The 41459-nt window shown below is 48.6% G+C and carries 43 protein-coding genes; 16 read left to right on the top strand and 27 right to left on the bottom strand.

The features are described from left to right. Positions 1–474 precede the first annotated feature (474 nt). Positions 475–1008: a gamma carbonic anhydrase family protein gene (locus tag BLW68_RS19525; RefSeq protein WP_092796846.1), complete on the top strand. Its 534-nt coding sequence runs from the start codon at positions 475–477 to the stop codon at positions 1006–1008. Here BLW68_RS19525 and BLW68_RS19520 read toward each other — a convergent pair. Then, the gene (locus BLW68_RS19520) at positions 1005–1241 is read right to left on the bottom strand and encodes a DUF1488 family protein (protein ID WP_092796844.1); all 237 of its coding nucleotides are present in this window, start codon (positions 1239–1241) and stop codon (positions 1005–1007) included. The genes BLW68_RS19525 and BLW68_RS19520 overlap by 4 nt on opposite strands. Before the next feature lie 4 nt (positions 1242–1245). Continuing rightward, positions 1246–2064, bottom strand: coding sequence for a shikimate dehydrogenase (gene aroE / locus BLW68_RS19515; protein WP_092796842.1), 819 nt, complete (start codon positions 2062–2064; stop codon positions 1246–1248). Positions 2065–2093: 29 nt separating this feature from the next. On the opposite strand from aroE, the gene BLW68_RS19510 reads away from it, so the two are divergent. Then, complete coding sequence (locus tag BLW68_RS19510) at positions 2094–2516, top strand: group II truncated hemoglobin (protein ID WP_245728403.1); 423 nt, start codon at positions 2094–2096, stop codon at positions 2514–2516. Here BLW68_RS19510 and hemF read toward each other — a convergent pair. Both hemF and tsaC read right to left on the bottom strand, forming a co-directional pair. Beyond that, positions 2513–3445 carry an oxygen-dependent coproporphyrinogen oxidase gene (gene hemF, locus BLW68_RS19505; RefSeq protein WP_092796840.1) on the bottom strand — a complete coding sequence of 311 codons (933 nt, stop codon included), beginning with the start codon at positions 3443–3445 and terminating at the stop codon, positions 2513–2515. The two genes, BLW68_RS19510 and hemF, sit on opposite strands and share 4 nt — an antisense overlap. A gap of 1 nt (position 3446) precedes the next feature. After that, positions 3447–4001 (bottom strand): L-threonylcarbamoyladenylate synthase type 1 TsaC, encoded by a 555-nt coding sequence (tsaC, locus tag BLW68_RS19500; RefSeq protein WP_092796838.1) that lies wholly within the window; start codon positions 3999–4001, stop codon positions 3447–3449. 119 nt (positions 4002–4120) lie between these two features. Between tsaC and purE the strand changes: the two genes are divergently transcribed. Both purE and BLW68_RS19490 read left to right on the top strand, forming a co-directional pair. Continuing rightward, complete coding sequence (gene purE, locus BLW68_RS19495; protein ID WP_092796837.1) at positions 4121–4612, top strand: 5-(carboxyamino)imidazole ribonucleotide mutase; 492 nt, start codon at positions 4121–4123, stop codon at positions 4610–4612. After that, the gene (locus tag BLW68_RS19490; protein WP_092796835.1) at positions 4609–5742 is read left to right on the top strand and encodes a 5-(carboxyamino)imidazole ribonucleotide synthase; all 1134 of its coding nucleotides are present in this window, start codon (positions 4609–4611) and stop codon (positions 5740–5742) included. Before purE ends, BLW68_RS19490 begins: the two co-directional genes overlap by 4 nt. A gap of 16 nt (positions 5743–5758) precedes the next feature. Here BLW68_RS19490 and BLW68_RS19485 read toward each other — a convergent pair whose 3' ends face one another. From BLW68_RS19485 to BLW68_RS19470, 4 genes are read right to left on the bottom strand one after another with little or no spacing between them, the layout of a single operon-like run. After that, the gene (locus BLW68_RS19485) at positions 5759–6298 is read right to left on the bottom strand and encodes a DNA topoisomerase family protein (protein ID WP_092796833.1); all 540 of its coding nucleotides are present in this window, start codon (positions 6296–6298) and stop codon (positions 5759–5761) included. 15 nt (positions 6299–6313) lie between these two features. Beyond that, a complete protein-coding gene (locus tag BLW68_RS19480) occupies positions 6314–6787 on the bottom strand; it encodes a DUF494 family protein (protein WP_068237197.1) in 474 nt (157 codons plus the stop codon). A gap of 2 nt (positions 6788–6789) precedes the next feature. Beyond that, complete coding sequence (gene dprA / locus BLW68_RS19475; protein WP_092796831.1) at positions 6790–7881, bottom strand: DNA-processing protein DprA; 1092 nt, start codon at positions 7879–7881, stop codon at positions 6790–6792. 26 nt (positions 7882–7907) lie between these two features. Further along, complete coding sequence (locus BLW68_RS19470; protein WP_092796829.1) at positions 7908–9017, bottom strand: LysM peptidoglycan-binding domain-containing protein; 1110 nt, start codon at positions 9015–9017, stop codon at positions 7908–7910. Positions 9018–9140: 123 nt separating this feature from the next. Here BLW68_RS19470 and def point away from each other — a divergent pair, with 123 nt between their 5' ends. The 4 genes from def to trkA are packed head-to-tail and all read left to right on the top strand — an operon-like array spanning position 9141 to position 13311. After that, a complete protein-coding gene (def, locus tag BLW68_RS19465; protein WP_092796827.1) occupies positions 9141–9656 on the top strand; it encodes a peptide deformylase in 516 nt (171 codons plus the stop codon). 12 nt (positions 9657–9668) lie between these two features. After that, positions 9669–10625, top strand: a complete 957-nt coding sequence (gene fmt / locus BLW68_RS19460) for a methionyl-tRNA formyltransferase (protein ID WP_092796825.1) — start codon at positions 9669–9671, stop codon at positions 10623–10625. Continuing rightward, positions 10622–11938, top strand: coding sequence for a 16S rRNA (cytosine(967)-C(5))-methyltransferase RsmB (gene rsmB, locus BLW68_RS19455; RefSeq protein WP_092796823.1), 1317 nt, complete (start codon positions 10622–10624; stop codon positions 11936–11938). The genes fmt and rsmB overlap by 4 nt, the downstream gene beginning before the upstream one ends. Then, positions 11935–13311, top strand: a complete 1377-nt coding sequence (gene trkA / locus BLW68_RS19450; RefSeq protein WP_092796821.1) for a Trk system potassium transporter TrkA — start codon at positions 11935–11937, stop codon at positions 13309–13311. The genes rsmB and trkA overlap by 4 nt, the downstream gene beginning before the upstream one ends. On the opposite strand, the gene BLW68_RS19445 is transcribed toward trkA, so the two are convergent. From BLW68_RS19445 to BLW68_RS19435, 3 genes are read right to left on the bottom strand one after another with little or no spacing between them, the layout of a single operon-like run. After that, the gene (locus BLW68_RS19445) at positions 13308–14759 is read right to left on the bottom strand and encodes a TrkH family potassium uptake protein (protein WP_092796819.1); all 1452 of its coding nucleotides are present in this window, start codon (positions 14757–14759) and stop codon (positions 13308–13310) included. The genes trkA and BLW68_RS19445 overlap by 4 nt on opposite strands. A gap of 22 nt (positions 14760–14781) precedes the next feature. Then, positions 14782–16107, bottom strand: a complete 1326-nt coding sequence (gene pepQ, locus BLW68_RS19440) for a Xaa-Pro dipeptidase (protein WP_092796818.1) — start codon at positions 16105–16107, stop codon at positions 14782–14784. A gap of 45 nt (positions 16108–16152) precedes the next feature. After that, complete coding sequence (locus BLW68_RS19435) at positions 16153–18057, bottom strand: transglycosylase SLT domain-containing protein (protein WP_245728404.1); 1905 nt, start codon at positions 18055–18057, stop codon at positions 16153–16155. A 199-nt stretch (positions 18058–18256) separates the two neighbouring features. Between BLW68_RS19435 and fadB the strand changes: the two genes are divergently transcribed. The 3 genes from fadB to tusA all read left to right on the top strand — a co-directional run bounded on the left by fadB (position 18257) and on the right by tusA (position 21984). Next, positions 18257–20410 carry a fatty acid oxidation complex subunit alpha FadB gene (gene fadB / locus BLW68_RS19430; protein WP_092796816.1) on the top strand — a complete coding sequence of 718 codons (2154 nt, stop codon included), beginning with the start codon at positions 18257–18259 and terminating at the stop codon, positions 20408–20410. A 16-nt stretch (positions 20411–20426) separates the two neighbouring features. Beyond that, positions 20427–21590, top strand: coding sequence for an acetyl-CoA C-acyltransferase FadA (gene fadA, locus BLW68_RS19425; RefSeq protein ID WP_092796814.1), 1164 nt, complete (start codon positions 20427–20429; stop codon positions 21588–21590). Between the two features lie 145 nt (positions 21591–21735). Then, the gene (gene tusA, locus BLW68_RS19420) at positions 21736–21984 is read left to right on the top strand and encodes a sulfurtransferase TusA (RefSeq protein WP_092796812.1); all 249 of its coding nucleotides are present in this window, start codon (positions 21736–21738) and stop codon (positions 21982–21984) included. On the opposite strand, the gene BLW68_RS19415 is transcribed toward tusA, so the two are convergent. From BLW68_RS19415 to BLW68_RS19395, 6 genes are read right to left on the bottom strand one after another with little or no spacing between them, the layout of a single operon-like run. Further along, entirely contained in the window at positions 21981–22613 is a 633-nt protein-coding gene (locus tag BLW68_RS19415; RefSeq protein ID WP_143039994.1) for a biosynthetic peptidoglycan transglycosylase, read from the bottom strand. The genes tusA and BLW68_RS19415 overlap by 4 nt on opposite strands. Further along, positions 22610–23104: a hypothetical protein gene (locus tag BLW68_RS19410; protein ID WP_092796808.1), complete on the bottom strand. Its 495-nt coding sequence runs from the start codon at positions 23102–23104 to the stop codon at positions 22610–22612. The genes BLW68_RS19415 and BLW68_RS19410 overlap by 4 nt, the downstream gene beginning before the upstream one ends. Before the next feature lie 54 nt (positions 23105–23158). After that, complete coding sequence (locus tag BLW68_RS21505) at positions 23159–23455, bottom strand: excalibur calcium-binding domain-containing protein (RefSeq protein ID WP_092796806.1); 297 nt, start codon at positions 23453–23455, stop codon at positions 23159–23161. 54 nt (positions 23456–23509) lie between these two features. Beyond that, the gene (locus tag BLW68_RS21015; RefSeq protein WP_143039993.1) at positions 23510–23713 is read right to left on the bottom strand and encodes a hypothetical protein; all 204 of its coding nucleotides are present in this window, start codon (positions 23711–23713) and stop codon (positions 23510–23512) included. A 13-nt stretch (positions 23714–23726) separates the two neighbouring features. Continuing rightward, a complete protein-coding gene (locus BLW68_RS19400) occupies positions 23727–23972 on the bottom strand; it encodes a hypothetical protein (RefSeq protein ID WP_092796804.1) in 246 nt (81 codons plus the stop codon). Between the two features lie 27 nt (positions 23973–23999). Next, positions 24000–24872: a S1 family peptidase gene (locus tag BLW68_RS19395; RefSeq protein ID WP_092796802.1), complete on the bottom strand. Its 873-nt coding sequence runs from the start codon at positions 24870–24872 to the stop codon at positions 24000–24002. A 245-nt stretch (positions 24873–25117) separates the two neighbouring features. On the opposite strand from BLW68_RS19395, the gene BLW68_RS19390 reads away from it, so the two are divergent. Further along, complete coding sequence (locus BLW68_RS19390; RefSeq protein WP_092796800.1) at positions 25118–25912, top strand: response regulator; 795 nt, start codon at positions 25118–25120, stop codon at positions 25910–25912. 86 nt (positions 25913–25998) lie between these two features. On the opposite strand, the gene BLW68_RS19385 is transcribed toward BLW68_RS19390, so the two are convergent. After that, entirely contained in the window at positions 25999–26445 is a 447-nt protein-coding gene (locus BLW68_RS19385) for a hypothetical protein (RefSeq protein ID WP_092796798.1), read from the bottom strand. 298 nt (positions 26446–26743) lie between these two features. Further along, positions 26744–28030: a nitrate regulatory protein gene (locus BLW68_RS19380; RefSeq protein WP_092796849.1), complete on the bottom strand. Its 1287-nt coding sequence runs from the start codon at positions 28028–28030 to the stop codon at positions 26744–26746. 438 nt (positions 28031–28468) lie between these two features. Here BLW68_RS19380 and BLW68_RS19375 point away from each other — a divergent pair, with 438 nt between their 5' ends. Together BLW68_RS19375 and BLW68_RS19370 are read left to right on the top strand one after the other, a co-directional pair. Beyond that, positions 28469–29323, top strand: a complete 855-nt coding sequence (locus BLW68_RS19375) for a formate/nitrite transporter family protein (RefSeq protein WP_092796797.1) — start codon at positions 28469–28471, stop codon at positions 29321–29323. Positions 29324–29325: 2 nt separating this feature from the next. After that, complete coding sequence (locus BLW68_RS19370; RefSeq protein WP_092796795.1) at positions 29326–31038, top strand: bifunctional protein-serine/threonine kinase/phosphatase; 1713 nt, start codon at positions 29326–29328, stop codon at positions 31036–31038. Here the strand turns inward: BLW68_RS19370 and cobA are convergent. The 3 genes from cobA to nirB form a co-directional block, all read right to left on the bottom strand. Further along, the gene (gene cobA / locus BLW68_RS19365; protein WP_092796793.1) at positions 31035–31904 is read right to left on the bottom strand and encodes a uroporphyrinogen-III C-methyltransferase; all 870 of its coding nucleotides are present in this window, start codon (positions 31902–31904) and stop codon (positions 31035–31037) included. The genes BLW68_RS19370 and cobA overlap by 4 nt on opposite strands. A 70-nt stretch (positions 31905–31974) precedes the next feature. Continuing rightward, positions 31975–32334 (bottom strand): nitrite reductase small subunit NirD, encoded by a 360-nt coding sequence (gene nirD, locus BLW68_RS19360; protein WP_092796791.1) that lies wholly within the window; start codon positions 32332–32334, stop codon positions 31975–31977. Between the two features lies 1 nt (position 32335). Next, complete coding sequence (gene nirB / locus BLW68_RS19355; RefSeq protein WP_092796847.1) at positions 32336–34912, bottom strand: nitrite reductase large subunit NirB; 2577 nt, start codon at positions 34910–34912, stop codon at positions 32336–32338. Positions 34913–35366: 454 nt separating this feature from the next. Between nirB and BLW68_RS19350 the strand changes: the two genes are divergently transcribed. Further along, a complete protein-coding gene (locus BLW68_RS19350; protein ID WP_092796789.1) occupies positions 35367–36416 on the top strand; it encodes a GGDEF domain-containing protein in 1050 nt (349 codons plus the stop codon). A gap of 2 nt (positions 36417–36418) precedes the next feature. Here BLW68_RS19350 and BLW68_RS19345 read toward each other — a convergent pair whose 3' ends face one another. From BLW68_RS19345 to BLW68_RS19325, 5 genes are all read right to left on the bottom strand, one after another. After that, positions 36419–36787 carry a DUF6768 family protein gene (locus tag BLW68_RS19345; protein WP_092796787.1) on the bottom strand — a complete coding sequence of 123 codons (369 nt, stop codon included), beginning with the start codon at positions 36785–36787 and terminating at the stop codon, positions 36419–36421. Between the two features lie 10 nt (positions 36788–36797). Continuing rightward, positions 36798–37322, bottom strand: coding sequence for an RNA polymerase sigma factor (locus BLW68_RS19340; protein ID WP_092796785.1), 525 nt, complete (start codon positions 37320–37322; stop codon positions 36798–36800). A 274-nt stretch (positions 37323–37596) separates the two neighbouring features. After that, complete coding sequence (locus BLW68_RS19335) at positions 37597–39594, bottom strand: P-loop NTPase family protein (RefSeq protein WP_092796784.1); 1998 nt, start codon at positions 39592–39594, stop codon at positions 37597–37599. A 3-nt stretch (positions 39595–39597) separates the two neighbouring features. After that, positions 39598–40065, bottom strand: a complete 468-nt coding sequence (locus BLW68_RS19330; RefSeq protein WP_092796782.1) for a hypothetical protein — start codon at positions 40063–40065, stop codon at positions 39598–39600. Beyond that, positions 40046–40972, bottom strand: coding sequence for a hypothetical protein (locus BLW68_RS19325; RefSeq protein ID WP_092796781.1), 927 nt, complete (start codon positions 40970–40972; stop codon positions 40046–40048). Before BLW68_RS19325 ends, BLW68_RS19330 begins: the two co-directional genes overlap by 20 nt. A 227-nt stretch (positions 40973–41199) precedes the next feature. Between BLW68_RS19325 and BLW68_RS19320 the strand changes: the two genes are divergently transcribed. Continuing rightward, positions 41200–41459 (top strand): transposase (locus tag BLW68_RS19320; protein ID WP_177172299.1); only part of this gene is annotated, 260 nt, incomplete at its 3' end.

Below are 41459 nucleotides of genomic sequence, written 5' to 3'. Positions count from 1 at the left end.
CACTCAACCGATAAATTTCATTTTGTGAAATCCATCATAAGTGCCCACACAGATGATTGATTGCGAATTGTTAAAGAGCGTGCTTTGAACTCTCAAAGCGGGAGGCGTATGTTACACTTCCCAGTTTTTAAGTCAAGCGTGACGATGATTCTTCATTTAAAAACGCATCGTCACACCAGACTTCTTTTCTCTTTTCACCGCGTTAAACACCACCGTGAAGCGAGGGCGCCATTTTAGTGATTTAAGCGGGTCTGTCAAGCGTCTTTTTGAAAGATTTTTGCGAACCGTTTTAACTCACCCGAGACACCCAAACTGCAGCACCCCGTGGCATGGCGCGCATTATAGGGCCTTTTGGAATACCTGCAAGCGGTTATTTGAGAAAACTTGTACTTTTAAGATCGTTCGCAGAAAAATTGGTCGAAAAGCGCTTTTTTAGTACATTTACTGCATAATAACGCAGCATTGGAGGACATTATGACGATACGAGCTTATAAAGGTATAACGCCGAAACTGGCGTCAGGGGTATATATAGATGAATCCAGCGTGCTGGTTGGCGATATTGAACTGGCTGAAGATGTCAGTATCTGGCCCTTAGTAGCTGCGCGCGGTGATGTGAACTATATCCGTATTGGTGCCCGCACTAATATACAGGATGGTTCGGTGCTGCATTTATCGCGGCCAAGCCGCGGCAAACCAGCCGGCTCACCACTGATTATCGGCGAAGACGTTACCGTTGGCCACAAAGTAATGCTGCATGGCTGCACGCTAGGTAACCGTATTCTGGTGGGTATGGGCGCTATAGTGATGGACGACGTAATAGTAGAAGACGAAGTGATTATCGGCGCCGGCAGTTTAGTGCCACCGGGTAAGCGGCTGCAGAGTGGCTACTTATATGTCGGTAGCCCGGTAAAACAGGCACGGCCGTTAAATGAAGCTGAAAAAGCTTTTTTAGCGGAGTCAGCAGCGAACTATGTAGTATTGAAAAACGAGTATCTGGCAGAAGCTTAAAGCCAGATTTCGCCTGCGGCATTGTATGCGTCGTCGGCTATCGCCTGTTCAGCGCAGTCTTCCCAATTAAAGGCGTCTGCTTTAACTTGCGGTAGAAATACCGCTGGCGTTTGCTCTGCCGGCAATGCAATAAAACACCGCACCTTTAAACCACTGACCAGACAGCTAAAGCTGACAGCCTGCCGGGTTGCATCAAAGGCAAAATCATTATTAAAGATAAGTTGCTGGTTCATTGGCTCAGTTGCCGCTTAGCTGCTGTTTAAGTAAAGCTAACACTGGCGTGATATCTGGCCTTTTACCGCGCCAGATATAAAAGGCTTCGGCCGCCTGTGACAATAACATACCCAAGCCATCTGCTTGCTGCGGTACACCTTCAGCTTTTGCCCATTGCAAAAATGGTGTTGGCGCAGCGCCGTACAACATGTCATAAGCAAGCAGGCAGTGCTGTAAATGCTGCGCGGCGATTAACGGCCGCTCACCGCTTAAGCCGGATGAAGTGGCATTAATCACCAGCTGATAAGGTTGCGATGGTATATCGGCATAACCACAAGCCCTAACATGCGCACCGAAATTAGCCGCGATAGCTTGCGCTTTACTGACCGTACGGTTAGCCAGCACCAGCTGCTTAACACCGGCATCCAACAATGGGCCAATGGCACCGCGACTGGCACCGCCGGCACCGAGCAGCAATACAGTTATGCCATTAAGCGTAACGCCAAGTCGTGTCAAATCAGCCACCAGGCCAATACCGTCGGTATTATCGCCGCAGAGTTTACCTGCGCTATTCAAATACAGCGTGTTGACCGCGCCGGCTTGTTTTGCCCGCTGTGATAATACGTCAGCCAGTTGATACGCCTGCTCTTTAAACGGCACAGTGACATTGCCGCCTTTACCGCCGGCGGCGACAAAGCTGTGCCAGCTGTCGGCAAAGCCATCAAGCGGTGCTAAAATGGCGTCGTATTGCAGTTGTTCGCCCAATGCGGCAGCAAACTGAGCATGAATAAAGGGCGACTTTGAGTGGCCTATCGGATTACCGAATACTGCATAACGGTCCACAAATTATGTCCATCAAGAAGTTAATACAGATGATTTTTAATAAAACCACAGCAAATAGCAAGCCACATCCTACACCGGAGCAAACGCCCTACGCCATGCTGGGCGGTGAAGATACAGTCCGCAAGCTGGCCAATCGCTTTTACGATGTAATGGAAACCGCACCGCAGGCGGCTGAGCTGTACGCTATCCACCCACTACCGCTGGATACTATCCGGCAGAAGTTTTTCCAGTTTTTATCCGGCTGGCTTGGCGGCCCGCCATTGTTCGAGCAGCAATACGGCCACCCTCGCCTTCGCGCCCGGCATCTGCCTTTTCCGGTAGATGAAAAACTGCGTGATCAGTGGATGTTTTGTATGGATACAGCGCTGGATGAAGTGGTGGAGAATAAGCTGTTGCGTGATGGTATTCGCCAGTCGATAGGCCAACTGGCGAGCCATATGATTAATTGTTAAGCCTGAAGCTTTAACCAGTCCTGCGGTTTAAGATAGCGTTGATACAATAGCGATTCTGCACTGCCGGGCTCTGGCTGATAGCCATATTGCCAGCGCACCAACGGCGGCATTGACATTAAAATCGACTCGGTGCGGCCGCCGCTTTGCAAGCCAAATAAAGTACCCCTGTCGTACACCAGATTAAATTCAACATAACGGCCACGGCGGTACAGCTGGAACTGGCGCTCAGGCTCACCGTACGGCGTGTTTTTGCGCCTTTCAACTATCGGCAAATACGCCGGAATAAAGGCCTCACCCACAGCACGCATCAGGGCAAAGCTTTGCTCGAAGCCCGGCGCATTTAAGTCGTCAAAGAACAGCCCACCAACACCACGGGTTTCGCCGCGGTGCTTTAAGTAGAAATACTCGTCGCACCACTTTTTATAGGCCGGGTAATATTCGGCGCCAAAGGGGTCGACTGCTTTTTTAGCCGTTTGGTGCCAATGCACAACATCGTCTTCGAACGGGTAATAAGGTGTTAAATCAAAACCGCCGCCAAACCACCACACCGGCGCTTCACCGGCTTTTTCGGCAATAAAAAACCGCACATTGGCATGAGTAGTAGGCAAATAAGGGTTATTCGGATGGATCACCAACGACACACCACAGGCATTAAAGCTGCGCCCTGCCAGCTCCGGCCGGTGTGCGGTAGCCGACGCAGGCATATTGGCACCAAACACATGCGAGTAATTTACCCCGGCCTGCTCAAATACCTTCCCGCCGGTTAGCACGCGACTTTTACCGCCACCGCCTTCAGGCCGCTGCCAGGCATCTTCAACAAATTGTGCGCTACCATCTGCCTGCTGCAGTGCAGTGCAGATATTGTCCTGCAACTGCTGTAAAAACTGTTGCACGGCTGCCAGATGATGCTGAGGTTGGCTGTTGGTCACCTTAACTCCTTACTATATTGCCACTTAAGGCATCACGAATTTGACTGGGTTGTGTGGCACCACCCAAAGGTCCCGGCATAATAGCAGACAACTTATCGCCGAGGCTTTGCTCCAGCTCAGCTTTGTCGGTGATAGCCGGCTGGCCGGATAAATTAGCACTGGTTGATACCAGCGGTTTGCCATAAGCACTGCATAACTGCTGCACCACCGGATGCGCACTGACCCGCACGGCAATGCTGTCAAACTGACCGGTAAGCCACTTAGGCGCCGTTTTGCTGGCTGGCAACACCCAACTGATATGGCCCGGCCAGCTGGAAAATATCTGGTAGCGCTTTTCCGGTGGTATGGCTTTGTCATCCACATAGGGCAGTAACTGCGAATAGTTAGCGGCAATTAAGATCAGTCCCTTCTCCACCGGCCGCTGTTTAATCGCCAGCAGCGCCATTACCGCCGCCTCGTTATCCGGGTCGCAACCTAAACCGTAAACGGCTTCAGTGGGGTAAGCGATAACGCCACCTTGTTGCAAGGCCTGTAAAACCAGCTGCTGTTCTGCCATTTGTTGCTACTACTCCGGATAATTAGACGAAAAACACAGTTAAAATTTTCTTCAGTTGCGCAACTGGCTATAATAGCGCCTTCACGCTTTTAGTTCATCACGTACAGAAGGAAACAACAATGCAAGTTGGCATCATCATGGGTTCAACCTCAGACTGGCCTACTATGAAGCACGCCGCTGATATGCTGGATAAATTCGGTATTGCCTATGAAACCAAAGTTGTTTCCGCACATCGTACACCTCAGTTATTAGCTGATTATGCCAGTGCAGCCGCCAGCCGCGGTTTAAAGGTTATTATTGCCGGGGCCGGTGGTGCTGCGCATTTACCCGGCATGGCCGCTGCTTTTACCAGCCTGCCGGTACTGGGTGTGCCGGTGCAATCTAAAGCCCTGAAAGGTTTAGACTCTTTGCTGTCTATTGTACAAATGCCCAAGGGCGTAGCAGTAGGCACCCTAGCCATTGGCGATGCCGGTGCCGCTAATGCCGGCCTGTTGGCAGCGCAAATTCTGGCGACAAACAGCGTGGAGCTGATGACAAAAATTGATGCCTTTCGTCAGGCGCAAACCGATATGGTATTAAGCCAGCCCGACCCGTCACAGGTGCCGTTATGAAGGTATTAGTATTGGGCGCCGGCCAACTGGCGCGGATGATGGCGCTGGCCGGTGCACCGCTGAATATCAGCATCAGCGCTTATGATGTGAACAATGACGCCATAGTGCACCCGCTGACGCAGCAAAATTTGGGTAAAGGCCTGGCCAATGCCATAGCTGATGCCGATGTGGTGACTGCCGAGTTTGAACACATTCCGCTGCCAGTACTGGCGCAGTGCCAGCAAAGCGGTAAGTTTTTTCCGGGCGAAACTGCCATTAAAGCCGGCGGCGATCGCCGGTTAGAAAAACAATTGCTGGACAGCGCCGGTGTACGCTCTGCCAGTTATCACATTATTAATAACGAAGCCGATTTTACAGCGGCGATCAGCAAGCTGGGCTTACCGCTGGTATTTAAAAGCGCACTGGCCGGTTATGACGGTAAAGGCCAGTGGCGGTTAAAGCAAGCTGAACAGGCCGCAGCATTGTGGCAGGATATTAGTGCTTTTCTGGCTGCCGACAGCAAACAGGCAATTGTTGCTGAACAGTTTATTCCGTTTCAGCGTGAAGTTTCATTGATAGGTGCCCGCAATAGCAAAGGTGAAGTGCAGGTGTATCCGCTGACCGAAAACCACCATGTCAACGGTGTGCTTAGCGTGTCTTTAGCGGTAGCCGGTAATGAACAGTTGCAACAACAAGCACAACAAATGTTTACTGCGGTGGCAAACCAGCTGAATTACGTTGGCGTACTGGCGATAGAGTTTTTTGATGTTAACGGTGAGCTGCTGGTAAATGAAATTGCACCAAGGGTGCATAACTCCGGCCATTGGACCCAGCAAGGCGCTGATGTCTGTCAGTTTGAGCAGCACTTACGCGCCGTCTGCGGCTTACCGCTTGGCAGTACCGCCTTACTGCGCCCGAGTTTGATGGTAAATATTCTTGGCGAAGACACAGTGCCGGAGCAAATACTGGCGCTGCCAGGGTTGCATTTACACTGGTACGGTAAAAGCAAACGCGCCGGTCGCAAAATGGGCCATATTAATTTATCCGCGACAGACAATGCCCAACTAAAGCAACGTTTTGAGCAATTAATCGCGCTATTGCCTGAGGCGGCTTTTCCCGAGCTGGCTCAAATGGCAGCACGGTTAAACTGATGTGCTGGCCGGTAGCTTAAACTGCCGGCTGTTTTTCTCCGCACTTTTTATCTGCGCAGTACAACACGCCTTTTCTTTCTACCAGTAAAGCAAAATAACAAGCTACGCAGGCGCCAGCAACCGGTTTGTCATTTAGCAGAAACTTGCATTTGGGATAGTTGTCACAGCCCCAGAACGCTTTACCAAACTTATTTACCCGCTCGGTCAGCTGGCCCTGTTTACACTTGGGGCACGCCAGCCGTTCTGCGTCCGTTTGTTCGCCATGCTCATGCACCACAAAATTACAGCGCGGATAATCGGTACAGCCAATAAACATGCCGTACCGGCCGTTCTTTACCGCCAGTGCATTGCCGCATTGCGGGCAGGCTTCGCTATCCAGCACTTTTACGATGCTGGTTTCATGCTGGTGTAAGGCTTTTATATAGTTGCAGGCCGGATAAGCACTGCAACCAAGAAAAGGGCCGTTCTTACCTGATTTCATCGCCAGCGGTTGCTGGCATAACGGACATAACTGCTGCTGTTGCGGCAGGTCAAACAAGGCCGAATCGTCTGTCATAAAGGCTAAGGCCGCTTAATGCAGCGGCCCTTCAGGTTCATCAAAAATTAAATCTTCCATTTGGGCATAGGCATTCTCATGGCCAGGTACATTAAACAGCACCATCAGTACCACCCATTTTAAATCTTCCAGGCTAATGCTGTTACTGTCCAGATCCATTACCCTGTCGATAACCATCTCGCGGGTAACGGCGTCCAGCACATTAACTTGTTCCAGAAACAGCAAGAAGCCCTGGCACTCTACATCCATTTTAGCCAATTCCGCCGCGCAATAAATACGGGTAGCGTTAGAGGTGCCTTTGGACAAATAAGGCTTAACATGACTTTCCTGCAGCGCAGACAGGTTGTCGAGCCACTTTAGCGCTTTGAAGATATCGTCGTCATGAAAACCCGCCCGGCTTAACTCTTTGGTCAGATCAGCATGGTTAACGTAAATGTCAGATTCATTGTGGATATAATTTTCAAACAGGTAAACGAGGATATCAAACATACTCAGGCACTCCTCACTCTAATGTAGCCACCGGGAACTGCTGCTACTTCACCAGCTAACTCCAGCTGTAACAGCGCTATAGTTGCATCAGCTATCGCCAACCCGGCGCGCTGTGCAATCAAATCAACTGCGGTAACTTCATCTCCTACGTTAGCCAACAACTGGCGGGCAAACAAGTCTGTTTCAGTACTTTTTTCTGATTCAGGCTCAGTTGTTAGACAACTTTTCTGAAAAAAGCTCCATTCCTCCAGTATATCGGCCACACTTGTCACCAGTTTAGCGCCTTGTTGAATTAGCGCATGGCAACCCGCCGACTGCGGGCTATACACTGAACCGGGCACCGCAAATACATCGCGGCTATATTCGGCCGCCAGATTAGCACTGATTAAAGTACCACTTTTTAAGCCCGCCTCTACCACTATGGTGCCAATACTTAAACCAACCACAATGCGGTTACGTTGCGGAAACCACTCTGCCCGCGCCAATACATCAGGAAAATACTCTGACACCAGAGCGCCCTGCTCAGTTATCGCTTCTGCCAGCGCTTTATTGGAAGCAGGATATACCTGCTTTAAACCATGGCCCAACACGGCTATGGTTAAGCCACCTGCCTGCAACGCGCCTTTGTGGCTTTCGCTATCAATACCGCGCGCCATACCACTGGTAATAACATAACCCTGTTGCGACAATTCAGCCGCGAAACTTTGCGCCACTTTACGCCCGGTTGGCGTGGGCTGACGGCTACCCACCATAGCTAGTTGCTGCTGTGCCAGGATCTGCGGGTTACCTTTAACAAACAATAGCAAAGGCGGCTGTTTGGTTTGCTTTAATAATGCCGGATAGCGTGGGTCAAGATAAGTAACAACATGATGATTATCGGCCTGCGCCAGCCATTGTAACGCACTATCCACTTTGGCTTTTGACTCATAAGCCAGTATATGCGCCTGACGTTCGGTAAAACCAATGTCTCTTAAGGTACTGGCCGGTAATTTTACCAGCTCGGTAACCGATATTTGCTCGCTCAGACGTTGGAACTTCAGGCCATCAAGGCCATGCACAGTGGCTAAAGCGAGCCAGTTGCAAAGATCCTCCATGACAAACTGGCTCCATACTTATTGAGTTACAGGTTAGCGATTAAATCTCCAACCCGGATTGGACGTTGTGTTTTAGTGACAATAGCAAAACTGGTGCGCTCAGATACTTTAAATACCATCAGCTCACCCACTTTTTCTCTTGGCAAGGTAATAGTGGTATCGCCAAAGTTTTTGAACATTTTCTGCAATTTACTGGCGTCTTCAATGTATACCGGGCCATCCGGGCTATCGACCACCATTGGCGAGTTGCGGTAAATACCTACCATATGGCCGGCCTTTAACTGCTGCAATGCCCCACGATTTAACACCACAATATCCCACTTGGAAAACTCACGCAGGTTAGACGTAGTATCGATAATGGTTCCGGTGATATCAAACTCCGGTTTAGTCATCACAAAAAACGCCGGTAACGCCTGCCCCTCCAGCGCTGGCATCAGGCGATCGCCCTGTTTAATTTCGCGCTTAACGCTAAGCACGTTCAGTGATGATGCTTCGGCCGGTTTATCTTCAGTTGCATCATGGCCGGGCCGAAACGCCCGCGCGGTAGCTACCAGCGTAGTTTCATAACCTAATACGGTTTCAGTTTCCGGATCAAAATAAGGTTTGCCTTTACGGTACACGCCATAAGAGGCACCGCTGTCCAGTACACCTTTCGCATAAATAATATGGTCACTTACCGAGTTTTTTACGTTGGCATTAGAACCGAGGATATAAGGCAGAGCCTGAATTTGTTCATCCAACAACGATTGTTCAAACGTCAGATAATGCCGAATCATACTTAGCGGTAAGGTAGACACCGCATCGGCGCTTTTTACCGTTTTACGGGCGGTAGGTGATAAGCGTTTTACCTTGTTATTTACTGCCAGACGAGGCCGGCCCTGTGCATCATAAGTAAGTGTTAACGTATCACCGGGAAATATCAGGTGCGGGTTGTCAACCTGGGGGTTCATCTGCCACAGCTGTGGCCATAACCAGGGCTCACTCAGGTACAAAGCGGAGATATCCCACAGCGTATCGCCTTTCTTAACAACATAACTGGCAGGAGCATCGTCGCGAATTTTTAATACATCGGCAAACACATTAAAAAAGCCACTCATAACCACCAGAGTGACAATAGCAGCGAATTTTTTCAGCATGCCGGCATCCTTGAGCTCGTTCTTGTTGTAATTATTGCACACTAAGCTGTTAATACAGCGGATTAATGGCTAAAATTAAAACATATCACAACCTTTGAAACAAAGCATAATTTTGTAGGTGTTATGGCAGTTTTACATGTTTTACATTACCCGGATGAAAGGCTTCGCACAGTAGCAAAACCTGTTGCAGCGGTTACGTCAGAGATCCAACAACTGGTCGACGATATGCTCGATACCATGTACGACGAAAATGGTATTGGCCTGGCCGCTACGCAGGTTAATGTGCATCTGCGCGTGGTGGTTATTGATCTCTCTGAAGACAGTAACGACCCCATGGTGTTTATTAACCCGGAAATTATCGCCCGCAGTGGCGAAACCAGCTATGAAGAAGGCTGTTTGTCTGTGCCACAAAACTACGCCAAAGTAGAGCGTGCGGCCGAAGTAACAGTGAAGGCGCAAGACAGAAACGGCGATTGGTTTGAATTAAATGCCGATGGCCTGCTGGCAATTTGCCTGCAACACGAGCTGGACCATCTGGTCGGCAAATTGTTTATCGATTATCTGTCGCCGTTAAAGCGTGAGCGGATCCGGAAGAAGCTGGAAAAAGAAGCCAAACTGGCACAGCGCCACGCCCTTTAAACAGGATATACAGTGACCACTCCTTTACGTATTATTTTTGCTGGCACGCCCGATTTTGCGGCGCGCCATCTGCAAGCTCTGTTAGATGCAGGGCATCAGGTTATCGCCGTTTACACCCAGCCAGACCGGCCAGCCGGCCGTGGCCAGCAATTGCAACCCAGCGCAGTGAAACAGTTAGCCTTGCAGCATAACCTGGCCGTATATCAACCTAAATCACTGAAAAAAGCCCCGGCACAACAAGAGCTGGCCGCACTAAACGCTGATTTAATGATTGTTGTTGCCTATGGCTTAATTTTGCCACAAGCCGTACTGGATACTCCCCGCCTTGGTTGTATTAATGTACACGGCTCTTTACTGCCGCGCTGGCGCGGTGCTGCGCCAATTCAGCGCGCCATCTGGGCCGGTGATGCTCAAACCGGCGTAACCATTATGCAAATGGATGCCGGCCTTGATACCGGCGCCATGTTAAGCACGGTGAGTTGTGATATTGACGATACTGATACCAGCGCCTCTTTATACGACAAGCTAGCCATACTGGGCCCCAAAGCTCTGCTGGCTGCATTGGCCAACTTACCGGCACTGCAGCAACAGGCGCAAATACAGGATAACAGCCAAGCCAGTTACGCCGAAAAGCTGCATAAAGACGAAGCCCTGCTCAACTTTAACAAACCAGCCTCTGCACTACAGCGTGAAATAAGAGCCTTTAACCCCTGGCCGGTCAGCTATTTTACACTGGCACAAGGCAGCATTAAGGTGTGGCAAGCAAGCGCACAAAGCAGCAACAGCGATAAAGCCGCAGGTACAATATTAAGTGCCGATAAACACGGTATCCGCATTGCCTGTGCTGAAGGCGCATTGCTTATTACCCAGCTACAGCCGCCAGGTAAAAAAGCCATGGCCGCCGCCGATTTTTTAAATGGCCGCGCTGATTGGCTAAGCCCCGGTACAATTATTGGCCAGGTGCTATGAGCTATAACGTTCGCGTGCTTGCTGCACGCAGTTGCTTTGATGTGGTCGATCAGGGCATGTCATTGTCTGAGGTGCTGCCCAAAGCGCAGGCACTGCTGGATAACCCACTGGATAAAGCCTTGTTGCAGGAAATTTGCTTTGGCGTAATGCGCTACCTGCCACAACTTGAAGCCGTTTGCGGCCAGCTAATGAGTAAACCGCTGATCAAGCAACTGCGCCCTTTGCAGTTCTTGCTGTATGTGGGTATTTACCAACTTAAGTTTATGCGCATACCAGACCATGCCGCTATCAGTGAAACCGTTGACGCCGCACGTGAATTAAAAGGCCAGTCACTGACTAAGCTGATTAACGGTGTGCTGCGTAATGTGCAGCGCCAACCTGAGTTATTTAACTTCGCCACTGCGCCAGCCGCGGTACAGCTTAATCATCCTGGCTGGCTGATTACCGCACTGCAACAGGCTTATCCACAACAGTGGCAACAGATACTTGATGCCAACCAGCAAAAAGCACCATTATGGTTGCGGGTAAATATCAGCAAAATTAACCCGACAGACTATGCCGCCGCGCTAACCCGCCAAGGTATTGAATACACCCGGCCAGTAGCCGGTTTACCGGCTGCAATTAAACTGGCGCAGGCACAGGATGTTACCTCCCTGCCCGGCTATGCCGAAGGCTGGTTCTCAGTGCAGGATGCCGCAGCGCAATATGCCGCCAGCTTGCTTGATGTAAACAGCAGCCAGCATATTCTGGACGCCTGCTGCGCCCCAGGCGGTAAAACCTGCCATATACTGGAACTGGCACCTGAAGCTGAACTTACTGCGCTGGATAAAGAAACCAAACGCCTGCTGCGGGTGCATGAAAATCTGGCCCGTTTGGGCTTAAACGCTAATGTTATTGCCGCTGATGCCGCTGAACCCGACAGCTGGTGGCAAGGCAAATTATTTGACCGCATTTTGCTGGATGTGCCCTGCTCGGCCACCGGTGTGATCCGCCGTCATCCGGATATCCGCTGGCTGCGTAAAAAGGCTGATATCGCAGTACTGGCTGAATTGCAACAGCGTATCTTACGCCAATGCTGGAGCCTGCTGGCGCCGGGTGGCACGCTGCTTTATGCGACCTGCAGTGTTTTGCCTGCAGAAAACAGCGAGCAAATTGAACAGTTTTTACAGCAGCACAGCGATGCTAAGCTGGATAGGTTGCCACAGCAGCATGCAAATCAGCAATACGGCTGGCAGCTGCTACCCGGCGAACAGGACATGGACGGCTTTTTCTATGCCAGGCTGAAAAAAATGACCAACAACGAGAAAGCATGAAAATAATTATTCTGGGTGCAGGTCAGGTTGGTGCCACACTGGCAGAAAACCTGGTAGGTGAGCAAAACGATATCACCATTGTTGATAGCAATGCAGACAAGCTGCGTGCCCTGCAGGATCGTTACGATTTGCAGGTAGTACATGGCCATGGTTCGCACCCCGATATTCTGAAAAAAGCCGGTGCCGAAGATGCCGACATGATAGTGGCAGTAACCAACAGTGACGAAGTGAATATTGTCGCCTGCCAGGTCGCCTACAGTATGTTTAATACACCGGTTAAGATTGCCCGCATCCGCACCAATCAGTACCTGAAATACCGCGATCAGCTGTTTCATAAAGACGATATGCCGGTCGATCATTTTATTGCGCCAGAAGCCCTGGTTACCAATTATATCCGCCGCTTAATTGACTACCCCGGCGCCTTACAGGTGGTGGAGTTTGCCGGTGGCAAGGTGAGCCTGGTGGCGGTTAAAGCTTATTATGGCGGCTTGCTGGTTGGCCATGCGTTGTCGGCGTTAAAAGAACATATGCCGAATATTGAAACCCGGGTAGCTGCTATTTACCGACGCGGCACCGCGATTAAACCGCTGGGTACGACTATTATTGAAGCCGACGACGAAGTCTTTTTCGTCGCCGCTACCAAGCATATCCGCGCGGTAATGAGCGAGCTGCAAAAGCTGGAGCGCAGCTACCGCCGCATTATGATCGCCGGTGGTGGTAATGTGGGTTTTGGCCTGGCACGGGCATTGGAAAAAACCCACAGCGTTAAGTTAATTGAGCGTGGCAAAGAGCGCGCCGAGTTTTTGTCCAGCGCGCTGGATAATACCGTGGTGTATGTCGGTGACGCCTCAGACCCAGAGCTGCTGGAAGAAGAAAACATTGAGCAGGTAGACGTGTTTATCGCCGTTACCAACGACGATGAAGCCAATATCATGTCGGCCATGCTGGCCAAAAGGATGGGCGCACAAAAAACCATGGTGCTAATTAAACGCGGTGCCTATGTCGATTTACTGCAAGGCGGCGAAGTGGATATTGCCGTATCGCCGCAACAAGCCACAATTTCTGCGTTGTTAACCCATATCCGCCGTGGTGATATCGTAAACGTATACTCGCTACGCCGCGGCGCTGCCGAGGCCATTGAAGCTATTGCCCATGGCGACAGCAATACCAGCAAAGTGGTGGGTAAAGCTATCGGCAGCATTAAACTGCCACCGGGTACCACTATTGGCGCTGTTGTGCGCGGCGATGAAGTGGTTATTGCCCACGACAGCACCGTTATTGAAACCAATGATCACATTATTTTGTTTATGGTAGATAAAAAGCACATCGTTGAAGTGGAAAAGCTGTTTCAGGTTAGTGCTATCTTTATTTAATCTTTCCAGAAGGCCGGGGTAAATAGCACCAGCAAGGTGAATATTTCCAGCCGGCCAAATACCATCGCCACGATCAGAATCCACTTGCTGCTTTCAGGAATAGAGCCAAAGTTAGCCGCAACCTCGCCCAGGCCGGGGCCAAGGTTATTTAAACAGGCAGCCGTAGCGGTAAAGGCAGTAATATTGTCCAGCCCGGTCAGCAGCAACAGCAGCATAATCACCACAAACACCAGCGCATAGGCGGCAAAAAAGCCCCATACCGCCTCAACAATACGATCAGGTACTGCACGGCGCCCCAGTTTAATGGCATAAACCGCCCGCGGATGAATAAGCCGGTTGAGCTCGCGCGTACCCTGCAAAAACAGTAACACTACCCGAACTACCTTTAAACCTCCACCGGTAGAACCGGCACAACCACCGATAAAGCTGGAGAATATCAACAGTATCGGTAAAAACAACGGCCACACGGCAAAACTATCGGTAGCAAAACCTGCCGTTGTAGAAATAGATACCGCCTGAAAAATGCCATGATTCAAGGCTTCTGCTGTTGTGTTATAAACATTGGTTTCCAGTAACACCAAAAAACAAATCAGCACCAGAGCCGCCTGAATAACTAAAAAGGCTTTAAATTCCGGGTCGCGAAAGTAGGTGCTGACACTTTTGCCGCGAATAGCAGCAAAGTGCAGCGGAAAATTAACCGCACTAAGCAGCAAAAATATGACACAAATAGCATTAATTACCGGGCTTTGAAAATGGCCGATACTGGCGTCGTAAGTTGAGAACCCTCCAATAGCCACCGTAGAAAACGCATGGCAGATGGCGTCAAACCAGTTCATTCCCGCCAGATAAAATGCCAGCATGCAGCTTAGCGTTAACGCCAGATAGATATACCATAAGTGCTTGGCGGTATCGGCGATACGCGGTGTCATCTTATTGTCTTTCACCGGCCCCGGTGTCTCTGCCCGGTACAGCTGCATGCCCCCGACACCCAACATTGGCAATATGGCTACCGCCAGTACAATGATACCCATGCCTCCCAGCCATTGCAGTTGCTGGCGGTAAAACAAAATGGCTTTGGGCAGAAACTCTATACCGGTAAGTACCGTAGCACCTGTGGTGGTAAGGCCGGAGAACGCTTCAAACATGGCGCCAGCCATACTTAACTGCGGGTTGTCGGCCAGCATCAGCGGTATGCCACCCACAGCACCGAGCACCGTCCAGAACAACACCACAATAAGAAAGCCGTCACGCACTTTTAGCTCGGCTTTGTATTGCCGGTTGGGATACCAGATCACAAAGCCAATCAGCAGGCTTAACAGAAATGACAACATAAAAGGCACGCCGGCACCGTCTTTATACCAGTAGGCAACAAATGCCGGCGGGATCATGGTGATGCTGAAAATAGCAATCAGCAACCCCAGGATCCGGATTATCGAGCGGTATTGCATACCTTAGCGGCGCCCCTGCGGCTTAGGCCAGTTGCAAGTCACGGGTCATATTTTCGTTGCGATCGCGGTGTACAATAATGTTGTCCTCAATACGGATACCGCCAAACCGGCGGAACGCATCTACTTTTTGCCAGTTAATGTATTTATCAAACTCGGTAGCGGCTAAATCGGCCAGCAAGCTGTCGATAAAATACAGGCCCGGCTCAATGGTAAATACCATATCGGCTTCAATAGTGCGGGTGCAGCGCAAATACGGATGGCTTTCGGGCGCGGCAACATGGGTACCGCGTTCATCGGCCATAAAACCGCCAACATCATGTACCTGCAAGCCAAGGTGATGGCCTAAACCATGCGGGAAAAAAGTACGGCTGATCTGGCTTTCAACAATAGCTTCTGGCGCCAACTTAACAAAATCAAACTGATGCAAAATTTCCGCGATATGCTGATGACATTGTATATGCAGCTCGCCGTATTTCAGCCCCGGTTTTAAGCCGTCTACCAGTTGCAACTCGGCTCCATTCACAGCAGTAATTAAACTGCCAAATTCGTCCTGCGGGTTAAAGCTGTAAGTACGGGTAATATCGGCGGCATAGCCATGAAACTCGGCGCCGGCGTCAATTAAAAATGAATGCAGCTGCTTGGGCGCTTTGCGCTCCAGGGCCGTGTAATGCAAAATGGCACAGTTTTGGTTCAGCGCAATAATATTGCCATACGGCACTTCGTTTTCGCTTTGTCTTACGGCGGCTAAATAAGCCAGCTGAATATCAAACTCTGTGCCTCCGGCATAAAAAGCCGCTTTTGCCGCATTATGTCCCGCCACTGCCATCTGATTAGCGATGCGCAGACAGGCTTGTTCATATGGCGTTTTGTAGGCGCGGTAAAAATGAATAAAATTCAGCACCGGTTCGGGATTAATTTCAGTAAAGCCCAGTGCCCGCGCTACCTCGAGGTATTCACCCAGATACGCCAGCCGGGCTTTGTCATACGGCAGCAGAGTTTCTACCTTGTTGGCTTTATCCAGCAGCTGAATATCAAAATACTCTGCCCAGAAATCATGTGGTTCGTCCGGCACTTTATGCCAGAAGTCTTTCGGCCGGTAGAAAATAAGCTTAGGTTTGTTGACACCATCGACAATCAGCCAGCAATGCGGGTTATCAATTACCGGTAACCAGGCTTTAAATAACGGGTTGGCTTTAAACGGATAATCCATATCATCAAGAAACTTGCGCTGGGTTTGGCCGGAGTGGATCACCAGCGCGTCCAGATTTTCCCGCTCTAACAACCGGCGGGTACGCTGCTGTAATTCTGCAATATGGGCCTGATACAGGCTTTGATAAGAAGCTGTCATAAGTGTCTGACCTGTTGGCTGAAAAATATGCGGGGCATCATAACATTATTCCACCACGACCCCAATCTGCATTATGGTCAGTGGTTTAAACACATCTGTCGGCGTATTGAGGCGTATATTGTAAATCTGGTAATACGCCATTACCGCCTTCACGTAATCACGGGTTTCCCGGTATGGAATAGTTTCTACCCAGACGTCTGCCGGTAAAGCATGGGTTTTCGGGATCCATTGCTTAACCCTGCTGTACCCGGCGTTATAGGCTGCTGTGGCCATTAACAGATTGCCGTCGTTACGTTTACGCAGATAATTCAGGTAATCGGTACCGTAATCGATATTGATCACCGGGTTATACAGTTGTGTCAGTTGCACCGGTTTTTTGGCAATTTCGCGCGCTGTGGCCGGCATTAGTTGCATCAGGCCACGGGCCCCTACCGGCGAGTTAGCATCTGCCATAAAAGAGCTTTCACGCCGGGCAATCGCCATAGCCCAGCCAGATTCTATATCCACTTTCGCTGCCGACTGGGTTATTTCATCCTGATACGCCAACGGAAACCGCAGTTCAACATCGTCCCAGTAACCGACATCGGCCAGCGAAAAAATGGCCCGCTCATACCATTGCAACTGATGCGCCAGCTTGGCCGACACCAGTTTTTGCTGCTCATCTGAGGTGTCCTGCAGGTGGTTCCACTCGCGCCGAGCTTCGGTTAAACGCCCCAGCGCCAGCCACTCTTGCGCCCGCCTTACTGCCGGGTGCAGTTTCAGGGTTTTCAGTTCGTCTTCAGATACAGTAACAGGCGCATGCGCCAAACTCGGTGGTAAACCTAGTTTAGCTGCGGCCATAAAGCCGTAAAAATGCCGCTGTAATGCCAGTGTTTCAAACAGCGGTTTAGCTTTATCTGCCTGGCCTTGTTGCTCATAAGCCCGGGCTAACCAGTAGCGCCAGCTGCTGTCTTTGGCAATATCGGCCGGGAAAGCTTCAATAATCTGCTGTACTTTAGGCCAATCCAGCTGCGCCAGCGCATGGCTAACCTGCCAGTGCGCCAGCATATTATCAATAAGTTCAGGCGGCAGCTGCTTAAACCAGTCAGCTGCCTGCTCTTCACCTTTACTGGCTAAAGCTATAGCAAACTGACGCTTTACATCTAACCGCTGGGCCTCAGTGAAATACGGGTCATTTACAAATTTTTGCCATAGCGCCAGCGCCTGGTTTGGCTCACGCCAGATCAGCCGTTTCAGGCCATATGCCAGCACATCACGCTCATTCACTTTTTTTAACGGAAAAAACTTAGCGCCGCTAATCACTGACGGGTTTTGCCGGGCTCTTAAATACATATCGGCCAGATACTGCTGATCTGCCGGCAACTGGGTTTTCAGATACGGAATTAAGCCTGGATCGCCGCCTTCGGCAGACACACGGATCCGCTGCCATACCAACTCTGCGGTTTGCTGGCCTGCTTTGCGCCAGGCCGCAAATAGCGGATCACAGGCTTTAGGTTGCGATTTACCCACTACCCACAAGCGGGTCACTTCAGGCCATAGAGCCTTAGTATCAGCATTTTTATCTGCCAGCTTAAAACGCAGTGCATGGCATTCGAGCTCGGCATCATTAGAGCCGTTATAATTGGCCAGATAAGTAGCCGCTTTTTGCCGGCGGGCTAAGTCAAGCAACCAGGGTTTACGCAACGGCCAGTCCATCGGTGTTTTTTGGTATTGCTGCAAAAATGCGGCAATACGCTCATCGGCAGTTAAAACCTGCTGTAAACGGCGTTGCTGCAAATAAGGCTGCAACGGATAGTCGGCAAATTTTTCCAGCACTTTTTGTGCTTGCTCAGCTTTCAGGCTGCCAATCTGGCGCTCAGCCTGTAAAAATTCATTGCGTAACGCTGCCTCAGAAGACACAGATGCCGTAGCCAGCGGCATAAGGAGCAGGTTACTCAGCATTAAAACCATACGTTTCACTGTGATAACCCCGATAAATACACGAAAAAGAAAAAATACCACCTATAGTTACTGCTGACCACCGTTGTCGGATTCAAACACGTGTTTAAATAACGGTTGAATTTTTTTCCGAACCGCGACACACTGAGCAAGACAACCTCATCGTACCAGTTGCGAAAAACCCTAACATACGCGACCAAGGAGCACCATTATGATTTACCAGAGTGACAACATCAGTGTTGCCTACCTGAAACCTGGTATCGTCCGCTTTGCCTTTAGTGCGCAAGGCTCTGTTAACAAGTTCGATCAACAAACCCTGACTGATTGTAAGACAGCTTTAGATCTGCTGCACGCAGACAAAGCACTAAAAGGCGTTATTTTTTGTAGTGATAAAGATGCCTTTATTGTCGGTGCCGACATTACCGAATTCTTAAGCACCTTTTTACGGCCGGAAGCGGAGCTTATTCCGTGGATTAAACAAGCTTCTGATATTTTTGATCTGGCTGAAGACTTACCCGTCCCTACCATTGTTGCGCTCAAAGGTTTCGCACTCGGTGGCGGATGTGAGTGGTCACTTACTGCTGATTATCGTGTAGCGGATACCACTACCCGCATCGGCTTGCCGGAAGTAAAACTGGGCTTAATGCCAGGCTTTGGCGGTACCGTGCGCCTGCCGCGTATTATTGGTGCCGACAATGCCATGGAATGGATCACCACCGGTAAAGACCACAGTGCCGATCAGGCGCAAAAGTTTGGTTTAATTGATGCCGTAGTGGCACCAGAGAAACTGGAAGCAGCAGCGCTAAGCATGCTGGAAGATGCCATTGCCGGCAAACTGGACTGGCGCAAAAAGCGCGCCGTGAAGTTACAGCCGCTGAAACTAAACAAAACCGAAGCCACTATGAGCTTTACCACTGCCAAAGGCATGGTCTTTGCCAACGCCGGTAAACACTACCCGGCACCGATGCTGGCAGTTAGCACCATCGAGGCCGCCGCTGGTTTAGACCGCGCCGGTGCTATGGCATTGGAAAATGCCGGCTTTGCTAAACTGGCGAAGACTGATGCCGCTACTGCGCAAATCGGCCTGTTCTTAAATGACCAGCTGATTAAAGGCAAAGCGAAAAAAGCCGCCAAAACCGCCACTAAAGCAGTGAAAAAAGCCGCAGTATTGGGCGCCGGTATTATGGGCGGCGGTATTGCCTATCAGTCGGCATTAAAAGGCGTGCCGGTAGTCATGAAAGACATCGCCGATAAAGCCCTGGAACTGGGTATGGGCGAAGCCACTAAATTGCTGGGTAAGCAGGTTGAGCGCAACAAGCTGGATGCCATCGGCATGGCTAAAGTAATAGCATCTATTACCCCTACGCTAAGCAACGAGAATGTTAAAGGTGCCGATATCGTGGTGGAAGCTGTGGTAGAGAACCCGAAAATTAAAGGTGCGGTATTAAAAGAAGTAGAAGCCTTACTGGCCGACGACGCTATTTTAACCTCGAATACCTCCACCATTTCGATTGATTCACTGGCGGCGAACTTAAGCCGGCCGCAAAATTTCTGCGGTATGCACTTCTTTAACCCGGTACACCGTATGCCACTGGTAGAGGTTATCCGTGGTAAAGACACCAGCGAAGAAACCGTCGCCGCCGTAGTGGCTTATGCCGCCAAGATGGGCAAATCGCCTATAGTGGTAAACGACTGCCCCGGCTTCTTTGTTAACCGAGTGCTGTTCCCCTACTTTGCCGGTTTCAGCAAGCTGGTATTAGACGGTGCCGACTTTGCCCAGGTAGACAAGGTAATGGAAAAGCAGTTCGGCTGGCCGATGGGCCCGGCGTACCTGCTGGATGTAGTAGGTTTAGACACCGCTTATCACTGTACCGATGTAATGGCGGCGGGCTTCCCGACGCGGATGGCCAAGCTGGATAACGACCCGGTAGCAGCGATGTACAAAGCAGATCGCTACGGCCAGAAAAACGGCGTGGGTTTTTATGCCTACAGCAAAGATGCCAAAGGCAAGCCGAAAAAAGATATCGACCCGGCCACGCTGAGCTTACTGGCGGGTATTGCCGGCGATAAGCAGGAATTCAGCAGCGAAGACATTATTGCCCGCGTCATGGTGCCAATGATTAACGAGACTATTCGTTGTCTGGAAGAAGGCATTGTCGCCAGCGCCGCTGAAGCCGATATGGGCCTGATTTACGGCCTGGGCTTCCCACCGTTCCGCGGTGGCCCGTTGCGTTATGCCGATACCATAGGTTTAAGCAACTTTGTCGCCCTGGCCGATAAATACGCGCATTTAGGCGAGATTTATCAGGTAACAGACAAAACCCGCGCTATGGCCGCAGCCGGCCAGCGTTTCTTCCCGGTTTAAGCGCAGGAGCAAAATAATGAAAAACGCAGTTATTGTAGATTGCATTCGCACCCCGATGGGCCGCAGCAAAGCCGGTATGTACCGCAACGTGCGTGCCGAGCAACTATCTGCCCATATCATGGCCTCTTTGGTAGCGCGCAACCCGGCGTTAGACCCAAGCGATATCGACGATATTATCTGGGGTTGTGTACAACAAACGCTGGAGCAAGGCTTTAACGTAGCGCGTAACGCCGCTTTATTAGCCGGCATTCCGCACTCAGTACCGGCTGTTACCGTTAACCGTTTATGCGGCTCGTCTATGCAGGCTTTGCACGATGCCGTGCGCGCTATTCAAACCGGCATGGGTGAAGTGTATTTAATTGGCGGTGTGGAGCATATGGGCCATGTGCCAATGAACCACGGTGTCGATTTTCACCCGGGCTTATCTACCTCTGTAGCTAAAGCAGCCGGTATGATGGGCTTAACCGCAGAACTGCTGGGCAAAATGCACGGCATCAGCCGCCAGCAGCAGGACGAATTCGGCGCCCGCTCGCACCGGTTAGCCCAGGAAGCCAGCCTGCAAGGCCGGTTTAAAAATGAAATTATCCCCACCGAAGGCCACGACGCCGACGGCGTGTTAAAGCTGATGGATTACGACGAAGTTATCCGGCCAGAAACCACAGTAGAAGCACTGAGCCAACTGCGCCCGGTATTCGACCCGGCCAACGGCACAGTAACCGCCGGTACGTCTTCTGCGTTATCTGACGGTGCCTCCGGCATGCTGGTAATGAGCGAAGACAAAGCCAAAGCGCTGGGCCTGCCAATCCGTGCTTACGTGCGAGGTATGGGTGTAGCCGGTTGCGACCCGTCTATTATGGGTTACGGCCCGGTACCGGCGTCGAAAAAGGCATTAAAAATGGCAGGCATCAGTATTAACGATATCGACTACGCCGAGCTGAACGAAGCTTTTGCAGCCCAAGCCCTGCCGGTAATGAAAGACTTGGGCTTACTGGAAGTAGCAGATCAGAAAGTAAACCTGAACGGCGGCGCTATCGCCCTCGGCCACCCGCTGGGTTGCTCCGGTTCACGTATTGCCACTACGCTGATTAACGTAATGGAAGATAAAGGCGGTAAGTTTGGTCTGGCGACCATGTGTATCGGTTTAGGCCAGGGTATTGCGACTGTTTTTGAACGCCCATAGTTTGAATGGCCATAAGCTGGCAGCAATAAGCACAATCGCATAGAATAAGGGCCGTTTTTACGGCCCTTTTTATTGACGCAAAAATAGAGGCGAAAATCCCGCGCTGGCTCAGCCCCAGACCGCCTTAAATTTTACCGGAGTATAGATGGAAAATATTTTCAGCAGTGCAGATCAAACACTGGATGCCTTAGGCATGCGCTGCCCCGAGCCGGTAATGATGATACGGCTACAAATTCGCAAAATGCAGGTGGGTGAAACCTTACTGATTATCGCCGACGATCCAGCCACCACCCGCGATATCCCGGCATTTTGCCGCTTTATGGATCACGAGTTAGTGGGCAGTGATACCAGTGAATTGCCTTATCGATATGTGGTAAAGAAGGTTAGTGGCTAAATGCTTCGGATGCTTCGATTGCCAGCGGTTACAAACTTGTCCCTAATATATTTAATTCTATTCATATGCTTTGACATCCAAACTTCGCATTGCAAACGAGGCTGAGGGTATTTAAGACGCGATACTAGTGCAATCTTGTCTGCTTCTGAGGCTAACTTAAAGTCGTACCCGATAATTAGCTTTAAACCCTGCAACCCATTAAGCCCATACCCATAGTGCGCTTTGGAAAGATAAGCAGTTGCTATGTCTAGCTTATCCCTTTTTTTCGATAGCATTAGAGCAATCAACTGCTCTCTCAGTTTCCGTTTTATAGTCCGCTCATAATCTTCAGTGACCACTCGGACGAACTGCTGTTCAATCGTACTAGCACCTTGAATCTTTCCTTTGAAAACTCTTACGAAGATAGCTCTCGCCACTCCGATTGGGTCAACACCAAAATGCTGAAAATATCGATGGTCTTCTGCAACAACAAGATACGGAACATAACTCTCTAGCGAACTATTGCTAATGGTATCAACCATATCTAAACAGATTCTTAAGCGGTCTCTTACGCCCATTATATTTAGGGCGAAAAAAACGACTGAAACTGCTTGAAGGGGTAATATTAAAGAAAATAGTATTTGTTTCAAAAAGGAGCCCTTTGAATCAATACTCGTCCATCTTGGTCTGCGACCATAGATTTAAAAGTTCCAGCGAGTCCAGTCTTTGATGTTGCAACAACTTCATAGAAATTTGTAGATTGCCTTCCATGTCCATCTTCAACTACATGCAAAAATATGCGATCTTTACTCAAATAGTTCTTTTCTAAAGAGCCACTTATTACTGCCCTCGTTCTCGATTTTCCGATAAATTCTCGTTCTCCAGTGGACGAATTTTCGTAGATTTTTTCTGCACTACCTTTAATACAATCCCCCTCTCTCCAGATTATTAGAACGTACCGGAGAACCATATTTTTATAAGGATTGTAAGCAGATTTTTCTGTAGTCATCTGCAAATACCATTTTCCTGTTATGTCAAACGCAGGAAATATTCTTTCTCTAAACAGAAAGAAAAGAAACGTCAGAACGACACCACCAAGCAATGTGACAGCTAAATCGGCCCAGAAAGTCTCAAAATTCATTTATTCTCCGCATCTTACTGGTATTGCTGATGCTGTAGCAAAAATACACAGTATCTAAAATCTCGAATCATTCTCACATGGTATTCCATCACTGTCGCCATCCATCTTGGTCTCCGGGCAGTTGCGGATAAAAAACTCCGCTTCAGCGCGCGAGGTCATCTGGCTACAGTGTTGGCGGCCGTCACAACGGAATTGTGGCGTATTAGCCACAGCACGGGCTTTATTGATTGGCACGGTGTAATCGGGTAGCACTTTCGGCACGCTTTCAGCGACGGGCTCTGCTGTGCTTTGTTTTTGATAGTAGTTCCAGGCACCAAAGGCGATCAGGGCAATAAGCAGCAGCTTTTTCAATGATGAGCTTCCCTGTTATTCATTGTTTTGCCGCTCTTAGGCGGCTGCAAGTTACTAACTTAGTAGATAAAACAGGGAACGGCAATGATTTTGTGAAGGAGTAAGTAATCCCTTTAAATATCCACGCTGGTTATTTGGAGCTAAAGGGCTGGGATGTATTTTTGTATCTAAATTAAATTCTTCCAGCTTTTGCTTATTAGATAAGCTTTGACGCTGGCTAATTTTCTTTAAAGAAGAACGCGATAAAGACTCGGGCATAGCTTATTGCGCCCTACTTTTTAACTAACTTTAGTTTGCTTCTTTGATGCGCTTTATCAATTGCAACATCCTCGGGCACCGTCTTTTCGGGCATCAGCTGCTCCCAGCTTTCTGGGCCGGCAATTAAGCCATCTTCCGCTTGTGCAACATCCTCAGGTATTGGGTGTTCAAATAAGCGGTCAATCAGCGGCCTGGAATGCTCGATTAACCACTGCTGATACTCCGGCGTACCGGGCTCAGGCGCTGTGCTCTTAGCCATACAACTATCCTCTTTACACTTCAAAGATTAAACCGGCGTTTTCAAACTTATCGACGCACAAATGCCAGGCAAATTTTCTGCCGTCATGCCAGGTTGCAGGAAACCGTCGGATGAGCTGAGTTTGGCTCTTTCGGCTTTATCGGCGGCCATTACCTGGTCGATCCAATTAGCGTGGCTGGATACCCGGGTGTACAGCTCTTTAACGCCGTACTCGCCAACACCTTTAAACCACGAATCTACTCTGGAACTTACGCCAAGCAGGTAATAACCATCGTCTTTTTTCAGGTAAGCCGGGCCACCACTGTCGCCATTGCCCGATACCCCCTCCAGCTCAAGCCCGTGTTGACCTGACTCAAACACAAATCTCAAATCGGATTTTGTCACGGCGATAACTTTATTCTGCGCCTTGCGCAGCACACCGTTGTTTTCTTTGTAGCCGATAGTTTCGCCGGTTAAACCTGTGCCTGTGCCACCACTGCCGATAAACCACAGCACCTGATCACGCTCATCCTGTTGTCGGTAAAGTTTGGCGGGCTCTACACTTAGCACAGGTTTTGCCAGTTTGATTAAGGCTAAGTCATGCTGCTTACCCAACTGATAAGACGGGTAACTATAACGCGCCTGTACCTCGACTAATTCATCGCCCACCTGAATGGTCTGGCCCGGATGCAGGCAAAACACGGTATGCGCTGCAGTTAACACCCACTCCGGCGCAATCAAAGTACCGTGCACGCCTATATTGTAAAACGTCGCCAGAGGCGGGAAATCCGCTTTAGAAGCCAGATAGTGCTCTACCGGCTTATCATGACGAATAACAATGGCTGACACCGGAGCCGTCAGCATACCGGTCATAATCAGGCAACCGGTACTGAGCAGCTTCAAATTGGTGTTGTGGTACATTTTGCGTCCTTAGGTGGCTTTTGATAAGTCTCAGACTGACAGAAAGCCGCAAAACAATTAAGTCTTTAAATGTAAGTGGTTATGTATACCTATTTACCGCAATAGTTAATTTACAACAGCTGTTACAATCCAGAGTTAGGTCTTACAGTGGTAATTTATACACCAGGCGCAAGGCCTATTTAGTAGTGCCAGGCTAACGGTAGTTGTGGCAAGATACTGCTTTAGTCATTTGTTGCGGAGCCGCCATGCAACTGTCCCCTGCCGATTTACATATTCTGCTGATTGAGCCTTCAGAGGTACAACGAAAAATTATCCGCAAAAAACTGGCGGAAGAAAACGTTACTCGTGTTGAAGAAGCCGACAGCCTTGCCAGTGCCTTGCAAAACATTAAGCGGCACAAGCCCGATGCTATAGCCTGCGCCTTGCATTTTGCCGATGGCACCGCAGAGCAATTATTACAGCAATTGAAAGCAGCCCCCGACACCGCTGAGATCCCATTTTTACTGGTATCAAGCGAGACCCGTAAAGCGCAGTTGGAAGCCTTTAAGCAATCCGGCGTGGTTGCCATTTTGCCCAAGCCATTTGATGCCATGCAATTGGGCAAAGCATTAAATGCCGCCGTTGATCTACTTAGCCCGGCTGAGCTGGAACTGACTTTATTTGACGTACACGATGTACGGGTGCTGGTGGTTGATGACAGCCGGCTGGCGCGTAACCATATCCGCCGTGTACTAAACAATCTCGGTATGCAGCAGATTACCGAAGCCGAAGATGGCCAGCAGGCTATAGCACTGTTGCAACGCCAAAACTTTGATCTGGTAGTGACCGACTACAATATGCCGGAAGTAAATGGCCGCGAGCTGACAGAATTTATCCGCGAGCACAGCACCCTGTCGCATATTCCGGTGTTAATGGTCACCAGCGAAGCCAATGATGCGCATCTGGCCAATATTGCTCAAAGCGGTGTAAATGCGATGTGTGACAAGCCGTTTGAACCGGAAGCCGTTAAGCAGCTGCTGTACCGGCTGTTAGATCATTAAGCATATTGTGGTAATAAAAAGTCAGCATCGGGGCTAAGTGCGCCAGCCTTTCGGCACAGCTACGCTGGCCGGAACAGAAATAATTTTTAACTCGAGTAACTTAGCTTAAACCAACGCTTAAAGCTGGGCTGGCGGCGTACACCTGCCGGCTCGTTAAATAACGGCAGGCAAAATTCCGGAGTAGCCAACAAAGTAAGGCGCCAGTTACAGCCGCCAATAAAACTGAACTGAACTTCACGTGCTGACGGTTCACGTAGTAAATGGAAGTTACCGGTAGAATACGCCACGCCAATATTAACGCTGTCCAATACCTGAAAATCCTGATCCATCAGGTAAATGCTAAGTGTATCTTCAAAAGGAATATCATCGGTAACAAACAGCAGATAACCATGCTCACAGTGAAAAGCAGCCTCAAGTACGGCCCCGCCGATCAGCTTAGCGGTGGTAACGCCGGCCAGCCAAATTTCCGCTACCGGAACAGCATCAGCGCGATCTGATACCAGAGGTTGTAATGAAATCGCTGCTGTATGCATTTTAGACAGTGCTTGGTTGTGACAAGAAGTCATTGTGTTTAATTGCCGTTAACAGCGCTTGAATGCAGACTGATAAGGATCTAGCGTCTAAAGCCAACACAGATAAACACCAATATATTTAATATAAATTAACACAATTAAAACACAAAAGTTGTAGTTTAGCGAACTTTTTGTAGGCACTGTAGACGTTTGCAGCAGAGCGCATCTGGCCGTGACTTTTTTGAGCAGAATGTTAACGGTATTTTCAGGCAGGTTGTGGCGACTACGATAAAAGCTAAACCGCTTTATCGGTTAGTCGCTAATTCTGCTCTTTCGCTTTATGCAAAGCATTAACCACAGCGGCGGCGACGTCGGCTATTTTGCACTGTTGCTGCATCGCGCTTTGCTGCAACTGGCGGTAAGCCTGCTCTTCTGTAATTTTTTTATATTGCATTAACAACAGCTTGGCGCGATTTGTCAGTTTTTGCTCGCCTATGGCCCGGCGTACATCTGTTAGTTCAGTATGCATCTGGCGGATATGCTGTGCTTGTTCCGACAGCAGCTGATAAAACGAGCGGCTGGGTGCTTTTATGCTGTGTTCGTTAGTCGTTTGCGGTAAAACCGAGGCGCCATATAGCCCCGGCATGCTGGGGTCGATTAATAAGGTTAAACCTGAGCTGCCTGGCAAGGCAGTCAGCTCGGTTAGCTTATGCCGGTGCTGCTGCAATTGCTGTTGAGCGGCGGTGACTGTAGCAGAGGTGAGTTGCTGTAAATCAGCTGTCAGCAATGCCATTAACTGGTGCATGGCGTCCATACGATCGGTAGCAAACTGATACCAAAGATCGCTGACTGCAGGCACCAGCATTGTCGTGCCCGGTAGCTGCTGCAACATAGTTCTCAGTTGTTGCAGCTGTTTAGCCGCGACGCTTTGCTCCAGCTGTTGCCACTGCTGCTGTTGTGCGCTGCTGGCAAATTCCAGAAAAACAGCAGCGCTGTGTTGCTGGGCCTGTTGCAGTAATAATAAACGCTCAGCCAGCTCTGTACTTACCTTACCGGAGGCAAACCCCATAGCACCCCACGCCCTTTCCTGTCCGGCATATTCTTTGGTTTGCAGTAGGTTAAACAAGGCAACCAGTACGCGGGTAATGCTGGCATCACAGGCCAAGTCGGCCGATTCCAGCACCACCGCCAGCCAGGCGGCAATCAAGCGGCTGTATGCTTCTGTGGCTTGTAAGGGAGTTATTTTTTGCTGTTGTATTTGCTCGCGCAGGGCCGGCAGATGATCCATACCCTGCAACGCCAGACAAATATCGCTGAGTAAACGGCTGCTGTTGCACGGCTGCAGTGCATGTATGTACTGCTGCTCAAGTGCTGTGCGTAATTGCAGCTCTGCACTGGTGCTGTGCTGCAATTGTTGCTGGCGTTGCCGGGCAAATAACTCGCAGCCTGACGCAAGAAAAATATTGCTGATCCCCCGCTCGCGCTGTAGCTGGTGCACCAGCTCACTAATGCCGGTTACCAGTTGACAGCTGGCCGAAAGCTGCAACAGGGCTTTTATTTCTGCCTGTTTCGCGGCCAGCAAAAACTGTGCGGTCGAAGGGTTCATACAATACACAATAAAATTTTCAGTGTTAAGGTCTAGCAATGCTTGTTCCATACCCGCTTTTAGCCGGTGCCAGCTACTGCCAGCCTTAGGTTTCAACCTGCATAAGCGCCAGCTGATAACGCTACAAATAAAGACAAACGCCCCAAATGAGTGCAAAAGCAGGCTGCGATGCACAGCTATGGCACTTACCGCTGCAACCATGTTCAAGGCGGACTATTAAAAACCAAGGTAAATTAGCCGATTAAGCAAAAATTTCAGGCTGGCATCAAAGTTGCCTAGTTAAATATGGCAGAGGTGTGAGATACCTCCGGACAAAAAAACAGTTTCTGGACAAAGGCGTCCCGTGATCAGCTGATAACACAGCATGATCCGGACGCCTTTTTTGTTGTGCAAAAAACAGCAGCTGAATAATTAAACATAACGGGAAAAGGTGAACCTATGGCTTATTTAGTTCCAGCCGAGTTTGTGACCAAAATGGTCGATGCCGGCGAATCCAAAATCTTTATGTCTACCCGCGATACTCTGATCCGATCTTATATGGCGGGCGCCATTCTGGCCTTAGCGGCGGTATTTGCGATAACCGTGGCGGTGCAAACCGGGTCATTTTTAGTCGGCTCTATGTTGTTCCCGGTTGGCTTTATTATGTTGTATCTGATGGGCTTTGATTTGCTTACCGGTGTTTTTGTGCTAACACCACTGGCCTTACTGGACCGCCGGCCCGGTGTCACGGTAAAGGGCGTGCTACGCAACTGGGGGCTGGTATTTACCGGTAACTTTGTTGGCGCTTTAACAGTGGCAGCCATGATGGCGTTTATTTTAACGATGGGCTTTCATTTAGAGCCCGACGCAGTAGGCCAGAAACTGGCCGGGGTCGGTGAAGCCCGTACTTTGGGTTATGCCGAACACGGCACAGTGGGCTGGCTGACGATTTTTCTGCGTGGCATGTTATGTAACTGGATGGTATCGATGGGCGTGGTTGGCGCCATGATCTCTACCCATGTCAGCGGCAAAGTTATTGCCATGTGGATGCCAATTATGTTGTTCTTTTTTATGGGCTTTGAGCACTCAGTGGTGAATATGTTTTTGTTCCCCTTTGCCATGATGATGGGCGGTGATTTCTCTATTATGGATTATATGATCTGGAACGAAATACCTACGGCATTAGGTAATCTGGTTGGCGGCTTAGCCTTTACCGGCCTGACACTGTACAGCACACATTATAAAACTGCGCCAAAACGTAATCTGGTACCAACCGCGGCAAACCGCAACACTATAGATTTGGCCAAAGTTTAACTATGTCGTTGCAGGTATCCATTGGCCAGTACAGCAGTGCTGGCCGCAAAGCGCTGAATCAGGACTGGTATGGCGCTTGCTTGCCTGCAGAGCCACAACTGAGTAATAAAGGCATAGCGCTGGCGGTAGCCGATGGTATCAGCAGCAGTACCGTTAGCCAGATTGCCAGCGAAACAGCGGTAAAAAGCTTTCTCAGCGACTACTACTGCACCAGCGATGCCTGGTCGGTGCCGCATGCTGCCTTGCAGGTGTTAAAAGCCAGCCATAACTGGCTGTATGCGCAAAACCGCAATGGCCCTTTTGCTGCCGATCCGGATAAGGGCTATGTTTGTACTTTTAGTGCATTGATCCTAAAGCAGCGCCATGCACATTTACTGCATGTGGGTGACAGCCGGATTTACCTGCTGCGTAACCAGCAACTGGAACAACTGACACGGGATCACCGGATCTGGCGTGGCACTAGCAGTTATTTAAGCCAGGCCCTAGGGGCAGCTGCCGTGCTGGAGCCAGACAGCCATAGCTTACCTGTACTGCCGGGTGATGTATTTTTGCTGGCGACCGATGGCTTGTTTGAAGCGCTATCACAACCACAGCTAATGGCATTACTTGAGCCACAGCAGCTTAAACCAGAGCAAACGGATTTAACAGTGCTGGCACAGCAATTGGCCGCAGCCGCTTTAGCCGCTGGCAGCAAAGACAATATTACCCTGCAGCTGGTGCGTATTAACACCCTGCCTGCCGACAGCCGGTTACCGGCCTGCTTTGATCAGCAATTGCCAGTGCCGCCGGTGCTGCAACCAGGCGACACGCTGGACGGCCTGCAAATAGTACGGCCACTGCAACAAAACAGCCGCAGCCATGTGTATCTGGTGCAGGACAGTGCAACAACAAAACTGCTGGTACTAAAAGCACCGTCGATTGATTTAGCCGAACAGCCGGATTATCTGGAGCGGCTGCTACGTGAAGAGTGGATAGCCAAGCGGGTTAACAGTGCTTATGTATTACGCCCGGCCAGCATCAACAGGCCACGCACAGCGCTGTATACACTATTTGAATATATCGATGGCCAAACCCTGCACCAATGGCAACTCGACCATCCCAAGGCTACACTGGAACAAATACGCAGCCTGACAGAACAAATTGGTAAAGGCTTACAGGCGTTGCACCGTAGTGAAATACTGCATCAGGATTTACGGCCGCAAAACGTTATGGTGACCGCTCAGGGCAACGCTATCATTATCGACTTTGGTGCTGCCCGGCTGGCTGGTTTACAGCCAGATGACGATGTAGCCGGCGAGATCCCGGGCACTGCCTTATATTGTGCGCCCGAGTATTTTTTAGGTGTACCCGGCAGTGAGCGCGCAGATCTGTACTCACTGGCTGTATTAACCTATCAGTTGCTGTCGGGGCGTTTTCCTTACGGGCCTGAGGTTGCAAGGTGCAGAAGTTTAAAAGCGCAAAAAAGGCTGCAGTATCAGTCTGTGTTATCTGCCGACAGTGAACTGCCCGCCTGGCTGGATCAGACACTGGCAAAAGCCCTGCAGCCTGATCCCAGCCAGAGGTATCAGGCATTGTCTGAGTTTTTATATGATTTACGCCACCCCAATGCGAAGTTTCAGGCACCGCAAAGCCTGATAGAACTGCATCCGCTGTGGTTCTGGCAAAGTTGCTGCCTGCTGCAATGCCTGATTATATTATGGTTGCTGGCAAACTAGGCGACAGCCGTGGTCTGCAGTAAGCTCAAATCTACCGTCATACGCTGGTGTAATACCTCGCCAATAACAATCAACGTCGGGCCGCATAGCGGATTGGCGGCTAAGCGCTGGCTGATATCAGCCAGCGTGCCCTGCAGTTGCTGTTGCTGCTTTGTACTAACCTGATCCAGCAGCGCTATAGGGGTATGGTCCGGCCAACCGGCGGAGGCTAAACCGGCACACAATTGCTGCAAGCGGTTTAAGCCCATATACACCACCAGCGTTGGATTAGTGCCGTTAGTACGGTACTGATAACCAGACCAGTCCGGCTGCTTGGCCGGGTCGGCAAACTGCGCGGTTAAAAACTGTACTGATGTAGCACTGCCGCGGGCGGTCAGCGGAATACCACAATAGGCAGAAGCAGCGCAGGCGCTGGTAACACCTGGCACTATGGCAAAAGCAATACCGGCTTGTTGCAAAGCGGCAGCTTCTTCTGCTATCCGGCCAAAAATCGCCGGGTCGCCGCCTTTTAACCGCACCACTAAACCGCCTTGTTGGCCGTACTTTACCAGCAATTGGTTTATGTCTTGCTGTGGCATAGCATGACGGCCAGCTCTTTTGCCGACAAACACCTTTTTGCAACGCCGTGGTGCTATGGCTAATAGTTCAGCCGACACTAAACTGTCAAACAGCAACACATCAGCCTGCTGCAATAAACGCTGGGCTTTCACTGTTAACAGTTCAGGATCGCCTGGCCCGGCACCTATCAGCACTACCCGGCCGTTGCTATCAGGCTGTTGTAGCTCTGCTTTGGCGCTGCGCCAGTGCCAGCCGGACACCACAGAACGGCTTAGCGGCGAACGTAAAAAGTAGCTCATCACACTCATTATGTTTACCTTTATATTTTTAACCTTGTCCTTTGCCCTTTTAGCCAACCCTGTATGTCAGGTTAGTTAATCAGGCAGCTGATGCCTGTTGATTTTGTTGTCCGACATTCAGCCACACTCTGCCTTGTTGCAGCTTCACCCGGTACACCGGGATCACTACATCAGGTTGTTCTAAACACTGGCCTGTGGTCAGGCTAAAGTGCTGTTTATACAAAGGTGACGCCACTACGATTTGCTCACCGACAGAACCCACTATGCCGCGCGACAGCACATTAGCACCGCCAATAGGGTCGTAATTACCCACAGCATAAATCTGCGGTTCGCCTTGCAACTCCAGCAAAAACACTGCCACTTGCTGGCCGTTGAGCAAAGCACAAATGCCGCTGTTTTCGACTAAATCTTCAAAAGCACAAATGTCAGCCCAGGCCATGTTATTTCTCCTCTGCTAAAGCGTTTACAGGCAGCTCTGCCCCAGAAAGCTGAGTAATAGGAATTTGTTGTAACCACTGATGTTTTTCCTCGGCCGTGGCCGGACGGATTTGCGAGCGCTCCTCGACAAAAACGATGTTTTCGTCGGCATCCGGGCTGTTTACAAACTGCCGGAAACGTTTTAGCGCTTGCGGGTCTTGCAGCGTGGCTTTCCATTCACAGGCATAGGTATGCACCAGCGCGGCCATCTGGTTTTCCAGTTCTGCCGCTATACCCAGCTCGTCGTCGATAATGACTTTACGCAGATACTCCAGGCCACCATCCAGCTTTTCCATCCAGACGGAGGTGCGCTGCAAACGGTCGGCCGTGCGGATGTACAACATCAGAATGCGGTCGATGTAGCGGATTAAAGTCTCGGTATCCAGATCAGTGGCAAATAAGTCAGCATGGCGTGGCCTCATACCGCCGTTCCCGCAAACATACAGGTTCCAGCCGTTTTCGGTGGCAATAATACCAATGTCTTTGCTTTGTGCTTCGGCGCATTCACGGGTGCAACCCGACACTGCCATTTTAATTTTGTGTGGCGCCCTTAAACCTTTATAACGGTTTTCAATCGCTATGGCCTGGCCGACGCTGTCTTGTACACCATAACGACACCAGGTGCTGCCGACGCAAGACTTTACAGTACGCAGCGACTTACCATAAGCATGGCCGGTTTCAAAACCGGCATCGACCAAACGTTGCCAGATAGCAGGTAGTTGCTCTAAACGGGCACCAAATAAGTCGATACGCTGACCACCGGTAATTTTGGTGTAGAGGTTAAAATCCAGCGCTACCTGGCCTATTACCAGTAGTTTTTCTGCGGTAATTTCGCCACCGGCAATACGCGGCACCACAGAATAAGAGCCGTCTTTTTGCATATTGGCGAGAAAGGTATCGTTGGTGTCCTGCAAACCGACATGCGGTTTTTTCAGCACATAATCATTCCAGCTCGACGCCAGAATAGAGGCTACTGTCGGCTTACAAATATCGCAGCCCAACCCCTGACCATGGCGGCTTAACAGATCAGCAAAGGTTTTAATGCCGCCCACCTGCACCAGGTGCAGCAACTCCTGACGCGAATAGGCAAAGTGTTCACACAGGTGATTTTTCACCTCAACACCACGGCTTTTCAGCTCGTCATCTACTACCGATTTCAGCAAAGCCGTACAACCGCCACAACCTGTGCTGGCCTTGGTACAGCTTTTAATGCCGGCTAAATCACAACAGCCGCCGTCCATCGCCGCGACTATGTCGCCTTTGGCGACGTTATGGCAGGAACAAATAGTGGCGCTGTCAGGTAAAGTTAAAGCGGCTAAAGGCACACCTGTTGTGGCAGGTAAAATCAGTTGCTCCGGCTGTTTGGGCAGCAACATATCGTTTAAGGCATATTGCAGCAGGCTGTCGTAGTTACTGGTATCGCCCACCAGCACAGCACCCAGCAAACGTTTACCGTCTTTGCTCACGACCATTTTTTTATACACCTGAGCGCGCGGATCGGTAAACACATAACTTAACGCGCCGGGCGTTCTGGCATGGGCATCGCCAATCGACCCAACCTCCACACCCAGCAGTTTCAGCTTGGTGCTCATATCAGCGCCGCTAAAACTCAGCCCGCCGCCGGTAAGCTGGCTTACCACCACCCGCGCCATTTGATAACCGGGCGCTACCAGACCAAAAATCTTTTGCTGCCACAAGGCACATTCACCTATGGCATAAATATGTGGGTCGGACGTTTGGCACCGGTCGTTCACCACTATGCCACCGCGCTCGCCCACAGCTAAACCACAGCTGCGCGCCAACTGATCATAAGGCCGGATGCCAGCAGAGAACAGTACTAAGTCAGTCTCTAAACTTTCACCATCGGCAAACTGCAGCTGATAACGGCACTCTGCGCCAGCCACGATTGCCTGAGTCGCTTTGCCGGCATGCACCTGCACACCCAGCTCGGTAATTTTCTGGCTTAACATCTGGCCGCCAGCCTGATCCAGCTGCACTGCCATTAGCTGAGGTGCAAACTCCACCACATGAGTTTGTAAGCCGAGTTGTTTTAGCGCATTGGCCGCTTCCAGCCCAAGCAAACCACCGCCAATAACCACACCCACTTTGCTGAGCGCTGCGCTTTGCGCTATTGCGTCTAAATCCTGCAACGTGCGGTACACCAGACAATGCGGCTGGTCATTACCGGGAATAGGCGGCACAAAAGCGTAAGAGCCTGTCGCCAGCACCAGCTCATCGTAATAAAACTGCCCGCCCTGACGGGTTACCACTAACTGCTGCTCGCGGTTAATTTGCTCCACCCAGCAATTTAGGCGGTACTGAATATTGGCCGCCTGATAGGCTTCTTCTGTCGTTAGCGCCAGTTGCTCAGCACTGGTGCCGCTGAAATAGCCGGATAAATGCACTCTGTCGTAAGCCAGCTGAGCTTCGCCACAAAGCACGGTGATCTGCGCTAATGGGTCTTTAGCGCGTAGCTGATCAACAAAATGGTGCCCCACCATGCCATTACCGATCACCAGAATTTGTTTGGTCTGCTGCATTGTTAAGTCCTTAAGGCGTTTAGCGGCTATCGCTGCCGGTAAATTTTGCCCATAAAAAAACCCAGGCCTGAGCCACCAAAAAAAGGCGGTCAGATCCTGGGCTTCGTTGCCCGTGCCAGGCAAAGCCTGGCACTTCAATTCAAATTGTTTCAGTATCAACCCGTGTTGATATTGCTGCATAAACGCTCTTATAAGCAAAGCACAAACAATGCCAGTTTTTATATAACTGATTTTACTTAAAATAATATTTAACCAGCTTCCTCTTCATGCTTAAATTGCCTTGCAATAGTGCAAACAAGCACCAGATTGGGGCTAACCTCACCTGCACGCACTCTTCGCACCTTTGTTACACAGCATGTAAAGCCAAACCAGGCCGCCTAGCGGCTTATTCGGCCAGCTGACTGGTGAAATTTTGTGCTAGCATCATATACAGAGCAGAAACTAGGGGTGGTAGTTGCAAGCACCGACAAAACATTACACTAAACAAGCGCAGAATATTGATGCGCGCAGGCGGCATTATATTCTGGCTTTTGTCAGCTATATCACCAGCGCTATTATGTTTGTGTATGGCGTTAAAAATATTAATGCGGAGCAAATACTACTGCCTGTTATTCTGTTTGGCACCGGGCTGGCATTTCTGCTGAATATTCTGCTGTTTCATCTTAGCCGTAACCTTGAGCGCGCTTGTATCGCTGAGGCGGTGCTGGTAGGCAGCTTTGTGCTTAGCCTGGTATATCAGGGCGGCTTTAATAATACTGCGCTGTATTGGGTGTTTCCGTTTCCGGCTATTTTGTTTGGTTTACTGGGCGTACGTAATGCCCTGCTGAGTAACGCCCTGATGTTAGTAGCGTTATGCATTATGTTGTTTATGCCCGAGCTTATTCTGGCGCAGTACAAAGACGCTGAAGCCAGCCGTTTTATTGCCTCTTTGCTGATTGTTATTGCTGTATGCTGGATTAACGAACATTACCGCGAGCGCAGCCATCAGGCGATGGATCTACTGCAACAAAGCAAAGAAATACAAGCCAATACTGACTCTCTGACCGGATTAGCCAACCGCCGCTTTATTGATTCAAGCCTGCTGCCGAGCCTGGCACAGCAACCAAGCCAGTTTTTCCCGCTGGCGCTAATTATGTGCGATATCGACCATTTTAAGCAGCTCAATGATCGCTTTGGCCACGATGCCGGTGATGAAGTATTAAAGGTGGTAGCAACGTTATTTCATAGCAACCTGCGGCAAAACGATATTGCCAGCCGCACCGGCGGCGAAGAGTTTTTGCTGATTTTACCCCATACCAGCCGCGTTGATGCCTTTTTGGTAGCAGAGAAAATCCGCCGGCAGTTTGAGCACAGCCGTATGTTGGCGAATAATCCCGAGTATAAGGTCAGCGCCAGTTTTGGTGTCGCCGTGTGCGATAGCGCTGACAGCTTTCAGGACGCGGTTAAACTGGCCGATCAGCAAATGTACCTGTCTAAACGCAATGGCCGTAATCAGGTAAATTAAGTTTACTTTGCGGTTTCGATTAACTGGGCGATTGTCAGCTCCAACCGCTTTAGTTCACGCAGCGTGGAGCTGCGATGAGTTTCCAGCCAAATCCACAGCTTAGTACCCACCTGTGCCTGAAATGACAGTAGCAGCAATACCCCCCAAAAAACTTGTTGCTCGGGCTCAGCGGTAAAGAACTGGTAGCCGTTGTAGAAAATAGCAATGCTCAGCAACACTGCCAATAAATATGCTATGCCCATAATAGCACCCAGGCCGCCTTTAAAGCCGGATGCTAACACCTTATCCAACCCTTGCTCTTCGCGCATTAGCTTATCCAGCTCGGCTGCTTGCTTTGCCAGTTGTTGCTTAATATCACTATCTAATGTCATAGCCTTATCCTCAGTTAATAGTTTGCAGCTGTTGTTGCAGCTGTTTACGCGCACGGTGTAAGCGTGATTTCACAGTACCTATTGGAATATCCAATATCAGTGCAATCTGCACTAACTCCAGCTCATGCAGATAGTGCAGTTGCAATACCAAGCGTTCATCATCCTTCAGCAGTGTCATCGCTCTGGTTAAATCACTGCTGCCACTGTCGTCTGGCTCAGACTCTGTGAACCCATCACTGTCATCAATGCTTTGATGCTTGCGCTGCGCAGCCTGTTTTTGGTAATCCAGTACTTGCCAGCGAACAGCCCGGTACAGCCAACTGGTAAATACCTGTGGGTCCTGCAACCGATTGATACGCTGGCTTACTTTCAACCAGACGTTTTGTACCAGATCTTCTGCCGCCGCCGGATTGTGCAGCAGATAAGCAGCAAAACGGCGCAGATCACGGTGATAGTGCTGGTACAGCAGCGAAAATGCGCGCTTATCACCTGCTTGCATTGCCAGTACCAGTAAATCCAATTGTGCCTGTTGCATCCGCCGCCCGTATTATTATTGCTTGCCGGTAAAAGACGACTTACAGCTCTTGAAGGTTCACGAGTTCTAAGTTTTCTTTTGCGGTAGTAAAAGCAAGACAGCCGCGTCTCTTTTATATGTCAAAATGTCTATGACTGCCTGAATAACTAGAGCATATAAAAATGAACGTCAGTTTTATGGAGGGATGGCAATTCCTGCGTACAAGAAACATTTTTATGTGCTAAAACCAAGCCTTAATAAAATAATCTGCACAGCCTTTCGATTGAGTAAAATACTACAAATTTTGCAAGATATACTCTCCGTCTTCGAATATTCTGATATTGGCCTTCGAATTCAAGTTATATGAGAGTAGCTCTTCGGTTTGTATACTTGTAGCTATTATCACTTGCCCGCCTGAGTTTGTAAGTGAATTCGCTTTTTCAAGGAGAGATTTAAAGCTGTTTTTATTAGTTTCATGTTGGCGAGGCTCATCAAATACAACAAAACCGCTGTGCTTCACGTCCTCATTTTCATAAGCCAGCTCCATGAGAGCCAAGGTATAAGACCATATGATTCTTATGTAATCACTGGCGCTAGAGTCTGCAACAATATCATAACCATCAAGTTCAGGTCTTAGTGTTTGGTCAGAAATTTTAAGGTAATTTATATTTGCGTTATTATACCCAAACAACGCCATGTTTTTTTTCAATACATCTGTTAGCTGGACTATCCTGTTAAACGATATACTGTTAGATTCTTGCTTCTTAGCAAAATCCAAAGCCAGTTTATCTTTATGCCAATCAGTGTGTATATCTCTTGCTCTTTTGTTTAACAGCTCAGATTGAGAATATAGCTTTGATAGTTCTTTAATTTCATTTTCTAAGCCGGCTATTTTTTTGATAGTTGAACCAAACAAACTTATATATCTGTGTTCTTCTTCACTTAATTTACGTAATTCAAATTCTTCTTCTGCAATTCTACTGCGTAAATTACTTATAACTTTCTCTATTGAGATTAATTCTTCTATTTGATTTTCAACAATTGTCGAATAAAAATCCTTTTGATTTTTAAGATAATCTATATTCTGCTCGATTGATAAAGGCTTAGCCCCAGAGGTAATCTTGATCAAACTGTCATACATCTCGCTTTCACATATTGGACAGTTCTTGATCTCAGTACTTATCCCAGTTTCACCTCCAACAGTTCTTAGTCTTCTTAACTGTTTATACCTATCTAAGTCAAAATCTATCGTTTCAATTTTTTTGTTTAAGCCAGATATAGAGACCCTTAACGACTCTTCTTTAGCAACAGAAACCTCTATTTTCCTAGAGGTTGCCCTAAACCTAGCGTGAAGCTCTTCCCTTTCTTTATTTAAAGGCCATTCGTTTGTATTCGATTTCAGTTGATTAAGTTTTACTTTAATACCAGATATATAATCCGATATATGCGATTGAGAGTCTTCATGGGACACGAAAAAGTTTACTAACGGAAAAAAGCTATCTTTTTCCAAATTGGAATTTAGCTCTAATCTCAAATTACCAAATTCGGCAAGTGATGCAGCTGAAGTCTTAACCTTCTCCCAGTCCACTTTTAAGTCATCTAGAGCTTTACTTAATTCGACTACTTTATTTCTTTTGCTGTAGTCCTCGAGCCCCATGCAATACTCGATCGCTGCCTTTTTAACTCCTTTAATCCCGTAATAGGTAGGAGTATTAGCTTGAATTTCTGACCAGCCGCGTTTCTGCTCGATAAAAAATAAAGGAAAAATGCATTCCAAATACAATTTTATAGGTTTTCCTTCATAAGTAGTGACAGAGGGAAGCTTCCAATCTATAAAACTCTCTAACCAAAAATGAAAGCCTTTTCTACTCTTAGCTGAGCCTACTGACCCTGATGAGCCTAAAAAGTAGTCTTCTTTAAGACCACTAGTAAAGTCATGGACAATTACTTTTTCATTAAGACCCTCTACGTCCCTTATCAACATGACTTTTTGTTCATTAGAGTTTTCTACGTCAAGTTCAATATAAGACCTAAGAACAACGTGCTCCGACGAGTCACTTTTCGAAGTCTCCAACATCTGATAAAGAGATCTTGGAAACGGTTTTCGTCTGCTCGGCCCTAATATGGCTTCAAGCCCAAAAGCATAAGCAATAGCATTAATACAAGTAGACTTACCAGATGAGTTCTCAGCTCTTATTATATTTAAACCTTTATCAAAAGTGATTTCTGTAAAAAAATCACCATCACGCGTGACTGCACAAACTTTTAGTCTTTTTATAGTTAATCCAAGCATTTATTATGATCCTAGAATGCGCTTGATATAAACATCAGAGACTTTGCTTTTAATTTCAGTTAAAAAAACAGTCTCTTCTACGAATATGCCGTTGTTAGCAATAATGTCTAACATTGATTTACCCTGATCGCCTAAAATCACGCGCCCGTCATCAGTAGAAAAAAAATTCTTTGCAAAACCTAGTTCAAGTGCCTTATCCGTACTACTATCTGATGCAATCAGTAGCTTGTTAGCATCTGCGCGATTAATCGTATCGATATAGCTAGCCCATCTTTTTGGCCTTATTAACATCCACAGAAGAACACGCATTTTATTTAGTTTCAATCTGGATTCGTTGTCTCCACAGATATGTATACATAAACATATCAGCCCGATTCTCCAAAGTGGTCTCTGCTCAATAGGCAATGGGAAAGTTGCATCACCAAATACGGCTTTTGCAGAAGCTAAATTGTCAGTCAGTAATTTGTTCATCTAGTATAAAATCCATTTTACATTCAGCAATCCACTGAGCTAAAACACCAGAAGCGATAAGCTCTCTATTTGACCTAGAAATTGTTTGTTCAATTCTATCGAAAATAAGTCTATTTTTATTTAGTGACGATTGAAGAATATTCTTTGGTGTATCTTTTGTAAAAAAACTATCATTCCTTAGCTCCAGTAAATTTGCTTGCGTAAATGCTAAAACCTCGGTGTGTAAATCTGGAAATTGGTCTCTATATGCATCGAGTAGTTCTTCCACTTTTATGTACTTGTCGATCAGATCTTGTCGAAGCAATTCCACTTTGGAATCCAGCTTTTCTGTTTTTTTACATATGTTTGCGTAAAATTTTGAGTTTGCGGTTTTCCAAAATTCTTTTTCTTCCGCTGTCCTTTCCGGTACATGAATATTAATTTCATTCTTCATAAAACCCTGAGCGTACAATGCACCGGTAGGAAACGTTTCATGAGTTTCTATTTTTATTCGGAAGTCATTTTTTTCAATAAATGAAATATTAGAGCTTAAAACTTCTTTTTGTTTTTTTACACAGTGCTTAATTAGCTCTTTGGTTTTATTCTCCGGCATTAATAGCACCCACATTTTAATACCGATATCTCCGAGGAGGTTTTTAATTTCCTTTTCGTATGTCTTTAACTTTGTAATATCATCATTAATTTTTTTCTGGACATGCTTCTTATAATCAGCCATCGAATAAGAAGGATTAGGGTAGTAACATTGAAAAATCACTCCACACGTTGTAAAAAATTCGATTCCATGGTCTCCCCGATCTTGATGAGGAACTGTAGAGAAACTTTTCCAACCAAACTCTCGACGTAACATTGTTTCGCAAAAGTTTTCCCAAGAGTTGCCGTCTAACTTATCTAAAAAACTTCTACTCATCAGCTAGTCCATTTATTGTAAGGCAACATGCTATTATTTCTGGATTATTAGCAATTTTATCTAAGTTAGTAAATATAACAGCGAATTTCAATAGAAAACTATCAAAATCACTTCAACAAAATTAGCATATTTATAAATAGTTTAACTTACATAAAATGTTTCAAAAAAAAAGGTAGTGTTCAAAATTCTGTGTCATTTCATTAAACTAAGCGAAAACGAGATGACACATGACCAACCCAACTTTCGATATACAAGCAGCCATTCAGGCATTACGTGATGGCAAAGGTTTGTCTGGTAAAGACGGTATCTTAACGCCGTTAATTAAACAACTGACCGAAGCAGCGATGCAGGCCGAGTTAGAGCAGCACCTTGAGCAAGATGAAGCCCCTAATCGCAAGAACGGCAGCTCTGCCAAAACCATGAAAAGCACCGCCGGCAGCTTTGAATTGAATACACCACGTGACCGTGCCGGTAGCTTTGAGCCGCA

Origin of the sequence: Rheinheimera pacifica (genome assembly GCF_900108485.1) — a bacterium.
GTDB lineage: Bacteria > Pseudomonadota > Gammaproteobacteria > Enterobacterales > Alteromonadaceae > Alishewanella > Alishewanella pacifica.
Note: the sequence above shows the minus strand (reverse complement) of the source record. Positions and strands in the feature narration are given on the sequence as shown.

Coding starts and splice junctions, on each gene's coding strand:
- BLW68_RS19410 (WP_092796808.1), bottom strand. CDS start 23,104: ATGAATTTTGAGACTTTCTGGGCCGATTTAGCTGTCACATTGCTTGGT.
- cobA (WP_092796793.1), bottom strand. CDS start 31,904: ATGAGTGTGATGAGCTACTTTTTACGTTCGCCGCTAAGCCGTTCTGTG.
- rsmB (WP_092796823.1), top strand. CDS start 10,622: ATGAGCTATAACGTTCGCGTGCTTGCTGCACGCAGTTGCTTTGATGTG.
- BLW68_RS19445 (WP_092796819.1), bottom strand. CDS start 14,759: ATGCAATACCGCTCGATAATCCGGATCCTGGGGTTGCTGATTGCTATT.
- BLW68_RS19370 (WP_092796795.1), top strand. CDS start 29,326: ATGTCGTTGCAGGTATCCATTGGCCAGTACAGCAGTGCTGGCCGCAAA.
- BLW68_RS19395 (WP_092796802.1), bottom strand. CDS start 24,872: ATGTACCACAACACCAATTTGAAGCTGCTCAGTACCGGTTGCCTGATT.
- BLW68_RS19325 (WP_092796781.1), bottom strand. CDS start 40,972: ATGAGTAGAAGTTTTTTAGATAAGTTAGACGGCAACTCTTGGGAAAAC.
- fadB (WP_092796816.1), top strand. CDS start 18,257: ATGATTTACCAGAGTGACAACATCAGTGTTGCCTACCTGAAACCTGGT.
- BLW68_RS19510 (WP_245728403.1), top strand. CDS start 2,094: ATGATTTTTAATAAAACCACAGCAAATAGCAAGCCACATCCTACACCG.
- BLW68_RS19485 (WP_092796833.1), bottom strand. CDS start 6,298: ATGACAGACGATTCGGCCTTGTTTGACCTGCCGCAACAGCAGCAGTTA.
- BLW68_RS19380 (WP_092796849.1), bottom strand. CDS start 28,030: ATGAACCCTTCGACCGCACAGTTTTTGCTGGCCGCGAAACAGGCAGAA.
- fadA (WP_092796814.1), top strand. CDS start 20,427: ATGAAAAACGCAGTTATTGTAGATTGCATTCGCACCCCGATGGGCCGC.
- BLW68_RS19520 (WP_092796844.1), bottom strand. CDS start 1,241: ATGAACCAGCAACTTATCTTTAATAATGATTTTGCCTTTGATGCAACC.
- trkA (WP_092796821.1), top strand. CDS start 11,935: ATGAAAATAATTATTCTGGGTGCAGGTCAGGTTGGTGCCACACTGGCA.
- BLW68_RS19525 (WP_092796846.1), top strand. CDS start 475: ATGACGATACGAGCTTATAAAGGTATAACGCCGAAACTGGCGTCAGGG.
- BLW68_RS19375 (WP_092796797.1), top strand. CDS start 28,469: ATGGCTTATTTAGTTCCAGCCGAGTTTGTGACCAAAATGGTCGATGCC.
- nirD (WP_092796791.1), bottom strand. CDS start 32,334: ATGGCCTGGGCTGACATTTGTGCTTTTGAAGATTTAGTCGAAAACAGC.
- BLW68_RS19435 (WP_245728404.1), bottom strand. CDS start 18,057: ATGGTTTTAATGCTGAGTAACCTGCTCCTTATGCCGCTGGCTACGGCA.
- tsaC (WP_092796838.1), bottom strand. CDS start 4,001: ATGGCAGAACAGCAGCTGGTTTTACAGGCCTTGCAACAAGGTGGCGTT.
- BLW68_RS19480 (WP_068237197.1), bottom strand. CDS start 6,787: ATGTTTGATATCCTCGTTTACCTGTTTGAAAATTATATCCACAATGAA.
- nirB (WP_092796847.1), bottom strand. CDS start 34,912: ATGCAGCAGACCAAACAAATTCTGGTGATCGGTAATGGCATGGTGGGG.
- pepQ (WP_092796818.1), bottom strand. CDS start 16,107: ATGACAGCTTCTTATCAAAGCCTGTATCAGGCCCATATTGCAGAATTA.
- BLW68_RS19470 (WP_092796829.1), bottom strand. CDS start 9,017: ATGCTGAAAAAATTCGCTGCTATTGTCACTCTGGTGGTTATGAGTGGC.
- BLW68_RS19345 (WP_092796787.1), bottom strand. CDS start 36,787: ATGACATTAGATAGTGATATTAAGCAACAACTGGCAAAGCAAGCAGCC.
- BLW68_RS21015 (WP_143039993.1), bottom strand. CDS start 23,713: ATGCCCGAGTCTTTATCGCGTTCTTCTTTAAAGAAAATTAGCCAGCGT.
- BLW68_RS19330 (WP_092796782.1), bottom strand. CDS start 40,065: ATGAACAAATTACTGACTGACAATTTAGCTTCTGCAAAAGCCGTATTT.
- BLW68_RS19340 (WP_092796785.1), bottom strand. CDS start 37,322: ATGCAACAGGCACAATTGGATTTACTGGTACTGGCAATGCAAGCAGGT.
- BLW68_RS19390 (WP_092796800.1), top strand. CDS start 25,118: ATGCAACTGTCCCCTGCCGATTTACATATTCTGCTGATTGAGCCTTCA.
- BLW68_RS19490 (WP_092796835.1), top strand. CDS start 4,609: ATGAAGGTATTAGTATTGGGCGCCGGCCAACTGGCGCGGATGATGGCG.
- dprA (WP_092796831.1), bottom strand. CDS start 7,881: ATGGAGGATCTTTGCAACTGGCTCGCTTTAGCCACTGTGCATGGCCTT.
- def (WP_092796827.1), top strand. CDS start 9,141: ATGGCAGTTTTACATGTTTTACATTACCCGGATGAAAGGCTTCGCACA.
- BLW68_RS19400 (WP_092796804.1), bottom strand. CDS start 23,972: ATGGCTAAGAGCACAGCGCCTGAGCCCGGTACGCCGGAGTATCAGCAG.
- tusA (WP_092796812.1), top strand. CDS start 21,736: ATGGAAAATATTTTCAGCAGTGCAGATCAAACACTGGATGCCTTAGGC.
- purE (WP_092796837.1), top strand. CDS start 4,121: ATGCAAGTTGGCATCATCATGGGTTCAACCTCAGACTGGCCTACTATG.
- BLW68_RS19335 (WP_092796784.1), bottom strand. CDS start 39,594: ATGCTTGGATTAACTATAAAAAGACTAAAAGTTTGTGCAGTCACGCGT.
- BLW68_RS19385 (WP_092796798.1), bottom strand. CDS start 26,445: ATGCATACAGCAGCGATTTCATTACAACCTCTGGTATCAGATCGCGCT.